A 57,671-nucleotide genomic window follows, 5' to 3' on the forward strand; every position below is an offset into this window, starting at 1 on the left:
ATTGAAAGTAGGTTTGGTCATGGGTCATCTCTTTTTTGCTAATGATAAAGAAATGACACAGAATTCTGAACACTACCATATCAGCCAGCATCTTCATGCGCTCAATTTCCAAGTCCGTAGCGTTATTCATTTTGGCAATTTCCAAATCTACCCGTTGATCAGGGGTCAAGTTGCTCATGGGGCCATACATGCGGGCAATGAAATCCCTGTGATTAGCCATTTCTATTTTTCTGGCGTCTGACTTCTTGCGTAATTTGTTCAAGCGTCTCAAGGTAAGCCTCGGCCTTCTGGTGTCGTCATATTCCATATAGCCGCTTGCGTCAGAGGGGGAATCTATAAGTGGCATTGCTCCTTCCAGTAATTTGCTATCCGGCCCCATACAACTTTGTAATTCCTGTATTTCCTCCAGCGGCATAATATCCAGTGCTCGCATAAGTTCCTCCTTGCTTTATTGGCAGTATTTATCTGGGGTGTTGGGCTGGGATTTGCTCGGAGCCTGCTCCACTACAAGCGTATTTATGGGGTATCCCTATACATTGCCCTTCCTTGAACATTGCCCGCGCTTGTAGAGGAAAATACTCGGAGGTTTTAATTATGTTCCGGTAGCAGTGTCCGTCATGTCAATAATATAACCTTTTCGGGATTAGGTTATATTTTCCGCTAAGACACTGAATTTCAACAAGGTTTTGTTCTACTCGGATTTGGTTGCCGCCATGAAATATAAGGTTTTATAGTTAGCCCTACAAATGATTATATTATTGCGGAGACGGACTATGAAGCAGGCCAAGACACTAACAACCACAGAGTTTCGTAGGGTATTAAAAGCAGCCAAAATAAGCAGGCACTCCCAGCGTAATTGTCTGCTGTTGGAAATTAGTTTTTAGGCCGGGTTGCGTTGTAAGGAAATAGCAGGGCTTAAAATAAACACCCTGTTTGATAGCGTGGGTAATATAAAGGAAATTGCTTACTTATCCGCAGAGCAGACCAAGGGCAGTAAGGGGCGCAAAATCATCATTGGCAAAAAACTACAAAAATCCCTGTCGGACTATTACAAATCACAGCGACTGGATAAGCGCCCTGCGTCAAGACCATTGATTCCCTCACAGAAAGGAGGACACTTTCGCCCCAATGCGCTTGTTCAGTTGTTTGGCAAATTGTACGCGGATGCAGGTATTGAGGGAGCAAGCAGTCATAGCGGCAGGAGATCACTGGCAAGTTCTTTAGCAGCAAAAGGAACAGGTGTCAGGGTATTACAGGAAATCCTTGGGCACCGCTCCATTGCCACCACGCAGAAGTATATTGATGTTCAGGAGAGTATGCTGGTTTCTGCGGTAAACCTGCTTTAATAAAGTTCACAGATGTTTCTATAGGCACAGTTCAAATGCTTCTGTAATGTGCCATTAAACAGTTTTTCTCCCGCCTTCTGCCGTGTTGGCTGTGACAGAATATCCCTAATTGCGTCCTGAGCCTCCAGCAAGTATTTCGGCACATACTTTTCCAATATGCTTCTATCAGTTGTGATATTCAGAATTTGATGAAGCGCGTCTATAGCGCACATTTGACTATGGATGTTGTGATTAGTCAGCATAATCTTTCCCAGTTCACGATACCTTGGCCCGTGAATAATATCGTTATAGATAATATCTCGGAGTCTTAGGTGTTGGCCGATTTCAGAACCTGAATAATTAAAACGCTTTGTGCTATTTGCCCACTCGTTCAGATTTATATCCTGATAATTGAAAGTGATGTCATAAGGACTGAATTTAATCAGGTTGGCAAGCCTGTGTCTTGAAGTGCTTCGGAAAGGTGTGGAGGTGTCATAGGAGACTTCAACCTTACAATCCAGCATATCATTCAGGCAGTCTTTAAGCGTGGTAAGTAAAACTGCCGATTTGAGATCGCCCACACCCAAGAAATGAAGCCAGGTGCTATCACAGTCAAACTTGCCAGCATGAATCATATTGAATAAACGCCAAAGAATAAGACTAAATGGAACAGGCGGTCTTACCCCGTTCAGTGTTTGATCATCGGAATATCCACCAGCAAAAGCCCAGCCATAAAATTGATAGTGGCTTACTGCTTCATACCATGTGTCGCATTCCTCCAGCGTTCTCCGTGGCTTTCGATCCTCGCTTTTAAGGAGGATGCGTTGCCGTATTAAAAATGGGAAATCCAACTACAGCGGTAGGGTTTATTACAAAATGTAGTATTTGAGGTGGTGCCACCTGATAAATACCACGAAAAAGAAAGGAATTTAAGGAGCGAGATATGGATATAAACGAAACCTATTTTCAACTGCGTCAATTAAAGATGTGTAAATCAGGGTGTGATTTCAGTGTCAATTTCCTGGGGCGTAAATCCAACTAATTAAGCGTCATATTAGCGCGGAAACAGCAGCCTACTACCGCAGAACTGCTTAATTGTTCTTTTGCGCTACAGGGGAAAATAGCCGGACTACAAGAGTAAAAGCATCCAGTGATAGCAAAAGCCCGTGATTCCCTGATTCAAATCCATAGCGATGTTCAAACGGAACTCCATCTTCGTTGCTTGCACGAGTTATCTGTTAAATAGTCGCTCTCGGTTAGTGCCTGCCAACCGAAATAATCATTAAAAACCCGGTTTTGCTGGGTTGCCCATTTATGTGCCGACTGTAACCTCGTGGTTATTTTTTAAGCAATCACTGGTTTAACTAACCGCAGGAGCAGCGACTATGAGCAAGTCCATATTAAACACACTTACCTTGAGTAAAGTCCCCGAAAAATCCAAAGACCCAATTGTTAAACGGCGTAATAAGTTGCTTGAGAAATTGGAGATGCAGCGTGAAATGGCTCGCTGTATGTTGGAAGAGGTAACTTTTTCTGTATTCCGTGAAAAATGGGTGACTGACCCGGAGACAGGTGAAAAAACGAAGGCCCGTGTTCCAAAACGAGTTCGCCCCTGGTATTACAAATCAGAAGGCAATTACTACATCCAGATTTTCTATGGCAACAAACCTCTTGAACTTGCCAAAGGAAAAGCGGCGGTTATGGTTGATTGCGAAGATGACCTGTTGCCGGTTTTCGATAAAATCACTGAGGCCGTTGGTAAAGGCGAGTTGGATGATCAACTCTCTAAAATAAAAGCGCCTGTGATGAAAAAGTCATAACTCAATTATTTCAATCTTTAAGGGCGCGTAATGCGCCTTTATTTTATTCAGGTATTCTTAATGGCACTGTTGCGAGAAATAACATTGCGCTATCAGTTTATTCAGGTGGACTGTGATATTACGGGTAATGTGATAGATAGCCCGCATCGCATTGCTCGTATTTTTTCTGATCTTAAATATGAAACCAAAGAAAAGTTTATTGTGGTGACCCTGAATACCCGTCACGAAATAATGAATTATGAAGTGGTGGCTATTGGCGATGTTGCCAGTATTCAGGTAAGGCCTATTGAGTTATTTAGAACGGCGATTATTTTGAATGCGCCTGCTATCGTGGCAATTCATAATCATCCGTCAGGCTCATTGGAGCCCAGTGCTGCCGATAAGTGTTTTACTAAAAGACTGGCAAGGATAGGGCGTGATCTTGATGTTAGATTACTGGATCACATGATTGTCAGTTCGAAGGGCCACAATTCCTTGAGGGAAACAGAGAGTAAACTGTTTTATCCAGAATGAAAAAAGCCCCGTCCAATGGACGAGGCTCTTTAGGATGGTACCAGCGGGCGGACTCGAACCGCCACGCCCGTGAAGGCGGGGGATTTTGAATCCCCTATGTCTACCAATTTCATCACGCTGGCATTAACTGTTAAAGCATATATTGCTTTGTAAAATCGTCTGTTTGTTTACAAAAAACTTTACAAAATTTTATGCGCTTAAATTGTGCTCTTCTTCTGCTACAGCCCGCATTATACAAGAGCCTTAAAAAACTGGACAGAAGACGCAGTATATTTTGAATCCCCTGTGTCTACCAATTTCACCACTCTGGCACAGGTGCCTCGCAGAGATCGGCTGCCAGGGCGGGCGTGATTATAGCAACGGGTGGGCCGGGGTCAATCAGTAAATTCAATCACTTAGGCGCTTTTCTGTCGCGCCAGTTAACAGCACCTAAAATTTCCTATAACCTTCGCGACCACTTCACAGATACTATTTTTTCAGGATTCCATGCAGCGTCAGGATTTCAATTTTTACCTGCCCGATAGGCTGATTGCCCGAGCGCCGACCCAGGCGCGCCGTGGAAGTCGCCTGCTTTGCCTTGATGGCCCTGACGGGACGATTGTCCATCGCCACTTCCCGGACATTCTCCAGCAGGTCGATGCCGGTGACCTGGTGGTCTTTAACGATACCCGGGTGATCCCGGCACGCCTGTTTGGACACAAGGAGACCGGCGGTAAGCTGGAAATCCTGGTTGAACGGGTGCTAAACCGGGCGGAGGCCCGGGCCCATATACGCGCCAGCAAGTCCCCCAGGCCGGGCACCGGTATTCTGCTGGAAGACGGTACCCGCGTTGCGGTCACCGGGCGTTGTGGTGCGCTATTTGAGTTGGATTTCCCCGCAGAAGAGGGGGTGTTGGGGGTACTTGAGCGCCTCGGGCATATGCCGCTGCCGCCTTATATCGACCGCGAAGACGATACCCGTGATCGCGAGCGTTACCAAACCGTATACAGCCGCCATGCCGGCGCGGTTGCCGCACCCACAGCAGGACTGCACTTTGATGATGCCCTGATCGGTGCCCTGCGTGACAAGGGGGTGGAGGTTGCCTTCGTCACCCTGCATGTTGGGGCGGGCACCTTCCAGCCGGTGCGTGTGGACAATATCCACGAACACCAGATGCACAGCGAAGTACTGCATGTGCCAGACAGCGTGGTGGAGGCCGTGGCCCGCTGCCGTGCGCTCGATGGCAGTGTGATCGCCGTTGGTACCACCAGTGTGCGGGCCCTGGAAAGTGCTGCGCGTAGTGGTGAACTGACCGCCATGGTGGGAGAGACCGATATCTTTATCTATCCGGGTTACGCGTTTCGTGTGGTGGATAAACTGGTCACGAATTTCCATCTGCCGGAATCCACCCTGTTGATGCTGGTGTGCGCCTTTGCCGGCTACAGCCATACCATGACCGCCTACCGCGCAGCGGTAGCCGAGGGCTACCGTTTCTTTAGCTACGGCGATGCCATGTTTATCTCTCGCAATCCCAATGCCAGTGGCGAAACCGTGGCGTCTGTAACAGGAGATACCCAGTGAGCCGGGAATGTTTCATGCAGTTTGAGCGGGATACCGCCGATGGCAAGGCCCGGCGCGGCCGCCTGCGTTTTCCCCGCGGGGTGGTGGAGACACCGGCGTTTATGCCGGTGGGTACCTACGGTACGGTAAAAGGCATGTTGCCGCGGGATATCAAGGCAATCGGCGCGCAGATTATTTTGGGCAACACCTTTCACCTGATGCTGCGCCCGGGTACCGAAGTGGTGAAGACCCAGGGCGGTCTGCATGATTTTATCCAGTGGCCGGGCCCTATCCTCACAGACTCCGGCGGCTTCCAGGTATTCAGTCTGGGTAAGTTGCGTAAAATTTCCGAAGAGGGGGTATCCTTCCGTTCCCCCATTGATGGGAGCCCGGTGTTTCTCACTCCTGAGGAGTCTATGCGGGTACAGCGGGACCTGGGTTCTGATATCGTGATGATTTTCGACGAGTGTACGCCGTATCCGGCCAGCCCCGAGCAGGCGCGCACATCTATGGAGCTGTCCCTGCGCTGGGCGGAGCGCTCCAGGCAGGCCCACGGCGAAAACCCTGCGGCCCTGTTTGGCATTGTGCAGGGGGGGATGTACCCGGAGCTGCGCGACGCCTCCCTGCGGGGACTCACCGGGATCGGTTTCGATGGCTATGCCATCGGCGGTTTGTCGGTGGGTGAGCCGAAAGCGGAGATGATCAAGGTGCTGGATCACCTGGTGCACAAAATGCCGGCAGACAGGCCCCGCTATCTGATGGGAGTGGGCAAGCCGGAGGATATTGTCGAGGCGGTGCGCCGCGGTGTCGACATGTTCGACTGCGTGATGCCTACCCGCAACGCGCGCAATGGCCATCTGTTTACGGCAGATGGCGTGGTGAAAATCCGCAATGCCAAACACCGCTACGACAGCGCGCCGTTGGAAGAGGAATGCGACTGCTACACCTGTGCGCACTTCTCCCGCGCCTATTTACACCACCTGGACCGCTGTGGTGAGATGTTGGGGGCGCAGCTCAACACCATACACAACCTGCGCCACTACCAGCGACTGATGCAGAGGCTGCGCGACGCCATCGCCGCCAATACTTTGCAGGCTTTTGTCGCGGAGTTTTATCGTCGCCTGGATCGCGAGGTTCCGCCGCTGCAGGCCTGAGGGCGCGGCACTTCTATCCTGTTTGCAGCGCTGTTGGCTGCGCATGTGTGCCTGTGTGATTTGTCCGATCACCCGATCCCCGTATAATCAGTCCCCACTTGTATCGTAGGGGGCGTGTACCTTGCAATCCGGTCACCGCGCCCACATATCCAGGCAAATTGCCAAGATTTACCGGCCCCAAAGGTCACACTAGAACAATGAGAGCAGTATGAATCGCTACCCGATCTGGAAGTACTTTCTGATTTTTGCGGTTGTGGCCTTTGGCCTGGTCTACGCCGCGCCCAATCTCTACAAGCCGGACCCGGCGGTACAGATATCCGGGCAGTCCAGTGCCATGACCATCGGCCCGGAGGTTCTGGAACAGGTGGAAAAGGCCCTGGACACGGCGGGCATCGAATATTTCGGCGCTGAAGTGGGCGATAGGGCGGTTCTGGTTCGACTGAATTCCATGGAGGCGCAGCTGCCGGCCAAACGGGCGATTCAGGAGGCGCTGGGTAGCGATTACGTGGTCGCTCTAAATTTGGCCTCAACCACGCCCGAGTGGTTGAGCGGAATAGGCGCCGGCCCGATGAAACTGGGTCTGGACCTGGCCGGTGGTGTGCACTTCCTCATGGAGGTGGACACCAATACCATCGTCAAAACCAATATGGAAAGTGATGTCCAAGAGGTAAAGACCAAGCTGCGTGCGGCCAAAGCCCGTTACCGCAGCGTCGACCTGATTAACGATCGCGAGATTGTGGCGCGTTTCCGCAGTGAAGAGTTGCGCAGCCTGGCGCTTTCCACCCTGCGCAGGGATTTCCCGCAATTCCAACTGCGCGAATCCGGCAGCGGTGAGAACCTGGAAATTCGCGCCGTTTTATCTGAGCAGGAAATCAAACAGTTGGAAGACTACGCGGTTACCCAGAACCTCACCACGCTGCGCAACCGGGTAAACGAGCTGGGGGTAGCCGAGCCCATCGTCCAGCGCCAGGGGCGCAACCGCATTGTGGTGGAGTTGCCCGGTGTGCAGGATACCGCCGAGGCCAAGCGTATTATCGGTAAGACGGCCAACCTGGAATACCGTATGGAGGCCCGCCCCGACGAACTGGTGACCAATAAAGAGTACTTTGAGTACCGCAGCGAGCAGCAGCGTCAAATGTATGGTGGCGCCTGGCTTGAGCGCAAGATCATTATCAAAGGCGACAGTGTCACCAATGCCCGCGTGGGTTACGACGAGAGCGGCTTCCCCCAAGTGAATATCACTCTGGATTCCCGCGGCGGCGAACTGATGCACCGCGCCACCTGGAAGAATGTGGGCCGCCGTATGGGCACCCTGTTTATCGAGACCCGCTTTACCCCGCAAACCAGGGATGATGCACAGGGCAATGCGGTCACCGAGCAGATCAAGACCGTAGACAAGAAGATTATCAGCCTGGCCACGGTGCAGAGTGCTCTGGGCAAGCAGTTTCGCATTACCGGCCTGGACAGTCCGTTGGAAGCCCAGGAACTGGCCCTGCTGTTGCGCGCCGGTGCCCTGGCCGCACCGATGTATTTTGTGGAAGAGCGTGTAATCGGGCCGTCGTTGGGGGCCGACAATATCAAGGTCGGCGTGCAGTCGGTACAGATCGGCCTGTTGGCGGTGATTATCTGCATGTTGATTTCCTATCGGGTGTTTGGTCTGGCGGCCACTATCGCCCTGTCGGTCAACATGGTTCTGCTGGTGGCGGTGATGTCGATTCTCGGCGCCACCCTGACACTGCCGGGAATTGCCGGTATCGTACTCACCGTGGGTATGGCGGTGGATGCCAACGTGCTGATCTTCTCGCGAATACGGGAGGAGCTCAGAAATGGCATGCCACCGCAATCGGCGATTACGGCCGGTTTTGACAACGCCTACAGCACCATTGTCGATGCCAATATCACCACGCTGATTGTGGCGTTGATCCTCTATGCAATTGGCTCCGGCCCGGTACAGGGCTTCGCAGTAACTCTGTCTATCGGTATTCTCACCTCCATGTTCAGTGCCATTATGGGCACGCGGGCCATTATCAACCTGTTCTACGGCGGTCGCCGTGTACGCAAACTCTGGATTTAAGGGGCTGGCCATGAGTGAGACCAAAGTGGAAAACGGCAAGATCACCGAGTATATGGGCAAGCGCGTGTACGATTTTATGCGCTGGCGCAAGGTGGCTGCAGTAATTTCCATCGCCCTGCTGTTGGCGTCCATTGGTGTGTTGGCTGCCAAGGGCCTGAAGTTTGGCCTGGACTTCACCGGGGGCACCCAGGTTGAAGTGGGCTATGAAGTCACCCCCTTTATCAACGATGTGCGCTCCCAGTTGGAAGATGCAGGCTTTGAGGGTGCAACAGTGGTCAACTATGGCTCCGAGAACGAGCTGTTGATCAAGCTGCCGCCGGAGGTGACCGAAGAGGAGACTCAAACCAGCGCCACCGAGCAGGAGAAGGTTACGCCGATCGGCGACAAGGTGGTGGCGGTGCTGCAGGCCGCGAGCGATGGCAGCGTGACCCTGCGTCGGGTGGAGGTTGTGGGGCCGCAGGTGGGCGCTGAGCTGCGCGACGACGGCGGCCTCGGCATGCTGGTGGCACTGGCTTTGGTCATGATGTATGTGGCCCTGCGCTTCCAGTACAAATTCTCTGTCGGCGCGGTTGCGGCACTCGGTCACGATGTTATCGTTGTGCTGGGCTTCTTCGCGCTGTTGGGGCTGGACTTCGATTTAACCGTTCTGGCGGCGGTGTTGGCAGTGATCGGTTACTCCCTGAACGATACCATCGTGGTGTCTGACCGCATTCGCGAGAATTTCCGCAAGGTGCGCAAGGCGGAGTCCGAGGAGATTATCAATATCTCCATCAGCCAGACCCTGGGTCGTACCTTTATGACCTCATTCACCACCCTGCTGGTGCTCTGGGCACTGCAGTTCTTTGGCGGGGAGCTGATCCACAATTTCTCCCTGGCCCTGATCGTTGGCGTTATCGTGGGTACCTATTCCTCTGTGTATGTGGCCGCAAATGTGCTGATGGGCTTGAAGATCTCCAAGGAAGACCTGATGCCGCCGGTAAAAGAAGGGGCGGAACTGGAAGAGATACCCTGATAGTAAGGGAATACAAAAGCGCTCAGCGACGCGGCTCCGGGTACCCAACAGTGTTTAGCGTTGGGGTACCCGGAGCCGTTTGTGTTTGGGTCGGAGTGGTCTGGATTAGTGGTCGCGGTTAGCTGCGCGGTTTTTTGCCCAACGTGATGTGCTTTGGTCCAGCAGTATTCGTCTGGCCGCTAACCCCCTTGGGCACCTGCTCAATCTCACCGCCTTTGGCAAGGAAGGCTTGCACCTGGGCTTCAATGCTCTCGCTGGTCTCGAGCGGGGTGGATTGTTTGCGCCTTGAAGAGGGTGATGCTTTTTTGGCCACGATACCTGTCCGGTTTAATAGTCAAGCGGGATATCATACAGAAGTTTGCACAAAAAATCACCCAACTGCCTAAGGTGTGCACATAAGGCAGATTTTGCAGTGAGCACCGGCGGTATTCGGTTGTGAAAGGGAATCTTGCAGTGTCGGGCTGGTCACACCCGCGGTTGGATTATTCTGTCTCCGGTTCAATGGGTTCGGCGGTCAGAGGCCAACCGCCCAGCGCCCGCCATTTGTTCACAATCGCGCAGAACAGGGTAGCGGTCTTCTCTGCGTCGTACTCGGCGGAGTGGGCGCAGGTGTTATCGAATGCAATACCGGCAACCTGGCAGGCTTTGGCCAGTACGGTCTGGCCATAGGCAAGCCCGGCGAGACTGGCGGTGTCGAAGCAGGAGAAGGGGTGGAAGGGATTGCGCTTGATCGCGCAGCGCTCCACCGCCGCATTGACAAAGCCGAGGTCGAAGTGGGCGTTGTGGGCAACCATGATGGCGCGGGTGCAGCTGTGTTTTTTTACCGCGCTGCGGACTTTGCGAAACAGCTCTGGCAGGGCGATCTCCTCCGGCAAGGCTGCCCGCTCTGGGGATTCGAGGTCAATGCCAATAAAATCCAGGGCAGACTGCTCCACATTGGCGCCGGCAAAAGGCTCCAGATGGAAGCTGTGGGATTCCAGCGGGGAGAGCCTGCCTTCCTCGTCCATATCCAGAAGGACCGCAGAAATCTCCAGCAGGGCATCGGTGCGGGCATTGAAACCGCCGGTTTCCAGGTCTATCACCACCGGCAGAAAACCGCGAAATCGCTGCGCAAGGGGGCTCTTGGGTCCTATCGATTGTTCCGCTGGGGTCACTGTGAATCCTTGTCAATCTCGATGGTGCAGGGCCGGTTGCCGCGGGATTTTTTTCTGCGGGCGAAGGCCGCCTGGGTCTGTGATTCCAAAATTATACGCGCTGCCAGTGCAGGATTTCACCGGCTGCCAGGGGCGTCAGGGTTTCACTACCCATATCCAGGCTGTGCGGCAAGGTCCAGGGGCGTTTTGCCAGGGTAATGGTGCCCCCGTTGCGTGGCAGGCCGTAAAAGTCGGGACCGAATTCACTGGCGAAGCCTTCGAGTTTGTCCAGTTTGCCCGCGCGTTCAAAGGCCTCCGCATATAGCTCGATGGCGGCGTAGGCGGTGTAGCAGCCCGCGCAGCCGCAGCTGGCTTCCTTTTGCGCGCGTGCGTGGGGGGCCGAGTCGGTGCCGAGGAAAAACTTCGGGCTGCCACTGGTGGCCGCTTCGATCAGCGCGGACTGGTGGGTGCCGCGTTTTAAAATCGGCAGGCAGTAGAAGTGCGGGCGAATGCCACCTGCCAGCAGATGGTTGCGGTTGTACAGCAGGTGGTGTGCGGTAATGGTTGCCGCAACGCCTGTTCGGGCCCGTTGCACAAACTCTGCCGCGTCGGCAGTGGTGATGTGCTCGAGCACCATCTTCAGGGTGGGAAAATCCCCTACAAGTCGCGACAGGGTTTTTTGGATAAACACCTGCTCGCGGTCAAAAATATCGATACCGCTGGTGGTGACTTCCCCGTGCAATAGCAGTTTCATACCGCAGGACTGCATTTCTTCCAGTGCGGGATAGATATTGGCGATATCCGTCACGCCCGAGTCGGAGTTGGTGGTGGCACCAGCCGGGTATAGCTTGGCGGCGATCATACCTGCGGCCCGGGCCTGGCGGATCACCTCGGCATCCGTTTTATCGGTCAGATAAAGCACCATCAAGGGCTCAAAGGCACAGTCGCTGGGAATTTGAGCGCAGATACGCTCACGGTAGGCCAGAGCGCTCTTGGCATCGGTTACCGGCGGCACCAGGTTCGGCATCACAATGGCACGGCCGAATTGCCGGGCGGCATCGCCTACGGTGCGCTCGAGGGCCGTGCCATCGCGCAGGTGAATATGCCAGTCATCGGGGGCGCGAAGGGTGATTTGCTCCGCCATGGTACTCCGCGTTGCGTCTCGCTGTAGTGAGTTGTTGTGCGGCGCGCATGCTACCCGATGTGGCACAAAATTGCGATGCGCAAAAAGATTGAAAATTGACCAATTGTGTCGACTGGCGCCATAGCGCTAGTCGATTGCAGGCAGAGGCGCTACAATCGCGCCCCGATAATCAGTATGGGTATTCGTATGCCCATCTACACCGATCCTGGGCATACCTCCAAGAATAATCCCCCAGACTGACACCCGTTCGCGCAGAGGCGATGGGTGTCGGTGTGCTTTTGCCGTGACGGCAACTTTCGGCCAGCAGAGGATAGCAATGAGCAAAATCGACAAGGTGGTACTGGCATATTCCGGCGGGCTGGATACGTCGGTGATTGTGCGCTGGCTGCAGGAAACCTATGCCTGTGAAGTGGTGACTTTCACCGCCGATATCGGTCAGGGCGAAGAAGTGGCGCCCGCGCGTGCCAAGGCCGAGGCATTGGGCGTTAGGGAAATTTACATCGACGACCTGCGCGAGGAGTATGTGCGGGACTTTGTTTTCCCGATGTTCCGCGCCAATGCCATTTACGAGGGCGAATATCTGCTGGGCACTTCCATCGCGCGCCCACTGATCGCCAAACGCTTGATTGAAATTGCCAACGAGACCGGCGCCGATGCCATTGCCCATGGCGCCACCGGCAAGGGCAACGATCAGGTGCGGTTTGAGTTGGGCGCCTATGGACTCAGACCGGGTATCCAGGTAATCGCCCCCTGGCGCGAGTGGGATTTGAATTCCCGGGAGAAACTGATGCTGTACTGTGAGCAGCACAAAATTCCCGTGGACTTCTCCTCCAGTAAGAAAAAATCCCCTTACTCCATGGATGCCAACCTGCTGCATATTTCTTACGAAGGCGGCATTCTGGAAGACCCCTGGGCGGAGGCCGAGGAGGACATGTGGCGCTGGAGCGTGAGCCCGGAAGCGGCACCGGAACAGGCAACCTATATCACCATCACTTTCGAGCGGGGTGATCCGGTAGCGCTTGACGGTGAACCCATGAGCCCGGCGTTACTGCTGGAAACCCTGAACAGGCTCGGTGGTGACAACGGCATCGGGCGCTTGGATATTGTGGAGAACCGCTACGTCGGTATGAAGTCCCGCGGCTGTTACGAAACTCCCGGTGGCACTATCTTGCTCAAGGCACACCGGGCGATTGAGTCCATTACCCTGGATCGCGAAGTGGCCCATATGAAAGATTCCCTGATGCCGCGCTACGCTGAACTGATCTACAACGGCTACTGGTGGTCGCCGGAGCGCCGCATGCTGCAGGCGGCGATTGATGAATCCCAACTGGCAGTCAACGGGGAAGTGCGCCTCAAACTCTTCAAGGGCAGTGTGAGTGCGGTTGGGCGCCGCTCTGAGGACAGCCTCTTCGATGAGCGCATCGCCACCTTTGAAGACGATGCCGGAGCCTACGACCAGAGGGACGCCGGAGGCTTTATCAAGTTGAACGCCCTGCGCCTGCGTATTGCCGCCGGTAAGGGAAGAAAATTGATTTAGATCAGCTGTGGCTGGCGGTGGCTGCGCTTAAATCGCCATCCGGCCAGTTGTGGCGGCTTTAGCCAAGGTATCACTGGGACAGACCCCCTGTGGGTGCGCCCCAGACACTGGAATCGAATTTTAAAAGCAACGGAAGTACAAACATGACGACAACGGTGGCAAAGACCGGCCCGGTGCCGGACTATGACTACGATATCGTGCGCCAGTTCACCATTATGTCTGTGGTCTGGGGCATTTTTGGTATGGGCATGGGCGTATTGATCGCGGCTCAACTGGCCTGGCCCCAACTCAACGATCTCTGGCAGCCGTTTTCCCACTTCGGACGTTTGCGGCCACTGCACACCAATGCGGTGATTTTTGCCTTTGGTGGTAGTGTTCTGTTTGCCACTTCCTATTATGTGGTGCAGCGCACCTGCCAGGTGCGCCTGTGGGGTGGCTGGCTGATACCCTTCACTTTCTGGGGGTGGCAGGTCGTGATTGTGGCAGCGGCGATCACCCTGCCCATGGGCTTTACCACCACCAAAGAGTACGCCGAACTGGAATGGCCCATCGATATCCTGGTCACCCTGGTCTGGATTGCTTACGCGCTGGTGTTCTTCGGGACCATCATGAGGCGCAGGACCTCCCATATCTACGTGGCGAACTGGTTTTTCGGTGCCTACGTGGTCACGGTTGCCGTGCTCTATGTGGTCAATAACCTGGAGATTCCGGTCGCACCCTTCAAGTCCTACTCTATCTATTCGGGCACCAAGGACGCAATGATCCAGTGGTGGTACGGCCACAATGCGGTTGGCTTCTTCCTGACGGCTGCCTTCCTCGGGCTTATGTACTACTTCGTGCCCAAACAGGCGGGCCGGCCGATTTACTCCTACCAGCTGTCTATCATACATTTCTGGGCGTTGATCTCCCTGTACGTGTGGGCGGGTGGCCACCACTTGCATTACTCTGCACTGCCCGATTGGGCCCAGAGCCTGGGCATGGTGATGTCCCTGATTCTGCTGGCGCCCTCCTGGGGCGGTATGATCAACGGTATCATGACCCTCTCCGGTGCCTGGCACAAACTGCGCACCGACCCCACCCTGCGCTTTTTGGTGGTTTCCCTGTCCTTCTACGGCATGTCCACGTTTGAAGGCCCGATGATGTCGATCAAGACCGTCAACGCCCTGTCCCACAACACCGACTGGACCATTGGCCACGTGCATTCCGGTGCCTTGGGCTGGGTAGCCATGATTTCCATTGGTGCCCTGTACCACCTGGTTCCAGTACTGTGGAAGCGCAGGGAAATGTTCAGTGTGAAACTGATCAACGCGCACTTTTGGCTGGCCACAGTGGGCACGGTGCTCTACATCGCGGCGATGTGGGTCAACGGTATTACCCAAGGGCTAATGTGGCGCGCCTTCAATGTCGATGGCACTTTGACCTACAGCTTTGTTGAAAGTGTGGTTGCCAGCCACCCCGGTTATATCGTGCGCCTGATCGGCGGTGCCATGTTCCTGCTGGGTATGCTGCTGATGGCCTACAACGTCTACCGCACGATCACGGAGAAGGTAAACGATGCCCGCTCTGATAATACCGTTCATGCAGTGCCGGTGGCATAGGAGGTCAGCTCGTGAAGAATCATGACATTGTGGAGAAAAACATCGGCTGGATGATCCTGTTCATCATTGTCGCCATCAGTTTTGGCGGTTTGGTGGAGATTATTCCGCAGTTCTATACCAAGAATAACTACACGCCCTTGCCGGGTATGAAGCCGCTCAGTGCGCTGGAGCTGGAGGGTCGCGATATCTATATCCGCGAAGGCTGCCACGTGTGCCACACCCAGATGGTGCGCCCGCTGCGCGCCGAGGTGGAGCGCTATGGCCACTACTCCATGGCCCAGGAATCCGTGTACGAGCACCCCTTCCTGTGGGGCTCCAAACGCACGGGGCCGGATCTGGCCCGGGTGGGTGGCCGCTACTCCGACGAATGGCAGCGCGCGCACCTGTACAACCCGCGCAGTGTGGTGCCTGAATCCATTATGCCGGCCTATCCCTGGCTGTTCGACAATGTGGTGACCGGCGAGTATGCCGCGCGCAAGATGGAGGCCCTGCGCCTGGTTGGTGTGCCCTATACCGATGAGGATATCGCCAATGCGTCCAAGCCGTTCGCCGGTGGCAAGGTGAAAGAGATCGATGCCCTGGTAGCCTACTTGCAGCAGTTGGGCACCCTGGTAACCCAGAAACGTTAATTGCGGGGGACGGAAACTCATGACCATAGAAACTTTGCGCGAAATCGGTCTGGTGCTGGGATCGGTGGCTTTTCTGGCAATCTGCTGGTGGGCTTTCTCACCGAAACGCAAAAAGCGCTTCGAGGAAGACGCCAAGTTGCCCTTTGCCGATGAGGCGCAACAGGCCGACAAGGATGCGTCGACCGCTCAGAAGGGTGAACCCAAGCCCGGACAAGGGGCCGGGAACGAACGAAAACAGGGGCAGGACAAGCAATGAGTACATTCTGGAGTTTGTGGGTAATTGTACTCACCCTCGCCAATCTGGCACTGATTATCTGGGTATTGTTCGCCAACCGAAAAGTGGCGGTTGACGACCAGACACTACCGGAAAACAAGACCACGGGTCACGTGTACGACGGCATTGAGGAGTACGACAACCCGTTGCCCAAGTGGTGGTTCATGCTGTTTATCGCCACGCTGGTGTTTTCCGCCGCCTACCTGGTGATCTACCCGGGTATGGGCAATTTCAAGGGCTTGGCCGACTGGACGTCCGTAGGTGCCCTGGAGACTTCCGAGGCCAAGGCCCAGGTGCAGTTTGACGAGACGTTTGGCAAATATCGGGACATGCCGATTGAGGATATTGCCCAGAGTCGTGAGGCCCTCAAGATGGGTTCCCGTATCTTCGCCAACAACTGTGCCGTGTGCCATGGCGCGGATGGCGGTGGTAATTTCGGCTTTCCGGATCTGACCGACAATGCCTGGCTCTATGGGGGCACGCCGGAAAAGATCCTGGAAACCCTGTACAATGGTCGTCAGGGCGTGATGCCGCCGCAGGGGCCGGTGATTGGTGAAGAGGGTGTGAAAAACACCGCCGAATATGTGCTTTCCCTGAACGGTCTCGAGCACGATGCCGCCATGGCTGCCCAGGGCCAGAAGGTGTTCAATACCGTCTGTATGGCCTGCCACGGTTTGGACGCCAAGGGCAACCAGATCCTGGGTGCGCCGAATCTCACCGATGATATCTGGCTTTACGGCAGCAGCCGTGAGCAGATCCAGCACACCATCCGCGGTGGCCGCAGCAACCAGATGCCTGCGCAGAAAGACAAACTGCGCGATGACAAAATCCGTCTGGTGGCGGCCTATGTCTACAGCCTGTCTCGTCAGGACGAAGAGCAGCAGTAACTATAAGGCCAGGGCTCCGGACTGTGCCGGGCCCTGTTTTATAGCACTCCGGGCGCTACAGGGACAGCGAAACAGCCTCATTGATGGCGCCTGACTGTGCCCGTGTGAGAGTGAGGTTTTTGTGAGTGACTTGATTCCCACCCGTGAAGAGCAGGAAGGTAATGGCGAAGTCCGCTACCGCATGCTTTATGAATCGGATGATAAAATCTATATCCGCCATATCCGGGGTATTTATACCCGGATTCGCAAGTACACGGGCCTGCCGCTGCTACTGGTTTTTTTCTTTCTCCCCTGGATAAACATCGACGGCCGCCAGTCTGTTTTTTTTGACCTCCCCACCCGCCAGTTTCATATTTTCTGGACCACTTTTGGCCCCCAGGACGGTTTCTTGCTCGCCTGGCTGCTGATTATCGCCGCGTTCGCCCTGTTTGCTGTGACAACCTGGATGGGGCGCGTCTGGTGCGGCTTTACCTGTCCGCAGACGGTCTGGACCATGATGTTTATCTGGGCCGAGCGGATCTGTGAGGGCGACCGCAACAAGCGCATGAAGCTGGACAGTGCGCCCTGGAACCTGGAAAAGATGCTGCGCAAGGGCGGAACCCATGCCCTCTGGCTGTTGATTGCCCTGGCGACAGCCCTGGCTTTTGTCGGCTACTTTTACGGGATTCGCGATCTGGTTGTGGATCTCGCCACTTTTAACGCCCACCCCCAGAGTGTCTTCTGGGTCGCTTTCTTCACTTTCGCCACCTATATGAATGCGGGCTTCCTGCGCGAACAGGTGTGCAAGTACATGTGCCCCTATGCGCGCTTCCAGTCTGTCATGTACGACCAGGATACCCTGGCGGTTTACTACGATGCCAAGCGTGGCGAAACCCGTGGGCCGCGCAAGAAAAATGTGGATTACAAAGCCGAGGGTATGGGGGACTGCATCGACTGCTACTGGTGTGTGCAGGTATGCCCGGTGGATATCGATATTCGCGATGGGATGCAGTATGAATGCATTAACTGTGGTCTATGTGTTGACGCCTGTAACAGCGTTATGGACAAGATGGGGTACGACCGCGGCCTGATCCGCTTCACCTCCGAGGACGAGTTGGAGAGCGGGAAAACCCGCTTTTTGCGCCCTCGTCTGTTTGGCTACGCGGTGATCCTGCTGGCAATGACCGGGTTGTTCGTACAGCAGGTGGCCACCCGCAGCCCCATTGAAGCGGAGGTCATCCGCGATCGCGGTGCACGCATGTACCGGGTATCCCAGGGTTTGGTACAGAATGTGTACACCGTTAAGATCAACAACATGGATCAGGCCGCGCACGAGTTCACTATCCGTGTGGAGGGCGTGCCCGGGTATGACTACTCAGTGCGCAAACCGCGCAGGATTGTCCTGGAGGCCGGCGAGATCTTTGCGGTGCCGATCCGGGTGAGTGTGCCCAAGGTGCAGCTGAAGGACGGCAAACACGATATCGAAATCGTGGTGCAGGCCGTCGATGCCCCGGAACTGTTCGACAGGCATCGAACGGTATTTATTGGTCCCAAGCAGTAGGCGGGACTTCAATCCCGCCGCAATCTCAGGCCCGTTCCGACGCGCTCGACACAGCTGCACAAAACAGTGATTTCTGGTAACGCGATGAAAGAACCAACGGCAAAACCCTGGTATCGGGAATTCTGGGCCTGGATGGTGCTGGCCCCGCTGATTGCGGTGCTGGTAGTCTCCTCCATCACGGTTTCCATCGCCGTGCGTCACGCCGACGATACGGTCAGCGACACCTACCACAAAGAAAACCGCATGTACCACTTTTCCGCGGAACAGGACCAGCGCGCCCAGGCACTGGGGCTGGCGGCCATGGTGCAGTTTCAGCGTGGGGCGCGAGCGGCTATTGTCGAACTGAACGGCAACACAGACTACCCGGAGCAGTTGTTGCTCACCCTCAGCCACCCGGCGGAGGAGGACCTGGATCAGCATATCGTATTGTCCCGGGTATCTGTCGGCCGCTATACGGGCACTGTCCCCACCGAACTGAACAGCCGCTGGTACCTGCGACTGATGCCTGAGCTCGACCCACAAAAGCACCAGAGTGCCAAGTGGCGCCTGAAGGGAGAGATTAACTTTGACTTGGGCGATGCAGCGCCCCTGAATCCGGCGCGTCAATGACATCCCCGCCCTGTTATCACTGCGGACTCCCGGTCCCCGCCGGCAGCAACTTCTCACTAGTTATCGAAGGGCAAGCCCGCGATCTGTGTTGCCCCGGTTGCGAGGCGGTGGCGAGCGCGATTGTTGCCGGCGGCCTGGACGGATTCTATCGCTACCGGGAGGGGGCCAGTGAGCGCCCGGAACCGGCCCAGTCGCTGGAGCGCTGGGCTGCCTACGATCTTTCCGAGGTGCAGCAGCAGTATGTGCACGACTGGGACGGCGGGCACAAAATGGCGGCCCTGCTGGTCGGCGGTATTACCTGTGCCGCCTGCGTGTGGCTGATCGAAAAGCACCTGGCACACCTGGCCGGAATTGAAAAAGTCTCGGTCAATGCCAGTACCTCCCGTGCGCAGATCGTATTTGATCCCGCGCAGTTCAAGCCCAGCCAGTTATTTGCCGCACTTGAGCGTATCGGCTATCGCCCGGCCCCTGCCACTGCTGCCAACCGCGAAAGTGTTATTCAGGCCGAGCACCGCGGCGCCTTGCGCCGCCTGGGGGTCGCGGGTCTCGGCACCATGCAGGTGATGATGTTCGCCATCGCCCTCTACTTTGGCGCCGGCACGGGTGATGCGGGTGAGTTCGAGGGCTTTTTCCGCTGGGTATCCCTGCTGGTAGCGACGCCAGTGGTTTTCTATGCCGCACAGCCGTTTTTCAGTGCAGCCCTGCGGGGTTTGCGCGCACGCCACCTGGGGATGGATGTGCCGGTTTCCCTGGCCATTGGCCTGGCCTATGGGGCCAGCTTTTATGCCACGGTCTCTGGTACCGGTGAGGTGTATTTTGAATCCATTTCCATGTTCACCTTCTTTTTACTGCTTGGCCGCACGGTGGAAATGCGTGCGCGTCACAGTGCCGGTCTCGCCAGAGGTGGCCTGGCCCAGTTGCTGCCGATCACGGTGGCCAGGTATGACGGAGATGAAACAGTAGCGGTATCCATCGCCGCACTGGCCGAGGGGGACCGGATTCTGTTGCGCCCCGGCGATACTGTGCCCGCGGATGGCGAAGTTGTGGAAGGGGAGAGCGGCGTGGATGAATCGCTGCTCAGCGGTGAGTCGGCCCTGCAGCGGAAATTCGCGGGCAGCCCGGTGTATGCCGGCAGTGTGAACGGCGATTCCAGCCTGATTGTGCGGGTGACGGCAGCGGGTAAATTCACAAGATTGTCGGCCATTGAGCGCCTGGTGGAGCGGGCCCAACTGGAAAAACCCAGCCAGGTGGCCCTGGCCGACCGGGTCGCCGGTGTCTTTGTGGGGGCCGTGTTGCTTGCGGCTCTGGGGGCTTTTGCCCTCTGGTGGCAACTGGATCCCAGCCGCGCCTTCTGGGTGGCCCTGTCGGTGCTGGTGGTGACCTGCCCCTGTGCGCTGTCGCTGGCGACGCCGGCGGCACTGGCTTCCGCCACCCTGCGCCTGCAGCAGTTGGGGCTGTTGGTGGCCGGCGGCAACCTCCTGCAAACCCTGCCCCGTATCAACCGGGTGGTGTTCGATAAAACCGGTACCCTGACCCGCGGTGAGCCGCGCATCCTGCAGATTGTGTTATTGCGTACTGGGTGGGATGAACAGCGGGTGAAGGAGGTGGCTGCCGCACTGGAATCCCAGACCCGGCATCCCCTCGCCCGCGCGTTTCGCGCCTGGCGCGGCAATCGGCTTGCCAGCCAGGTCAAGGTGCATACGGGTCGGGGTCTTGAAGGGCTGGTTGAAGGGGCGGCTTACCGCCTGGGCAGTGGGGGTTTTGCCGCGAGGGTAGCCGTTGTTCCGCCAGCGGGAGGGGGGCAGTGGATACTGCTCGCCGACAATAGCGGTCCCATTGCCTGGATTGCCCTGGGAGATAAGCTGCGCGCTTCAGCCCGGGAGGCGGTGCAACAGCTGCACAGGCTCGGTTTGTCCGTGGAGTTGCTCAGTGGTGATCAATCCGGCGAAGTGCAGCGCTTGGCTGCGCAGGCGGGCATCGCCAACTTCCGCGCCGGAGCGTCGCCGGAAGACAAACTCTCCCATATGCAGCGCTTGCAGCGTGAGGGTGAACGGGTGCTGATGGTGGGTGATGGCCTGAACGATGTGCCGGTACTCTCTGGCGCCGACGCTTCGGTTGCGATGATGTCCGCAGCCGATCTGGCGCAGTCCCGCGCCGATGCGATTTTGTTACAGGGCAATCTGCAGGTTTTGCCGCAATCCATCGCCCTGGCCCATCAATGCCGCCGGATTGTGCGGCAGAACCTGGCCTGGGCGCTGGGGTACAACGCCCTGGCGCTGCCCCTGGCGGTGTCTGGTCTGGTGCCGCCCTGGGCCGCTGCCATAGGCATGTCGGCCAGTTCACTGGTGGTGGTGCTCAACGCTTTGCGCCTGTCCCGTGCCAGGGTGCCGGTCATGAACGCGCTCAGCCCGCTACCCGGGCTTGAGCCGGGTCTCGCAGATTAAAAGAGAGGAGTACATTGTGGGCAGTCTCTACTTCCTGATTCCCATTGCGGTGGTGTTTGTTGCCTTGGCGCTCAAGCTTTTTTTCTGGGCGGTGAACAATGGCCAGTACGATGATCTGGACACCGAGGGGCGGAGAATTTTGTTTGAGGACGATGCGCGGGACCAACCCGCAGCAGGCGCAGACGGGGAGAAGTAACCAGTGGGGGATTGGGGTTTCCTGGCGGCTGCGCTCGCCATCGGCTTTCTCGGCAGTAGCCATTGTATCGGCATGTGTGGGGGTATCTCGGGTGCCCTCGGCATGGCCGTGCCGGGTAGACAGACTGCCTGGGTACAGCTGGGGTCCTATCAACTGGGCCGCCTCGGCAGTTACACCCTGATGGGGGCACTTGTCGGCGCTGTGGGTGCAGCCATTATTCCGGTACTCACGCCGCTGCGGTTTGCGGCGGGCATTATGCTGATAGCCATGGCGCTTTATGTTGCCGGCATTTGGCGCGGCCTGGTGTGGCTGGAGAGGGGGGGCAGTTATTTGTGGCGTTATGTGCAGCCGCTCTCGGCGAAGCTGTTGCCAGTGCATTCCGCCGGGCAGGCCGTTGCGCTGGGTGCCCTGTGGGGCTGGCTGCCTTGCGGCCTGGTGTATAGCGCACTGACCTTCGCCCTGGCCCAGGGCAGTGCCGAGCGCTCGGCCATGGCGATGTTCACCTTTGGCCTGGGCACTCTGCCGGCCATGCTGGCTACAGGGGCCGCCGCTGTACAGGTGCGCAACATTGTGCAGCGGCCTGGGGTTCGCCTGGGGTTCGCCGCGGCAATCCTGTTATTCGGTATCTGGACAATCTGGGGAGCCCTGGGCCATGGCGGGCACGGCGATCACAGTGGTCATGGCACTATGGGCGCAATGGAATCCCCGCAGGCGGAAGAGCACCACCACTGAAGACGGTATGAGCGCCGACTGGGCGCCGTGCCAGCCACTGGCAATAAGTGGTCTTTAGAGATCAATGCGCAGGGACAGATCAATTGCGCGCAGGTGCTTGGTCAGGCTGCCGGAAGAGATATAGTCCACTTCGAGTGCCCCCAGCTGTTCTATCCGGTCCCGGTCGACGCTTCCTGAAATTTCTATTTTGGCCCGGCCTTTCGCCAGCCTCAGGGCGGTGCGGGTATCTGTATCGTTAAACTCGTCGAGCATAATGACATCGGCTCCACTTTTCAGCGCCTGTTGCAGCTCTTCGATACTCTCCACTTCAACCTCTACCAGGGCCTCGGGCTTGATGATTCTGGCTTGGGCTACTGCAGTATCGATACCCCCGGCGGCGGCGATATGGTTCTCCTTGATCAGGAAGGCATCGTACAGTCCGATGCGGTGGTTGTGACAGCCTCCACACAGTACCGCGTACTTTTGCGCACTGCGCAGGCCGGGAATGGTTTTGCGGGTGTCGAGAATCCTCACCTCGGTTCCGGCGGCCCGCGCGGCAAACTCCGCGGCGGTAGTGGCGGTGCCGGAAAGGGTCTGCAGGAAATTCAACGCGGTCCGCTCCCCGGTGAGAATCGCCCGCGCATTGCCCTCCAGTTCGAGCAGGACGGTGTCGGTGGCTATCCGGTCACCGTCGGCAAAGTGCCAGTATAAATTCAGGCCGGCATCGAGCTGCTGAAACACTGCCTCCACCCAGGCGCGCCCGCTCAGGATGCAGCCCTCACGGGCAGTGACGTGCGCGCGCGCGGTGTGATCCGGGGGGACCAGCTGCGCGGTGATATCGCCGCTGCCGATATCTTCCTCCAGCGCTGTTCGCACAGCCCGTTGCAGATCGGGCATGATGTTTGGAATGGCACTGTCTCGTGGGTGCATCGGGGAACCTCGTGTTAAACGCGGTGGGAGTTTACCAAAAAAACGAATATTTGATTGTCCAGGGCGAGGTGCCCACACCCCCCTGTGGACGCCTTCACAGTTAGCAGCTGGGTCGACGATTCGCTGTGACAAGCGTCTCAAATATGTCGTGAAACTGTGTAACAACACACCCTAACACGAGTAGAATCGACTGGGCGAGAAAAGCGGATTGCCTGATTGCCCGCTGAGGCAGTGGGTAAAATCACCGGGTTTATGCCGCTGGAACCTGAGGTGCATCAGGCGGCTTTTTGCGTTTTTCCGCAGAATACCGAACGTATTTTATGAGATCGGACATCCTGGGACAGCGGGTACGGGATCTCGGCAATAGCGAGACTGGGTACTTTCCCGGGACTCACCGGGCTGACAGGGTTTTGGTGTCAGCAAATGCACAATAGACCGGACGGCATGCGAAGGGCCTCTTGGAAATGAGTGAATCCAGCAAGGTTGTTTCCCTCTCGGAGAAAAGCGCGGGACGGCAAGAGGCGGCTATGGGCAAACCCGCTGTCCTGCCTTCGGTCATTGTGCTGCTAAAGGAAAAGGCCAGTGCCGAGCTGCGCGAGCGGGTCAAGGCACTGTTTGGCAAAGTGGATGACTCACTTTTTGCCATGGCCGAACGCGCCCATGGCCAGGAAGAGCAAGACGGTATGTTCCAGGCTCTGCGCCTGCTGCGTGTGGAGCGTCGCAATATTGTCGAGCGCTTTGTCGGCAATGTGGAGCAGGCCTTCCAAATCCGTCGGGAACAGGAGGAAGAGCCCGGCTTTGCCCCGGACAGCCTGTCGTTGGTGCACAATGATGATCTGGAGCAACTGGTTGCTGCGGACACCATGGTGGCCAATGCCAAGCGCGATTTTGCCGAACCACTCGCCGAGCTGTGTGTGCGCCTGGATACGCTCTATTCAGTCAAGGTCTACGATAAAAACAATCCCCTCGGTCCTGATGTGATTTGCGATGCGTTTGTGGCATCCATACAGGCACTGGACCTCCATATTCGTGCCCGCCTCACGCTGCTGAAAAAATTTGAGCAGGAAGTGATGCTGCAGCTACGGGACTTTTACGAATTCTGCAATCAGCTGTTGGTGGAGCAGGGGGTGCTGCCCTCGCTGCGGGAACAGCAGCGCGCAGCGCGACGGCCTCCAGCCTATCCTGCAGGGCGAGGCCCCGGCAATCCGGGTGCGGTCCCGGCAGCTGGTGTCGGTCATGCCGGAGAGGGCGCTGCCCAGGTTGCATCGGGGATTCCCGTCAGTGGCCACTTTGCCCCGGGATTGGTGCCAGCTACCGCCGGTATGGCGCCAATGCCCGCTGGGGACCTGCTCACTCACCTGAACGCCCTGCAAAGCGGAGCCCATTATCAGGATCCCGGTGCGGCCCAACTGTTGAATGTTGGCGACCTGCTGCAGCAGCGCCTGGTGGATGCCCATCAGGCAGCTTCACTGGCAAAAGTGGACACCGATGTGATCAAGCTGGTGGAGATGTTGTTTTCCTTTATTCTGGAAGACCGCAGTCTTGCCACACCGATTAAATCCCAACTCGGCCGTTTGCAGCTGCCGCTACTCAAGGTTGCGATTGCCGATAAATCATTCTTTAGCAAGGGGGGCCACCCCGCACGCAAGCTGCTCAATGAACTCGCCGATGCAGCCACTGGATGGCAGGCGCCTGAGGACCATGAAACTGACCCTCTATACCGCGAGATTTCCCAGATTGTTGAGCGCGTTCTCGGGGAGTTCGATCGGGATATTAATATTTTCTCCACACTGCTGGAGTCCCTGCGCGAGTTTATTATTCGGGAGCGAAAGCGTGCGGAAATGCTGGAACGCCGGGTTGTGGATGAGGCTGATGGCCGCGCAAAAACCCAGGCCGCGCGCGCACGTGTTGCTGCGGTAATGGATGCCTTGGTAGCCGAGCGGGACTTGCCTGCGGTGGTTCAGGACTGGCTGCAAAAAGTCTGGAATAACGTACTGTTCCTCACCTGTGTGAAAGAGGGTACTGAGAGCGAGGCCTGGAATCGCGACGTGCGCACAGCCCGTGATCTGGTGTGGAGTGTACAGGCACCAATGCCTGATTCCCGCAAGCAGCTCCTTGGGCTTTTGCCGGTTTTACAAGAGCGATTGCGCGAGGGTATTGAGGCGCTCTCCTATAATGCCTTCGAGGCGCGATCCATGTTTGCCGGTTTGAAGGAAATTTATCGCGAGCGCTTTGCCTTGGCACAACGCCTTACCGAAAGGCGCGAACTCCAGGTCAAAGAGCGGGTGGCTCGTGAAATTAAGGCAGTCGCTGCGATGGATCAGCTACCAGAAGCTCCCCGGGCACCTGCTGCCGCCGAACCCCCACCGAAAGCAGCCACTGTTTCCGGGGCCGGCGAGCCACAACCGGTTGTTGATGCAGATATCGAACCGGTAGCTGAACAGATCGCTGCAGTGCAGGAGGTGGCTGTGCCGCAAATGGAGGAGCTGGAGCAGGCAGTTGCCCAGGCGGAGGTGGTTGCAGCCTCTCCAGAGCATGAAGGTTTGGCGCCTCTCGATAAGGAAGACCCCCACTGGCAGATGACTTTTCGCTTGGCCCAGGGTAGCTGGTTTGAGTTGAAGCGCTCCGATGAGGAGCAGTTCCGTTGTCGCCTGGCCGCAGTGATCCGCGATATCGATCAGTTTATCTTCGTGAACCGCAATGGCGCCAAGGTAGCCGAGTTCGGCCGTTTGGAGTTGGCGCATGCACTGCGCTGCGCGCAGCTGCTGCCCCTTGATGACGGAATGCTGTTTGAACGCGCTCTGCAGTCAGTGATTGGCAATGTGCGCAAGAAGCGCAGCGAGCAGGGCTAGGTTTCAGCCCGATTGGTCCTGTGGAGACCGGGTTGCTGACGGGGGAGTACTATGAATGGAGCCAAACCGCCTCCACGGGATTGGCATATCGATCAACGCTTCCATAAAATGGTATCTGCTGAACCCCTGAGGCAACTTGCGGGGTTGGTTCTCTGGAGTGGAGATCGCAGATTGAAATACCAAGTGGATGCCGGTTGGTTGTCCGGGGCGCGCCGGGTTCCCAGTCCCCACTGCAACAGGCGGCCCGAAAACTGCCCTGTGGACCTTCTGGTGGTCCATAGTATCAGCTTGCCACCGGGACAATACGGCGGCCCCTATATCGATGCCTTCTTTCTGGGGCAGTTGGATATCGACGCCCACCCCTATTTTGCTGAAATCGTCGCTTTACAGGTCTCGGCCCATATCCTCATCGATCGCGATGGCATCGTCACACAGTATGTCCCCCTGGACCGGCGCGCCTGGCATGCGGGCAAGTCCGAATTCGAAGGCCGCAGCAACTGTAACGATTTCTCTATTGGTATTGAGCTGGAGGGGCTGGATACAGATATTTATACCGATGCCCAGTATCGTGCACTGGCAGAAGTCAGTGCAGCTGTTATGCGGGCCTATCCCTCTATAGATGTCGATAGAATTGCCAGTCACTCCGATATAGCGCCAGGGCGCAAGCTGGACCCGGGCCCCGGGTTTGACTGGGAACGCTACCTGCGTGAGCTCCACCAGGTCGCCGGGTAACAGCTTCTTTCTTTCGCTGCTGGTGTATCGGCAATCACCACCGTTACAATCCCGCTGTGATTGGGGTTGGCGCCTGCCCGGGCCGGGCATAGACAGGGCGCACAGCACTTTCCTTGGCTCCCTGCCTTCTTCTCCACTGGAGGCTAAAGCGGTATCGCTATGACTCTGTTAATTGTTTTATTCACGTTGGCGCTTGTACAAATCTGGGGGTCCGGTGCTCCCATACACCGCGATGACTGGTTTGCCAAGTGGTGTGAACGCCTGGACAAGCTGGCACCGCTACGGGGCAATGCCGGATTATTGCTTGCTACCACCCTACTGCCACCAGTGATTGTGGTGGCAGTGCTAATGCTCGTTGCAGAGTCCATTGCGGGTGGGCTTGGCGTGCTGCTAGCAGGCGTGCCACTGCTGCTCTACTGCCTGGGTCGGGGTGATTTTAATGCTGTTTTGACCAACTACCTCTGTCACTGGTATCGGGGTGATCTTAACGCTGCTACCGAGGCCGCCTCGCCTTTGCTGAAAGAGTTGCACGAGGAGCCGGCGGATGGCAGACAACTGCATGAGCAGGTATTTCGCGGTGCAGCCTATTGCGCCTTTGAGCGCCTGTTTGCGGTTTTATTCTGGTTTATTGTGTTGGGTATTCCCGGGGCGCTGCTGTTTCGCCTGAGTGCTCTGTATGCACAGCGCAGTGGCGAGGCGGATCGGGTTAGCACTGCGGCGCGCTGGCTGTGGCTGCTTGAGTGGTTGCCGGTCAGGGTAATGGGGATCAGTTTCGCAATTGTCGGCAATTTCGCTGGCTGTTATCGCGCCTGGCGCCAATGCCTGATGTGTCGCGAGTGGGATACGGCCCAGGTGCTGGAAGCCTATCTCGAGGGGGCTCTGGGTGGGATCGATGCCAGTGCATGTGGTGCCACTGGAGATCTGTCACAGGCCCAGCGCCAGTGTGGGGCGCAGATTGAGGGCCTGCAGGCCCTGCTGTCCAGAGCCCTGCTGCTATGGTTGACCGTCTTGGCGCTGGCAGTGTTATTTGCCTGATACCAAATGGCTGCATCAGAGTGGGTGTGCGCAAATCAGATACAGCGCTTTTATTTGCCCGGCATTTTTTCGGTGGCCGCACCAGGTCTAGTGATCTTTCCGCAGCATGGCATCTGCCAGCGGGCAACGGCTGCCTATAGTCGAGCTGGACGACTTCGGAATGGTGGAGGAGTTTGTCAACCAACAAGAAAAGCCGCTCGTCCTGTATATCTTTACCCGAAGTGGTGCCCTTGCCAAGCGTATTCTTTCCCGGTGCAGTTCCGGTAACGCCTGCGTAAACGGTTGTATGATGTTTATGCTAACCCAGAATCTGCCGTTTGGGAGCATGGGTGCCAGTGGCGTAGGCTCCTAAGGGTGGCGATCAAGCGGTCCATGAATGACTTACTGGATTGCCCGGCTGAGGAGGACGCAAGCTACTGGTTTTTGGGGACAATGGATTGGTACATTCGGCACTAAACTAGAAAGACAAAAAGAACTATGCCCTCGGACCGAAACGACTTACCTACCAGCGCTGACGTCTTTTCTGGCGCACAAAATATTGCCGGAACGATTCACCGAACCCCACTGATACGCTCCAGGCAACTGGATCGGCTGAGTGGTGCCAAGGTTTGGTTTAAATGTGAACATATGCAGAAAGTGGGTGCCTTCAAGGCGCGCGGTGCAGCCAATGCCCTGTCCCGCTTGCCGGAAGGGACGGTGGCAGTGGCAACCCACTCCTCTGGCAATCACGGTGCTGCCCTGGCCTGGGCCGCGGCAGAGCGCGGCTTGCCCTGTACCGTTGTGATGCCCGATACCGCGCCCAGGGCGAAGCGCGCGGCGGTCGAGGGGTATGGTGCGGTTATCGTTCCCTGTGGACCGAGCCTGGCGGAGCGGGAGTCGACCCTGCAGGCGGTGGTGCAACAAACAGGCGCTCACATAGTGCCGCCTTATGATGACAGCCGAGTTATCGCCGGACAGGGCACGGTTGCCCTGGAAATTGTGCAGCAGTGCCGTGAACAGGGCTTTACACCGGACGTAATTCTGGCGCCTGTCGGTGGGGGTGGTTTGCTCGCGGGTATCGGCCTGGCAATGGCGGCATTGGCCCCTGATATGCTGGTTATTGGTGCCGAGCCCGCCAGTGCGGATGATGCCCAGCGTTCACTGCGTAGCGGTGTGCATATTACCAGCCATCAACCGCAGACGATTGCCGATGGCCTGCGTACAACACTCGGGCGCAGGAACTACACGATCATTCGCCGCACAGTACGGGATATTGTGACAGTATCAGAAAATGGTATTGTGCGGGCCATGCGGCTGTTATGGACCCGCACCAAACAACTGGTGGAGCCCTCCGCCGCGGTGGGCTTCGCTGCAGTACTGGAACACGGGGCCCGCTTTCGCAATAAACATATCGCAATTGTCTTGACGGGCGGCAACCTGGATCTGGACAAGGCCTCCGGGCTGTTGGCCACTGTGGGAGAGTAACAATGGGGATTTTGGCTATGCACTTTGGATTTTGCCGTTTAGCTTGCTGCAAACTCGCCAAGGGTCTTGTGGCGTCAGCACTTTTACTGGTGGCTGTGATATCCCATGCCGGCCAGTTGACGTTGTCATCCAGTTCCCTCAGCCCCGGGCAGAAAATGCCGCTGGCACATGTCTATGGCGGTTGTGGTGGGGAAAATCTGTCTCCCCAGCTCAGCTGGAAAGGGGCCCCAGAAGGCACTAAAAGTTACGCGGTCATGGTATACGATCCGGATGCACCCACGGGCAGTGGCTGGTGGCACTGGGTGGTGTTCAATATTCCCGCGGATACCACCAGCCTTCCGGAGGGTGCCGGCGACCTGAAAAACGGTTTGATCCCGGAAGCGATCCAGGTCAGTAATGACTATGGGAGCCTGGGATATGGCGGTGCCTGCCCGCCCAAAGGGCACGGCGATCACCGTTATCGCTTCCGGGTATTTGCCTTAAAGGTGGAGTCATTGCCGCTGGATGAAAATGCTTCACCGGCCAAGGTGGGCTTTCATGTGAATGCAAATAAACTGGCCGAGGCTGAGCTTGAGGTGCTGTGGGGACACTAACCGTGCAGTGTCATATGCGGTACCTGGAGTTTAACACCTTCTTAAAGAAGCGATAAATTATGACGCACGAAACGGTCAGAGAAGCGGTATTCAATCGGCGTATGCTGATCTGTATCGGCACAGGCTTTGCCTCTGGAATGCCATACTTTGTACTGGTCCAATTGGTACCGGCCTGGCTGCGTTCCGAAGGGGTGGACCTGGCAACCATCGGTATTTTTGCCCTGCTGGGACTGCCCTACACCTGGAAATTTCTCTGGTCGCCGCTCATGGAGCGATACGCCTTTCCCATCCTGGGACGACGGCGCGGCTGGATGCTGGTGATGCAGCTCCTGCTAATTGTTTGTATTGGTGCACTGGGGATGTTCAGTCCCCAATTCAGTATCTTGACCATTGCGGCACTGTGCCTTGGTGTTGCCTTTTTCAGTGCCAGCCAGGATATCGTATTGGATGCCTTTCGCCGGGAAATCCTCCCGGACCGGGAACTGGGACTGGGTAACTCTTTTTATGCGAATGCCTATCGAATTTCCGGTCTGATACCCGGTTCCCTGAGCCTGATCCTGTCGGATCACCTGGCCTGGAATCAGGTATTTTGGGTAACCGCAGCGTTTATGCTGATTGCCGTCTTTATGACACTGGCGGTCGATGAACCAAAACATCCGGCCGCGCGGCCGGGCACACTTCGCGATGCCATAGTGTTACCGTTTGTGGAGTTTTTCAATCGCAACGGTGTCAAGCATGCGCTTTTGGTGCTGGCCTTTATGTTCCTGTACAAGCTCGGCGACAACATGGCTACGGCACTGGCCACCCCCTACTACCTGGATATGGGGTACTCCAAGACAGATATTGGTATTGTGGCTAAAAATGCCGGTCTATGGCCAGCCGCCATCGGTGGTTTTTTTGGAGGTCTGTTGATCGTCCGGATTGGCATCAATAAATGCCTGTGGATTTTCGGCGTTGTTCAGTTTCTATCGATATTTGGCTTTATGATCTTGTCCGAGGTCAATGGGGATTTGGTGGGAACACCGGGCTTCAACCCCAGCCTATGGCTTTTAGCCGTCGTTATTGCCTTTGAGTATTTGGGGGTTGGGCTGGGCACAGCGGTACTCATCGCCTTTCTCGCCCGCACGACCAGTAAATTGCACACTGCCACACAATTTGCTTTATTCAGTGCCTTGACCCTGTTGCCGAGAACGCTTGTGAATGCTTCAACGGGCTTTCTGGTGGAGTCCATGGGATGGACCAATTTCTTTTTGTTGTGTGCTGCCCTGGCGATTCCGGGAATGCTGTTGCTGTTCGCCGTCGCCCCCTGGAGTGGTAATGGTGAGGAGGCATAGAGGCTCCCCAGGATGCATATGGGCGCACAGGTATCCCTTCTCGGCAGATTGCGCCAGGATGGCAGCCGGGTCCGATATTTCCGTTGCTTTTATGGGTACCAGCGGTATCTGGCCATATCCACCCGGCCATTCAGGAAGGTGATGCCCTCATTTTCCAGGCGCCTGCGTTGACGGGAGGCGCCGGGCTCCGGCAATGAGATTCGCCCCTGCGCATTGATAACCCTGTGCCAGGGCAGCCGCGTGTCCCTGGGCAGCTTGCGCAGCAGCCCACCAGCCAGGCGGGCCGCTCGGGGGTAGCCGGCCATCTCGGCCAGATCACCATAAGTGACCACTCGACCACTGGGGATAGCGTTCAGAACCCGACATATTCTGGAGAGCGCGCTGTTTTCGACTGATGGGGTGTTGGATGGGGTAGATGCTGGCACAAAAACCTCAAGTTTCGGCTTTTTATCGTATAGTAGGTATGGGTTTGTCGAAATGGCAGCGACAAAGTTTCTAACCGGATACCAGAATAAGCTGATACACGGGCACCTGCCACAAGACTGCAGGTTGCCATAGCGTGTCACATTATTCCAATTGTGGCATCATTGCACTACTAAAACAGATGTTTCCAGGCAGTTACCACTGCTGGTTATTTTAGAAACTTCAAGGTTCCTCCTGTGGTTTTATCGACACGGTTTTCCAGGCTTTGCATACACATATCCCTCTGTTTGGCACCTTTACAGGTTCTGGCCGGTGTACTCACGCTCGAAAATGGCGATCGTATCCAGGGCACATTGGTACTGGTGGATAAAAACCAGGTGGTGTGGAAATCCGAGACCTTTGGCGAGGTCAAGGTGGATAAAAGCCAAGTTGTTTCGATGGATATTGATACCGACCTGAAAATTGCCGGGCGCGAGGGGCCCTGCACGCTGGCGGGACACCGCCAGGAACGCTGGGAACTTTACTGCGCTGCGGGGGAAGGCTGGTTTATTGATTTTCTGGGCGTGGAGCGCGCAGAGCCCTACACCTACTTTGTCAACAACCCGGTGGTTTTCCACGGTGGTGTCAGTGCTGGCGGAGTGTTTGAGCGGGGCAACCGCGAACGCGAAGACCTGGATGCAAATATCAATCTGGACGTGCGCCACGGGGACTTCCATCACTTGATTGGCGCTCTCTACCGGAGTCAGGGCAGTGAGGAGGAGGATGCACTGGAAAAATACCAGCTGACCTATGGGCTGCGATGGATTTTTGCAGAAAAGTGGTTTGCTGCGGCAAACAGTGCACTGGAGCGTGAGGAAGCCAGAAATCTGGACCTGGGGACAAAGATGGGCCTCGGTCTCGGTTATCTGTTTTACGATACAGACAAGACAGGATTCTCTCTGGAGGGCGGTGTCAGCAGCCTGCAGGAAGAGTTTATTGATGAAGCATTGAGCGAAGACCAGGATGACCGTTATGTGGCGGGGCGCCTGGCCTTGAATTATCGCTATAAATTTTCTATGGGGCCGGAAGTTTATTTTGACCAGGAAACCCTGCAATCACTCGATCACAGCGATGACTACCAGGCGAATGCCAAAGTGGGCATGCGCACTCCCCTGGTGGAGGGGGTCTTGATGGAAATTGGCTATCACTGGCGGTACGACAATACCCCATCTTTACAAAGCCAAAAAGAAGACACCCGGGTGACTGTGGGTGTCGGATATCAATGGTAGTGCCCTGCGGCATAGGGCTCCGCCTTGCAGTGTGAAATGCACCTATCGGAATACAGTATTTATTTAACAACCAAACAGGCCGTCTGGGCGAAGTGGTACGGGATGAATCCGCCGCCGGTTCCAGGCCGGCGCCCGCGCTTGAAAGATAAGCAGTTCCGTACAGGTCAGCGGTATTTCAAGGGTGTTAATCAGGCTGACCTTAAAAGACTGATTGGATCACGGGAAAACCAGAAATTAGAAATAAGGAGTTCAATATGCAAATTGCCGACAGCATAGTGGCGATTACTGGCGCGGGCCAGGGGTTGGGACGTGCAATGGCCTTGTACCTGGCGGAGCGCGGCGCCCGTCTGGCGCTGATTGATGTTAATGCAGCGGGATTGGAACACAGTGTTTCCGCCTGTAAAAAATTCGCGGCAGAAGTGCGCAGTTATGACATTAATGTGGCCAATGAAGAAGCGGTGGATACCGGCTTCAGCCAAATTGCCCAGGACTTTGGCGGCCTGCAGATATTGATTAATAACGCCGGTATTATGCGTGATAGCATGCTACTCAAGTGCAAGGAGGGTAAGGTCACCGATCGCATGTCCCTCTCCCAGTGGCAGTCGGTCATTGATGTAAACCTGACTGGCGTTTTCCTCTGTGGCCGTGCTGCCGCAGGTATTATGGCCGAGAGCGGCGAAGGCGGCGTGGTGATTAATATTTCCAGTTTGTCCCGGGCCGGCAATATGGGGCAGACAAACTACTCCGCGAGTAAGGCAGGGGTTGCGGCCATGACAGTAACCTGGGCCCGCGAGTTGGCCCGCTATGGCGTGCGTGTCGCTGCCATTGCACCGGGCTTTATTGGCACAGAGATGGTCGCGCAAATGCGCCCGGAGATTCTGCAGGGCTTGGTCAAGCAAGTGCCTTTACGCCGCCTGGGAGAACAGGAAGAAATTGCCTCTACTGTGGCTTTTATCCTTGAAAATGACTTCGTTACCGGCCGTGTTCTGGATATTGATGGTGGCGCCCGGATCTGATCGCCGGAGTTTGTAAGTATTGGGCTCTGCAGCCTTCGGGCTGCCTGGCTGCTGCTGGATAGGGGGAAGTGGTTGCTGATCACAGCCTTGCACTCGTCATCGGAAACCAGGCAGCGCCTGTTAGCAGTTTTTTGGCTGCAACGCTTGATTGTACAGTTGTTTTGACTCATTCACAGTTTTCATAAAAAGCTCAGGACTATCAACGCCTAAATAGATTCTCTTTACATCTCCTTGGGGCTGAACAAGTTGAATCACAATATTTGGGGTTCCTGAGTAATTGTATCTTTTTACAAATCTGGAACGGGGTATAAAACAATAGCACTTGGCAATGCTGCAAATATTACTCAGGGGTATTTTGCGAGGCTCGTAGATGCCATAACGAATAACCAGGCTGTCCCTGGTCAGAGAGATAGGCCTTCTGGATACTGCTTTGTACTCAGCAATAAAGAAGATCAGGCCAAATGCTGTCAATGCTGTAACTATGCAAGCTGCAAAAGGTGTCCAAATAAAGTGTAGTAATACATGCACGAATGGTAATTCCAGTGCTATCAGGATAATGAAGCCTTTTAGAGTGCTTTGAGCGCCATCCTTTTTGTGGTAACTAAACTGCTTTTCGCCGTGAAAATGGGAAATAGTAATGCCGCTGGAAAAAAGGGCATAGACCCACATGCGTGCCTCAAAGGTTAATAACCTGGCAACAAGAGTGTCACCCCACATACGTTTAATGGGTTGTGAAATGGCAAGCTCGGGATTTGCCCCTTGCTTGAGAGCGGATTTTATTGCCAGATAAACTGTAGTTATGGTCGCGAGTTCAAACGAGAGAAAGGCCATCAGAATCAAATAGCGGCCCGCTTCAAAATATGGCCAGATAATTTTACTTTCTTGCGGAATAATGTAACTGCCGATCAAGATAACAAGACAGCACATAAGTGCGGCTTTGAGTGCCGCCTCTTTTTTATCTTTGAGGCAAATGAAACATAGTATCGGTAACGCCAAAAGGCCATCGGTCAAGTATAGCCACTCAAAGTTTGCTGTCCCAAATTCATTGAGGCTATTGTTGCCTTGGTAATAAAAACCCCAGAATGCAGAAATATAAATCAGGAAAAAAAGTGGCAGTTTCTGTTTGTGCGTGGTATCCAATAGGATTCTCCTGAGGCATTTTAAATAAGAGTGTAATAATTCTGTATAACCGTTCCTGCCAGTTGCTTATTAATAATCGGTGGGGCAGTCACCGAACCCGGTCTTAAAATGGTTCAATACCGGCTTTAAGTTATGGATCGGCATCGTCCATTTTTCCCGACGGCTTGCATCGGCAAGTACATTATTTTCTTTGATTGAGAGCTACTTTTACCGCAAAGAAATACCTATAGCTGAGGCTTGATATATGAAGCCAGGTTGTTGTCTCGGTGATCTTGATAGATGGTAGTGAAGTTGGTCTGTCAGCTCAAGTTGTCCATCATTGGGTAATTGATTTCTCTTTAACTGAATGCATCGAGAAATATAGGCGCCCAAATTATCTTATTGGATTTTATTCAGTTTTATTTCGTGTCAAACCTGGATAAAATCGGCAGACTTCTATCAGCATGTTGGGCTAGGGCTAAGCAAGCTTCTGTAAAGTCCATGCCTTAAGCAAGACCCAAGAATTTTCAACAAGATTCACCCCTTCAACAGGAGAACGGTAGCGTGACCTAAGAATAAATAAAAGGCGCTGACCCAAGGTGCAGCAACACCAGGGGCCAGCTAACCAAATTGATAACACAAGTATCAAAATGGCTTTATGGATAATACGCTAGATACCCGCTCGCCTTCAATAAAGTGGCGTATAGTCAGTGGCTTGGGGCGATTCCCCAGGCTCTGGGAGCGTTGCATTCGCCTTTTCCTATTCTGCGCCTACCGTTCCCGTGCTCCGCCCCGCACTCCCTGCAAAGGTTACTTTCCAGATTTCCCCATCACGGAATGCCTACCCAGGGCTTGCGTATCAGTAGGAAACGAATATGTTGATCTTGAAGCGCCGAACTGGCGAAAACCTAAGAATTGGTACAAATGTCTCAGTTACAGTATTGGAGGTGAAGGGGAATCAGGTAAAGATAGGAATCGACGCCCCCAAAACCCTCCCTGTCCACCGTGAAGAAATCTATGTGCGCATTGAAAAGGAACGGAAGACAGACAGTGGAGCTCGTTAAGCAGTGGATTCTTTAAGGGGGGCGGCCTCGCCGGGGGCCTCCGCCCCTGGGGATCAGGATAGGTTCACGGGTTTGAATACTGTTAAGGAAGCGGCATTGACTGCACAAGATTCTTTATTTCAGTAAGTTGGACTTTCGTATATCCGGTTTTTGCGCAGCGCGGTAAATCAGCGCAATCTTGCCAATCTCCTGCACCAGTTCGCAAGAGGACTGTTCACAGAGTGTGTCCACCATCTGATGGCGCTCCTCGCGGTTGGCGATCATCAGTTTGACCTTGATCAGCTCGTGATCCTCAAGCGCCCGATCCAGTTCCTCTCTCACGCCCTCGCTGAGCCCGTTGCCGGCTATGGTCACTACCGGCTTGAGGTTGTGGCCCAGGGTGCGCAGTGCTTTTTTGCGGTGGGCGGTTAAAGGCATACAATACTCCATTACCACTTGGTGGATATCGATGTGGGAGCGGTCGCAGATCGCAGTCCTCGCCAGCAGCTGCGTGGCGAGCCAGATCGCGGCCTGGGGCCGCTTTAACATTTAGCTGTAGTTGATGTGTAGGTATTGTACCCGATGGGCCGATCCAAGAGCAGCCACCGCTGGCTGCGTGAACATTTTAATGACCATTACGTCAAGCAGTCCCTGAAGGAGGGCTACCGCTCCCGTGCCAGCTATAAGCTGCAGGAGCTGCAAAACAAGGACCGCCTATTCAAACCGGGCATGACGGTTGTCGACCTGGGGGCGGCGCCGGGGGGGTGGTCTCAGGTAGCAGTGGCGCTGGTGGGGCACAAAGGCCGGGTTTTGGCGTCTGATATACTGCCGATGGACCCACTGGCCGGTGTGGACTTTATTCAGGGTGATTTTACCGAGGCGTCGGTGCTTACCCAGCTGTTGCAGCATCTTGGCGAGGAGATGGCGGACCTTGTGATTTCTGATATGGCCCCCAATATGAGTGGGATACGCGATGTGGATCAGCCCGCCTCTATGTATCTGGTGGAGCTGGCCGTGGATTTGGCGCGCCAGGTATTGAAGCCGGGTGGCGCTTTTGTCGCTAAGGTTTTTCAGGGCGAGGGGTTCGATACGCTGATCCGCGACCTGCGAGCCAGTTACAACAGTGTTGTGACCCGTAAGCCCGGCGCCTCCAGGCCCCGCTCCCGCGAGGTGTATGTAGTGGCACGGGGATTCAAGGGCGGCTAGGGCAGGGCGTATTTCGGGTCTGCGCGTCTGGTATGGTATAAGCAAATCCTGTATCGGCGGTTCGGGCTGTTGCCCTCCGCGCCTATACTGGTTTGAACCGGTATTGATGCAGCGGGTGTTGCCGAAATAGGCGGTTATTGAGTGCGAAAGCGAGAGGGCTATCCCTTTGAATGATATGGCGAAGAACCTGGTACTGTGGTTGGTCATCGCAGCGGTGCTGCTGATGGTGTTTCAGAACTTCAAACCACAATCCCGGGATGAGGCTCTCAGCTATTCCGACTTTGTTCAGGATGTGCAGTCGGGCCAGATAAAAAGTGTGATTGTGGATGGCCTGGTAATTACTGGCGAGAAGGCCGATGGCAGCCGTTTCAAGACCATACAGCCGCAAATTATAGATGATGAATTGACCAATGAACTGGTGCGCAGCAATGTCCAGTTCATTGGGCGCGAACCGGAATCCCCGAGTATCTGGCAACAATTGCTGGTCGCCAGCTTCCCGATTCTGATCATTATTGCCGTATTTATGTTCTTTATGCGCCAGATGCAGGGGGGTGCCGGTGGGCGATCCGGCCCGATGGCCTTTGGTAAGAGCAAGGCACGCCTCCTGGGTGAGGATCAGATCAAGACGACTTTCGCCGATGTGGCGGGTGTGGATGAGGCCAAGGAGGAAGTCCAGGAGCTGGTGGAGTTCCTGCGCGATCCCACCAAATTCCAGCGCCTGGGCGGCAATATCCCCCGCGGAGTACTGATGTGTGGTCCTCCCGGTACCGGTAAGACCCTGCTCGCCAAGGCGATTGCCGGTGAGGCCAAGGTGCCTTTCTTCTCTATTTCCGGCTCCGACTTCGTGGAGATGTTTGTGGGCGTGGGCGCCTCCCGTGTACGGGATATGTTTGAGCAGGCCAAGAAGCAGGCGCCCTGTATTATCTTTATTGATGAAATTGATGCCGTTGGCCGGCACCGGGGTGCCGGTGTCGGTGGTGGCCATGACGAACGAGAGCAGACCCTGAATCAGCTGCTGGTTGAGATGGACGGCTTTGAAGGCAATGAAGGGGTAATCGTGATTGCTGCCACCAATCGGCCGGATGTGCTCGACCACGCCCTGTTGCGTCCCGGTCGGTTCGACCGCCAGGTGTTCGTGGGCCTGCCGGATATCCGTGGCCGTGAACAGATCCTTAAGGTGCATATGCGCAAGGTGCCGATGGATGACAAGGTGAATGCGCAGACAATCGCACGGGGAACGCCTGGTTTTTCCGGTGCAGACCTGGCCAACCTGGTCAATGAGGCAGCCCTGTTTGCCGCCCGTGCCAACAAGCGCACCGTTACCATGGACGAATTCGAACACGCCCGTGACAAGATCATGATGGGCGCTGAGCGCAAGTCCATGGTCATGAGCGAAAAGGAAAAGATAAATACCGCTTACCACGAGGCGGGCCATGCGATTATCGGTCGCCTGGTGCCTGAGCATGACCCGGTGCATAAAGTCACCATTATCCCCCGTGGCCGCGCTTTGGGTTTAACCCAATTCCTGCCGGAAGAGGACAAATACAGCCTCTCCAAGCGCGCCATTGAATCGCAGCTGTGCTCTTTGTTTGGCGGTCGTATTGCCGAGGAAATAACCCTGGGTGTCGACGGCGTTACTACCGGTGCCTCCAACGATATTGAGCGGGCCACCGACCTTGCGCGCAATATGGTCACCAAGTGGGGGCTCTCTGAGAAACTGGGACCGCTACATTACGGTGAAGACGAGAGCGGTCAGCCCAGACACAGCAATCCGGTGTCCGGCAAGACCACTTACGAAATTGAGGCGGAAGTGCGCCGCATTATTGATAGCTGCTACGAACGGGCCGGCAATCTGCTGGAGGAAAACCGGGATATCCTTGAAGCGATGAAAGATGCACTGATGGAATATGAAACCCTGGATGCCGAACAGGTAGATGATCTGATGGCACGCCGTAAGGTTCGCCCGCCAAAAGATTGGCAGGACAATAACTTTGGTTCCGGCGGCAGCAGCTCTACTACTGAAAAAGACGCCAAAGAACCTTCCGCTGAGACCGATAAGAGCAACCCCGTGGGTGGCCCACTGAACGGCCACTGATTTTCAGGCGGGAAATCCCGAAGGAAATACAGACGGAATGCCCGGCAGGAATTGAGGCGCTAGCCTATTCTGCCCCGGCATTCCGTTTTTTTTACTTTGCATATGAACATTACCTTTGGAAAATACACCCTGGATTTGGCCACACCCGTTGTGATGGGTGTGCTGAATGCAACCCCGGACTCTTTTTCCGATGGTGGCAGCTACTATACCGCTGGGCACCTGGACTTGTCCCTGGTGCTGCGCCGTGCCGGGCAGATGTTGGGCGAGGGGGCTGCAATTATTGATGTGGGGGGGGAATCCACCCGCCCTGGCGCCGCACCGGTATCCGAACAGGAAGAGCTGGACAGGGTGGTGCCGGTGGTGGAGGCTATCTGTGCGAATTTTGCCGCTATCGTTTCGGTCGATACCAGCACACCTGCGGTGATGCGGGCATCCGCCGCTGTGGGCGCCGGATTGATTAACGATGTGCGGGCTCTGGAGCGCCCCGGCGCTCTGGAGGCGGCGGCTGAAACAGGCTTGCCCATTTGCCTGATGCATATGCAGGGGCAGCCAGGCACCATGCAAAGCGCCCCTTCCTACGCCGATGTGGTGGTGGAGGTGGCTGACTATTTAAACAGCCGGGTAAGTGCCTGTGAAGCTCAAGGCATAGCCCGGCAGCGCCTGATTTTGGACCCGGGTTTCGGTTTTGGTAAGTCCGATGCGCACAACCTGGCGCTGCTGCGCAGCCTGTCACAGCTGGCTCCAGCAGGGGTGCCCATACTGGCCGGGCTGTCACGCAAGTCCATGATTGGCCGCCTGTTGCAGCGGGAAGTGGGTCTACGCTTACCCGGCAGTCTTGCACTGGCCATGCTCGCCGCCCAGCGAGGAGCAAGGATTTTGCGGGTGCACGATGTGGCTGAGACAGTCGATGTACTGCGCCTGCGGCAAATAGTGGATTGCGGAGCCTAAGGAGCTTTGCCAGTTCAGCTACCCCGAGCCGCCGGGGTACTGTGGCTTTTGCCAGGCGCGTAAAAAGCGGCGAAATACATGATCGGGAAGATTTATGCAGAGAACGTATTTTGGCACCGACGGTATCCGAGGGCGTGTCGGTGAGGGTGCCATTACCCCGGATTTTATGTTGCGGCTGGGCTATGCCGCCGGCATGGTGTTGGGTAAATTACCGGGAGAGAAACGTCCGGGGCGCCCCAATATCCTGATTGGCAAGGATACCCGGGTGTCGGGTTATATGTTCGAGGCGGCGCTGGAAGCGGGCCTGATTAATGCCGGCGTGGATGTCGGGCTGCTCGGCCCGATGCCCACGCCGGCCATTGCCTATCTCACGCGCACTTTCCATGCGCGCGCAGGTATTGTGATCAGCGCCTCGCACAACCCCTACCAGGATAACGGTATCAAATTTTTCAGTGCCACGGGCAGCAAGCTCCCCGATCAGGTTGAGCGGGAGATAGAAGCGGTGCTGGATCTACCAATGCAAACCGCACAAAATCTCGGCAAGGCACGGCGTATTGATGATGCAGCCGCACGGTATATTGAATTCTGTAAGGCTGCCACGACCTGGGGGTTCTCCCTGGAGGGGCTCAGAATAGTTCTGGACTGCGCCAATGGAGCCACCTACCACATTGCCCCCAAGGTTTTCCGTGAACTGGGGGCCGAGGTCAGCGCTATCGGCATAAACCCCAATGGGCAGAATATCAATTTGGAGTGCGGTTCTACCAAACCCGAGCAGCTGCAGGGTGCAGTACTTGAACAAGGTGCTGACCTGGGGGTGGCTTTCGATGGGGATGGCGACCGGGTCTTACTTGTGGATCACAAGGGTGAACTGATTGACGGTGACCAACTGCTCTTTGTGATCGCCTTGCACCAACAGGAGTACCTGGGTGGATGCAAGGGGGTCATCGGTACACTGATGAGCAACTATGGTTTCGAGCTGGCCCTGGGCGAGCGCAGCATTCCATTTGAGCGTGCCAACGTTGGTGATCGCTATGTATTAGAGAAAATGCAGGCCAATGGCTGGCTGCTTGGCGGGGAGTCTTCCGGCCATATCATCTGTGCCGACGCCTCTACTACCGGGGATGGTATTGTTGCTGCACTTCGGGTATTGCGGGCCCTGTCCGACTTTGGCGAGCCTTTGCACCAGTTGAAGGCGCGCATGAAAATGCTTCCTCAGCACATGGTGAATGTGCGACTCAGGCATCGGGACGGCGTGCTTGATCATCCAGATGTAGAAACCGCGGTCAGTGATGCAGAGCGGCAACTGGCCCGCAGTGGCCGGGTATTACTGCGCCCCTCCGGCACCGAACCCCTGATTCGGGTGATGGTTGAAGGGCGTGACCACGTTCAGGTGGAGCAGCTGGCAAAACATATTGCCTCCGTGGTGGAGCGGATTGGGAACAGCTGATATAGGCTGGGGGTACAAGGGAAGCTGGCCTCTGCCGATGGGGAACCAAGCCGGACATTTTGGGTTGTATGTTGGCGGGATTGCCGCTAAGATTTGCGCCCCTTGAAGGAGCCCAGATGCGAATATCGCTGGTAGCAGCCAACTGGAAGATGAACGGCAATCGTGCCTTTGCCGAGCGTTTTTTCACTGACCTTGAGTTGGGGGACGTCTCCGCTGATGTTGTGGTATGCCCGCCCTTTCCCTATCTCTCTCAGGCTGCCCAGGCCGCGGAGAAAAAAGGCAGTTTTAAAGTGGGTGGGCAAAACCTCAGCCATGAGCCCGATGGGGCTTTTACCGGTGAGGTTTCCGCGCGTATGTTATTGGACTGCGATGCCCGTTATGTCATTGTCGGGCATTCCGAGCGGCGCGGCCTCTACGGTGAGACCAGCGAGCTGGTTGCAAAAAAATTTGTAGCCGCGCAAGCGGCAAACTTGATCCCCATTCTCTGTGTGGGTGAAACCCTGCAAGAGCGGGATCAAGGGCGCACTCTGGAAGTGGTCGCCTCTCAGTTACAGGCAGTGAAAGCGGTGATTGAAGAGAAGGCCTGGCAGCGCTCGGTTGTGGCCTACGAGCCGGTGTGGGCCATAGGCACAGGCAAAACGGCCTCTCCTGAAGAGGCGCAAAGTGTGCATAAGTTTATTCGTACTCAAATGGGTGATGTTGGCCTCACGGTACGAATTTTGTATGGCGGTAGTGTAAAATCTGCCAATGCCAGTGCACTGTTCGCACAGGCTGATATTGATGGCGCCCTTGTAGGTGGAGCTTCGCTCGATGCGAAGGAGTTCGCCGGGGTATGCCGCGCTGCTGTATAGTTACAGTAGATGAGATAAGAAATACTGAATAACGGGTTGGCAAACCCAGACAGAGAGTTTCCAGAAAATGGAAAAGTTAGTATTAATTGTACATGTTCTGATCGCGCTGAGTATTATCGGCCTGATTTTGCTGCAACAGGGCAAGGGCGCTGAAGCTGGTGCTTCTTTTGGTGCCGGTGCTTCGCAGACGGTTTTTGGCAGTCAGGGAAGTGGGAATTTCTTTTCGCATCTGACAGCGATTCTTGCGACAGTGTTTTTCGTCACCAGCTTTGGGCTGGCTATTTTGGCCCGCCAGGGTACAGAAGCCAATATAGACGCAGATCTGCCTCAGTTACCTGCTGCCGTTGAGCAGATTGGCCCGGCTACGGAGCTACCTGAGATCGAAAGTGATATCCCGCAGCTCGAAGCAGACCTGGAGGCCGGTGATGTTCCCCAGGTCCCTGAGCAAAGTAACGGTTCACAAGAGTCTCCGGCTGATCCAAAACCTGAAACAGAGGAACAGCAGTAAGATTTTTGCCCAGGTGGTGGAATTGGTAGACACGCTATCTTGAGGGGGTAGTGAGCTATGCTCGTGCGGGTTCAAGTCCCGCCCTGGGCACCACATCAAAGTTCAAAGAAGTCCGAAATCGTCCGCAAAGCCCCGTAAATCGGGGCTTTTTGCTATCTGCATAGTCCAAAGCCTTCCGCTCCCGTTCGTTGTCATCCGGTGCTATCTGGTGCTACATTTGGTGCTACCTGGTTCATTTTGGAATTTGGTAGCACCAATGCCCCTTACTGACACACAAATCAAACAGGCGAAGCCGGGCAACAAAGACCAGTGGCTCACCGATGGCCACGGCTTGCGTTTGCTGATCAAATCCAGCGGCGCCAGGTACTGGCGGCTTAAGTAGCGATTTCAAGGCAAGCAGAAGACACTAGCTGTAGGTGTGTATCCCTTAGTTAGTCTCAAGCAAGCCCGCCAAAAGGTGGCCGAGGCAAAGCAGCTGCTGGCAGAAGGTACCGACCCTGGGGAGCAGCGGAAACATGAAAAGCGGAAGGCTTTAATTGCGGCCGGTCGCTGCTTCTCCACTCTGGCGAAAGAGTGGTGGCACCACCAGAAGGGTACCTGGACCGAGGATCACGCCGGACGCGTCTGGACACGTCTCAAAGATAATGTATTCCCCCTTATAGGCGAACAGCCACTAGCCGAAATCACTCCGCAGGAAGTGATCGCCATTGTGCACAGCGTAGAGAGCCGAGATGCTTTAGATGTGGCTCGGCGAGTATTGCAGGATGTGCGCAGGGTATTCCGTTACGCAGTACAGACAGGGCGGATAGCTAATAACCCAGCGTCTGAATTAAGTGATGTACTCAAGGGGCGCAAGATCAGCCATCGGAACGCTCTGACGCGTGAAGAGCTGCCCGCCTTCCTTCAAGAGTTGGATATTTATCAGGAGCGAGGCCGCACATTAACCAAGCTGGCAATTCAACTGCTGATCCTCACCTTTGTTCGCCCTGGCGAGTTGCGCGGCGCGCGTTGGGAAGAAGTTGAGTTTGAATCTGCACTCTGGCGTATCCCTGGGGAGCGCATGAAGATGGGCACAGACCACATTGTACCATTATCTAGTCAGGCCTTGGCAGTACTTGAAGAACTGAAGCCGATAAGCGGGCAATACCCCCTGCTTTTTCCATCGGAACGCGAAAGAGTCCGTCCAATGTCTGACAACACCATGCGCCGTGCCATCTTTAAAATGGGGTGGGACGGCACTCAAGAGGGCAAGAGCAAAGCAAACCCTCACGGCTTCCGTGCCACTGCTTCCTCCATCCTCAATGAAACCGGCTTTAATCCTGATGCTATTGAAAGGCAGCTATCCCACATGGAAAGAAATGGCGTGAGAGCTGCCTATATACACCATGCCCGCTATATGGATGAACGCAAAGAAATGATGCAGTGGTGGGCTAATTATCTGGATGAAATGCGTAGCGGTGGCAAGGTTGTTCCGATTTTTACACAACAGCGTTAATTTGGTAGGGCATCCCCACCGATAATGGTTGCCTAGATCTAGCCCGACGGGGCGAAAGGAGCGGCCACCCATCGCTCTTGGCTTGGGTTCTATTTTGGGTTCCGTAGGGATACGGGCATGAGCAAAGATAAGAAATCTGCCGCGGAGAATGTGACCTATGCTGGAGACAGTCATCGGCGCATGCTGGAGAAAATATCAAGCAAGTCTGTGATTGCAGAGATGGCGAAGGAGGCTATTGCAAACCAAAAGCGCATGCTGGAAGGTATGAAAAGTTTAGCCAGTGTGTTTCCCATTGAAGAAGCGAAGCAAGCTCTCAAGGCGCACAAGCAATTACTAGAATCCCAATCAGCTTTTTCCCGTGTGGTCACGTCAGCGACGCAAGACATACTAGCTGAGGAGAAGCAAAGAGCTGCTGAGAAACAGCGGTGGCTGGAGCAAATACTGCGGCTTTCGAAACAGTATGAAAGCTCAAAGGTAGATTTGAGTAGTTTAACGCGCCCCGGCTGGTTCAAGCGCTACTCTACACAAGTAGAGCAGTCGATTAACTGGGATCTAGCCGAGGGTGAGAATTCTGAGCGAGCCAAGACCTTAAAAGAGCTACGAAAAGCCATACAAAAATTGTCTGATATAAATCCACAGAAGCACCCAGACTCCTATGCATTCACAGCTTTTGCATTGGGCGCATGGCTAACAATGCTCTCTATACACGATGATGCTTCGAGTTTGTTTGGATTACTCTCCAATGATTTAATCAAAGAGAGTGACTCTGCAAAAGAGATCGCAGCCAGGAAGGTTAAAAAGGAGGGAGTCAGATCTGCGCATGCTGCGAAAGCTGCAAAGAAGAAAATCATAGAGGATGCCCTTGGGATACTGTGCAAACATTTGGGTTATGCACCGACCGAGGGAAAGCTGAGGAGCTGGCTGCGCAAATTATCTGCTGGAAGAATTCCAGAATATGAAGATGGTGAGTTTCCGACCGGCTTGGAGAACTGCCCCAAAATCTGTTCTTTCGAAGTTAAAGGAACAGATGATCACGGCAATGAGATTACCAAAGGATACCGGCTGCATTTTATGCTCACTTTAAACGGAAAAATGGTAGATGAATTCCTCGCGCTTAGCACCTATAAGAAGCAATATCTGCCAATGCTGAAAAATAAATGGCCGAGAAAGGCATAGTCCCCCTTTTTTCTGCACCCCAAAAAGGGGGAGTATGACAGTTTCCCCCTTGTGAGGTTGTTTAAATCTGTTTGCCGCCCGAGAAGTTCCAAGGGCTTAAAACGGAGACAGAAAATGACCGCTGCTTATACACACTCCCATGAGACCCCCTTAAACCTCAGTACCCCTGATGACCCCATTCTTCGCCTGCCTGAGGTAGAGCGGTACACAGGGCTCAGGAAGACCTCCATCTATACCCTGGTGAAAAAGGGCAAGTTCCCTACCCCGATCAAGCTGGGCGAGCGTGCCAGTGGCTGGCTTTCTTCTGAAATCCGCCAATGGATACAGGATCGTATTGCCGTTTCCCGCAGCCGTTTTCCACCCCCTCCCAAATAAAGGTGTTACAGGTGTACAGGTGTTACAACTTCGCTGCAGGCCCCGTGGTTACTGGCTTTCCGCTGTAACACCTTTTTGTAACACCAAAAATGCAGCAGGAAAAGGTGTTACACCGACGAGGCTCAAATGTCGAGAAAGAATGTTTAGAGAGGAAGAGGATAAGAGCTTTGGCGATAAGGGAACGCTCATTTCCGCATACAGATGGGCAAAAACGAACGAGTTGAGCGACTACTAGAAGCTCTTGATGAAAGGCATAGAAATGCAAAAAGCGCCAATAGGGAAATGCCTATTTACCTGGCTGACAGAGATCGTGGAAAAGGAGAGAAGAGATGAATGGTGCTAACCAATTGCCGGTTATTGCCGGCGTCGAAATCACCACTGATGCTGCAGGGCGTTTCAATCTGAATGCTCTGCATAGAGCCAGTCAAGCAGGTGGTCATAAGAGCCCCACCCAATGGTTGAGGCGGGGTGAAACGAATGCTTTAATCGCAGAGCTTGAATCCCAAGATGTAAATTTACATCTTGCCCCAATCAATAAAATCCACGGTGGAAGTGCGCCGGGAACCTTCGCCCATGAACTGCTGGCCGTGGAATATGCCGGCTGGATTAGTCCCGCTTTCCGTCTTCAGGTAAATCAAACCTTCATTGACTACCGCACAGGCAAGCTTGAACCGGCCCCTGGCACAACAGGCGACCGCTGGATATTTGACCTTGCTGTGGACACCCTGCGGCCAGACGACACATCCAAGCTATCCATGCTTAAAAAGTTCGGTGAGAAACGGGGTCAAGATATGCAGTTCCTGCCGGACTACTCCGAGAGTAAAGGTGTTCACCACTCCCTGTCGGAACTGCTCAGGCGCCACCACTCAAACCTGTCAGCCCGTAAGGTGAATCAGATTTTGGTTCATCTGGGCTACCTGGAAGTGCGGTCCCGTAAATCCAAAGCCAAGGGTACCAGGCAGTTCAAGTGCGTAACCGAGAAGGGCGCACGTTACGGCTGTAATCTGGTAAGCCCCTGCAATCCTAACGAAACACAAGCCCATTGGTATGACGGCCAATTCAAGCAGTTGTTGGATGAACTGAAATCCGCAGCTGGATAACGGGTAAATAGGCATAAAAATGCAAAAAGCGCCTATAGGGAAAAGCGGTTTTCTCTGGTTGACAGTAATCGGAGAACGGACCTATGCTTGTCCAGCTTCCGCAAAATCGGAAGCCGGGATTCGCAACCCGTATATTCGAAGGCGCCAGGAAGACGCCTTTAGCTGTATGCGTCTTTTTTTGTGCGCGAAACCTCCTTGTTATGGTGGGGTATTCGGGGGGCCTTTGGGCTCGCCGTTTCCTTCGAGCGGTATTGCGAACCCGTCTACCCCGCCGCCTTATCGAGATTCGCAACTCCTGGGTGGCGGACAACCCGCTATCGAAGGAGGCTATCATGTCTAACCACGCCCCAGTTGTACCCGCTGCTCGGGCAGATCAGTTTATTGCCCAATCCCTTGACCTTGCCGGTATTAGCCTGGAGTCCGTAGAAAAGCTCCGCACGCTGTTCCGCACTATTGCCCACATCCCTGACAACAATCCCACTACGCAGGAGCTGGCCGCCCTTGGTGCCGAGCTCGCAGACGGGTGGGCCAATGTCATTGATTGCGAGCGTGAGGATCTGGAGCGACTCGCCGCTTCCACACCAATGAATTGAGGTAATGAATTAATTTACTAGCCATTGATGAGCCGCAAAGTAAAGCTAAGCCAAAATTCTGGCTTAGGTCAAAACGTGGTCAGCTCAGTCAAAGGCGGCACCGTACCCCGCACCTCTGTCGGAAGCTTTATGGGGCGGGGTCTTCAGGATAATTTAGGGATTTGTTATGGCGCGTTTTGATATCAAACGGGTTGCCGATTTAGCCCAGAACCAAATTGATGCTGTATTGGCCCATTGGGCGCCGGAAGGTAACTACAAAGGGGTGGAATATATTGCCCTCAATCCGGCCCGGTCAGATGACAACAAGGGCTCTTTTTCCGTGAACCGGAATACCGGTGCATGGGCGGATTTTGCAACTGATGCCAAGGGCGGCGATCTGGTGTCGCTGGTGGCATATCTTGAGGGCATGAATAATGGCGACGCGGCACAGCGCTTGGCAGTGTTTCTAAGGCTCTCTGACAGCGAGGCGATAACATTGAACCGCAAGCCAGCGAGTAAACCGCGCGGCCCCGCCAAAAGTGGGTGGGAGGTGGTTATGCCAGTACCACTTGATGCAGTGAAGGCCTGCCCCACACGTCATCCCCGTAATGGCCTGCCCTCGGCGGAATGGGAATACCGGAATCACGCCGGGCTGTTACTGATGAAAGTGCTGCGATTCGATCTACAAAAGACCGGCAAACGGGCCAAGGAATACCGCCCGCTCACTTACTGCCGGGATACTCGCGGAAAATATGCGTGGCGGTGGAAACAACCTGAAAAAAGCCGCCCGCTGTATGGGCTAAATCGTCTCGGCACTCGTGTTGATGCACCGGTATTGCTCACCGAAGGTGAAAAAGCAGCAGACGCCGCTGTAGCACTGTTACCGGATTACGTGAGTATGAGTTGGCCAGGCGGCAGCAAGGCACTCGGCAAAACAGATTTCGGGCCGCTGCGTGGCCGTCAGGTGGTGCTGTGGCCAGACAATGATGAGGCGGGCACCTACTGCATGCAAAAGCTGGCTGTCATACTGCACGGCCTTGGCTGCGCGGTGTCTCTGCTGCGCCTGCAGGCACTGGGTAATCGTTGGCCAGTGAAAGGGGATGCGGCAGATGCAGAGGCCCACGGGCTGACGGCAGAGCAGTTGGCAGCGCTGCTGGCGGCAGGTGAACTGCTGCAAGCATACACACCAGAAACCACCGTGGGTGACAAGGGCAATGGCCAGCAAGGGGCGCTTGGGGATGTGTCAGGCGAGCAGAGCCGGTTTGTGGTCAATGACCGGGGCGTGTTCTTTTCAGTGCAAGATGCTGACGGAGAAGCTTCGCTGATGCGGATCTGTGCTCGCCTCGATGTGATAGCGCTCACGCGGGACCCCCAGGGCCGCAACTGGGGCACACTGGTTCGCTTTGTGGACCCGGACGGGGTTGTTAAGGAGTGGAATATTCCCAGCGAGTACCTGGCCACGGAGGGCGGCGCAGAAGTGTTAAAGCAACTTTACAGCATGGGGCTGCGTGCGGAGGCCGGGCAGCAGCCACGGCGGCGGCTGATTCAGTACCTGCAAACGGCAAAGACTCCGGACCGCTATATCCTGGTCAATAAACTTGGCTGGCACGGCCAGGCCTATCTCCTGCCGAATGAGACACTGGGAACCCCCACCGAGCCGCTGTACTTCTATTCAACAAGTCCCGACCTCAACAAAATCAAAATTTGCGGTGCGTTGGAACATTGGCGGGAGCAAGTAGCAGCCTACTGTACAAACAATTCGCGGTTACTTTTTGCAGTGTCGGCGGCCTTCGCCGGTCCGCTGCTGCATATGATCGGTATGGAGACCACAGGTTTCCACTTCTTCGGTGACAGCTCACAGGGCAAAACCACACTGCTCAAGGTGGCGGCTTCTGTTTACGGCGGGCCTGATTTCCTGCGTACCTGGCGCAGCACAGATAACGCGCTGGAAAGTATTGCGGCGGCGCACTCGGATGGCCTGTTGGTCCTCGATGAGATCAGCCAGTGCGATCCCCGTATCGTGGGCGATATCGCCTATATGCTCGGCAATGGTACTGGCAAGGCGCGGGCCAATGACCGGGGTGGTGTGCGCGGCAATGCCTTTGAGTGGCGTTTGGTATTCCTCTCCACCGGGGAGCGCACTTTGGATCAGCAGATGGCAGAGGCCGGGAAAAAGGCGAAAGCGGGACAGGAGGTGCGACTCCTAGCAGTGCCCTCGGATGCAGGTAGTGGCCTCGGCATTTTTAATACCCTGCACGACTTTGCCGGGGGTGCCCCATTGTCCCGCCATCTGGTAGATCAGGCCTCCCTCTATCACGGCGCACCCCTTCGTGCTTTTATTGAAGCCTTGTGTGCAAGTAATCACGACAAACTGACCAAGCGGATTCGGCTTGAGCTGGTGAATTTCGCTGCGGACCTTTCTGACAAAGCCAGCGGGCAGGTGCGGCGAACAGCGGAAAAGTTCGCCTTGGTGGGATTTGCCGGAGAGATGGCTTCCAAGGCCGGGATTACCGGATGGCCCCAGGGTATGGCCATGCATGCCGCGCACGCCTGCTTTAAGGCATGGATAGCAGCCCGTGGTGGTATCGGCAACCTGGAGGATCAGCAATCCCTGCATGCGTTGCGGCTCTTCTTCGATTTGTACGGGGAATCGCACTTCACGCGCTGGGACCGCGAAGACGCAACCGCAGACGATCATACTGTCCGCACCCTCAAGCGCTGCGGCTACCGCAAGACACTGCAGGACAGTAATGCCCTCGAAGGCCCATCCTGTTCGGAAACCATCTATTACGTGTATCCAGCGGCATTTAAGGCCGAAATTTGCAAGGGGCTCAATGATCGCAGAGCAAAGCAGTTGCTAGCGGAGAGCGGCGCGCTTGAGCGCGATAGCAATGGGAAATTCTCAACCTCAACACGCCTGCCGAACAGTGGACGCAACCCCGAACGAGTCTTGATTATCCGTCCACACCTGATCCCGGCTGGCGGCGATGGAGAGGGACAGGGAAGAGAGAAGCAGGTGGCTTAAACACTATTTGCGGAACGATCATCCAGCTTCAGGCAGTTGGCCAAAAATAGGTAGCTGACTACAGCAGAAAAATAATGGCATAGTGTTCTACGGCCAGTATTGAATAACGTTACACTGAGCGCACCTACTGAGTAGGTTAGGGAAAAATCTGTAAAACCGGTCGTCTGTACCGAGAAATCACTCGCGACAGGCTACCACTGGAATGTCGGTATCTATCCGAGAGGCACTATACCCTTGGGCTCGCCAGGTGGCTGTTCGGGCGGGATGCAAGCTATCTGAAAGATGCCATTTTACGCAAAGCCCTACATATAAGTAACGTGTATCGGGGCAAGAATAGCGACTTCAAGAGCAGACTTTTGGCCTCTAACTGAAAGTTTTCATATCGAAATACAAATTGCCCGAGCCGGACAGCAAGACAGTGGCTTGAGTTTGACAGGATTGATCTTTAAAACGAAAGCATTTGCCAGCCAAAATTGAACATTTGTACCACCTAGCCTCTCATGAAAAGTTAATTTTCACGACAGCTATAAAATGTGAGCCAGGGCATGGAATTTTCTTTAATTTTAGCAAAGAAAAGGACTTGAATGGCTGCTGGTAGCCTCCAATATATAGAGAGGTACTCACAAAAGGGAATCTTTCCCATGGCTCACGCCCAATCTCAGTTCGAAAGCTTCCACGATGAAATTCTGCTCAGTTTTGACACTAACGCCAAGCTTCGTGAACGTCGAGAAGCATTGCTCAAGGACCTCAAAGACAATATTGATGAAGACGCCCATGGTTATTCGCACTTTATTCAAGGCAGCTACGCTCTGCATACAGGGGTCACTCCATTACCAGATAATGACCCGGATATGGACGTAGGTCTGATTTTTGATTGCTCACCAGAAGATTACCCGGACTCTTTAACCCTTAAGAAGATCGTGAGAAAGGCGTTGGAACGCCCTAATCGCACAGTCAAGATCCGCCGCCCATGTGTGACCGTAACCTACCTTAAAGATGGAAAAGTAACCCACCACATAGACTTGGCAATATACACCCTAAATGCCGACAGCCAGACACAATTGGCCAAGAGCCGAGAAACGGACGCTGTAGAAGACCGCATCTGGGAAGCGTCGGAGGCCCGCGAACTAATCAAAAAGATTGCCGATCGATTTGAGGGCGATGATCGCAAGCAATTCCGTCGCGTGGTGCGCGCACTGAAACGCTGGCGAGACATCAAGTTAGGCCACGCCAACGCTCCCAGCGTTGGCCTAACAGTCGCAGCGTACAATTGGTTCTCCGCTCGCTATGACAATGTAGATGGCAGGCCTCGCGATCTACTTGCCATACGGGATCTTCTCAATGAGCTACTGAGTAACTGGAGTTGGTCTCGCCTGGAAGTACACTTGCCAGTTGCTCCTAATACTGATCTGTTTGAAAAAATGACGGAAGCCCAAGCGTCTGACTTAAAGCAACGTTTGAAGGGACTGAGGGACTCCCTTAGCGAGGCTTTGGATCAGCCGGACACCCACGAAGCCTGCAAGGTGCTGAAAAAGCAGTTTGGGAATGACTTTCCCGTTCCCCCAAAATCAGATACAACCAAGGAGGTTTTCGCTGGTGTAAGCCTAACTGGGCGTTCAGCTTGACGCATGAACAACAGTTTTTAATCCAGAAGATAGAGCGCGCCCTAGTCAATATCAATGCCTCTTCAATAAGCTATTCGATAGAATAAAAACTTCCGATCTGGAAGTTTTTATTCTATTACAAAAGCACTACTTGGCCTCTGAAATTGAAACTTTCCGACTGGAATCTAGAATTTCTCCCTTCGATTTACTGGATGAAAACGCCCCCTTTTTGGGGGTGGCCTCATATCAGCGATTCTGGCTCTATCTGTGTCAATGACAAAGAAGGACTGGACTACGATCCTGACGATTTCGAGGGGGTACTAGGCTGGCTGGTCTGTGAAGCAGCCAAATTACTGCATGAAAACCAACTTCTATCGGAAGACAAGCGCCTTCAAGCATTCTCAGATGAACTTGAAGGATACTTGAAGTGCTGTGGTGCAAAGCCTGTACGCTGCGACGCCTTGCTAGCAAACTCCCAGCAACTCTACGCTGAAGTTCGAACACACAAGGAAAGAGCAAGGTATGTTTCAACGGTACTACGAGTCAATACAGGTTCTACAAGCACCAGCAGCACTCAACAAGAAAAACTGGGCTTCCTAGATGTTTCTATCCAGCAGCTCCCAAGATTGAGAACAAATCTAGACCCTGAGTGGCGCGATGAATTTCTCTCTCGGTTAGATTCATCTCAGTACGACGTTGCCTTGTCCACCGAGTATCGAGGCCTAGTTTTACGCACAGCCAACTCCTACGGCGCAGCACTAGTATTGGTATATTGGGGAAGAAAACAGAAAAAAGACGAATGGCAAGCACATACATACTACCTGCAGCGTCAGGACAGAGACTACGTGATTCAACGTACAGGCGGATCTACTTATGATCGACATGTTGTAATAGCTGGTCTAGGAGCTATAGGTTCGAGAGTTGCTGAGCACTTGGCGCTCGCTGGTGTCAAAAAGCTGACGTTGGTGGACCACGACAAGTTCAGCGCCGACAACCTGGGGCGACACCTATTGGGGATGGATGCTATTGGAGAACATAAGATTACTGAACTTGAGAAACATCTTAAAAATCGAATACCAGGGCTCAACATATCAGCACAGAAAGCCCACATTAATAAATTTCTTAGAAAGGGCTTCCCACAGGGAACAGATGCAATAGTGCTCACTACAGGTAACAGCCCTACAGAGCGGGCCATCATCCGCCGCGCTTACCAGGAAGACTGGCCCACGTTGATTGTTTCAGCTAGTGTTGAAGCCTGGGGTTTAGGAGGCCACGCCATTGCTATGCGCCCCGGGAGCCCGGGCTGTCTTGAGTGTCTCTATTATGACCCTGATTTTCAAAATCCCGTGGCTCAAATGAGAACATCTCTCATAGCTCCCGGCCAATCAGTAACACGACAGCTGACCGGCTGCGGTGCATTTACTCCATATTCGTCTATCGATGCCAATCGGACAGCTATGCTGGCTGTCGAGCGTGTACTGGATAACTTATCAGGCTACTCACGCTGGGCAGGGAAAATTGAACAGGCACGGCAAGCGGGAATTCAACCCTCCGCAACATATCGATCACTGGCGGAGGCCCGTATTCCCCTAACTTTAGAACCACCAGATTACATTCAGCCAGAGTGCATATGCTGCAGCAACTAAGCTCTGGGCACATTGTTTGGCACTCTATCGGAGGCAATGCTGGCTCAATATCTCCCAATCTGATTTCGGAGCTGCAAAAATGGAAGCAGGTTAAAGCTTCGAGTAGGGAAGCCGGAGGACTTCTATTAGGATTTATCGACTTAGACACAGAGGGGCTCCTGGCTGAGACCGCGACAGTACCCGGACGAGGAGACCAAAGAAGCCGAATCAAATTTTTTAGAGGCCCGAGGCATCAAAAATTAGCCATTAGATGGAATCATAGTACTGATGGCCGTGGCACTCAGCTAGGATTGTGGCACACTCATCCCGAACCAATACCGACGCCATCTTCTGTGGATATCAATGACTGCCGCAATGTACTCACCAATGGAGAATTTGTAAGCAATGGCTTGCTTTACGTCATAGTTGGAATTGATAAGGTGAGTTTCTGGTTCGCAAAGAAAGGGCGAGAGTTGGAACACTTAGGCTATTTTTGATATGAGATTTTATAAACTATTACACCGTATATTAGACCTTGTGGAGATATACTTAAAAAGGTCGAAGTCAGGCTGGTTAATTCTTTCTGGATTTTCGTTAATTTTATTTCGCCCCATATCTGTTGTATTTGAATTTCGATCAGGCGATACAGAAATCTTAGGCTCTATTTACAGCTTGAAACCTCCAATTTTTATTGACGCAATTCAAATCGTTGTAGGCCTATCCTTAATAATATCCGGCCTCTATATGGCTATAAAGACTCATATGGCTATGAGTCGAAAGCGCGTCATTGCGGTGGAATTGCGGGGTTTAAATCAGACCGTTGACAGCTCGCTCGAAGAAGCCATTCCCAGAAGGGTCTTTGGTTATAGAGATCCGATACTGATAGATGTACGTGACTTAATAAAAGAGAAAGCATTGGAAATGACAAATCAGCTACCGGCGAGGTTTCGACAGGCTAAAGACGGTCGTGATCGCAGCGATCTAACTTTATATGCAGGTGGATTGGCGCCAGTCCCCCTACTATTTCTTGCTGGAAGCTTTATAGCTGCGGAGAGCAAAACTCACTGGATGGACTGGGATAGAAGCAAGCAGAAATGGACACTAATCGAAGAGGGTGTCGATTGTGGAAATCTGACTTGGCCGATAATCGATGGCCTGAATGGTGATGAAGTGGTTCTAGCAATGTCTATCTCATATCCAATTGACAAGACCGAATTGCTCTCGGCATTTCCTGACACCGAGATTCTAGAGGCAGGCTTGGAACAGCCGTTTCCTGGCCGGGTAATGAGCGAAGAGTGCACGCATAGAGTTCTAAATGAATTTTTAAAATTCATTGTAACTCTGCAAAACCAGGGAGTTCGAAGAGTTCACCTTGCAATAGCAGCATCCAGCGCATTATCGATGCGGCTGGGAAGTTTTTACTCACGCCGAAACATGCCCGAGCTGATAGTTTATCAGTATCAGAAAGGCCAAATCGACAATCCCTACCCTTGGGGAGTTATTATGCCCGGCTCCGAAGAAGAGATGGGCAAGATCCATAACAACCTGATTCCTGCATAATCTCCGAACTGACTAAGGTCTCAGTTTCTTGAGTATAAGCGATCAAGTAACCCCACCCGGTAGTGGGTCAGATGTGTGTTTTGGTGAGCTGGCGCAGAGGGCCTTGTACCCCCCGTTTCCTTGTAGCGGTAGTTCTAACCTGCGTTCAGCCCGCCGCCCATTGAGATTAGAACCTCACGGGTAGCGGCTCATAAATACAAGGAGCCCAAACCATGTCAGCCAATAAGCCTATCCCCATCACTTTCCTGCCCTTTGTCAGAGATACCAGCCACACAAGAAGTTTTTGGTCCTGACTCAGCCCCGGATTACGTGGAAGCCTGCAAACATGGTAGAGAATTCGCAGGGGAATATCTGGAATACCTTAAACTGGACCCCAGCAACGATATACTTGCCTAAATAATCAGGGATATAGACACCAAAGATAAGACCGAGAACACGGGCTATTACGTTGGGTTTCTTGGCTTCACTGATGACTTCTTGCGAGATTACAGCCTGCGGCACAACCACTGGGAGATATACGGGAAGGTAGCCGCTCAGTACGAGGCTATTGAGGTTGCGCGGAAGGTGGAGTGCATACAGGAACCGGAAGAGCCCGCCGATAGCTTGGTAGCCTGAATGGACGCTACCAGTATCCCCCACTTGGGAACTAGTTGGGGGGGTACCTCTCATCAAGTGAAAGCGGGAAATTGCGGCCAAAACGCGTATAAAGATAGTTACCAGGTTATGACCTTTTCTTTCTGTGGCGTATTCAGGTTGAGTTGTCCTCCAAATATACAGCTAAAGTGCTTATGCAGATATCACGATTGATTGAAAAGTTTGCGGTGCAGATTATGCACGGCTACAATCAACTTTTATCTATATTTTCAACAGTTTTAAGTCTTCAAGGTTTCGAGGTTGCTGGGATTAAGCACTACTGCTGGTTTTGAGTAGAAAATTCTTGATGTATAGCTACTCGGCATAATATCTCTTGGTTGGAAAAGGAGAAGGAAAGTTTCTCGGGCGTATCGTATCCGAGACGAACTGCAGTACTTAGCACCTTTACTACATCTGCAGAAAGGCCATTTTGACGCTCGTATGGGTCGATTTCCGTCACAACACGGGTTATTAGTCCCATGATGAACGAGAGGCCTCTTGGTAGGACCGAGTTGACCAGCTCTCTTGCGCGGAGGCAAGCTTGATCAGTTTGCCGCTTTGAGTATGGGCTTCCCCCTAAAGCTTGATCGACATCACATAGTGGTTGACCTGAGATCCAGGATATTATTCCAGGTTTTAGCTCATTTAAGGCTTCACTGGTCAGCGGCTCATTTTTTCTTCTTCCTGTTGCTCCGAGAATGGATGATCTCACCTCAAAGAGAAAAGTATCTCTGGCCTCAAAGTCAGCTCTAAACCAGTCAATAAGCCAAATGGTCCATTCTAGTATAGAGGTAGGAAGAACACCAACGCTTTTTTCAATATTTGATTTTAATCTGGATAGTATATGTGGCGGTAAACCGCTTTGTGATGCAAGGATTGAAAGAGACTGATCAATTCCATTGTTTGCCTGCATTTCAACTAGACGAGTTAGTTCAATCATTCGATCGTTAAATCTTTGCATTTCTCCACTATTCCGTGATCGAAAAGCAGCAAATGATTGTCCAAGATTAAATAGTGTATTTTTATCACTATCTAAATCGCTTAAAGTTGCAAGTCGATTAATCATATAGGTGACGTCATTATCAGCAGTCTCGCCAGTGGATATTCTATCTAAAATAACTTCGAGTGGATCGGAAATCTCAACACAACGATCATCTTCAGGGATTAATGCTTGAAGTTTCTCAACAACAGGAGAGTTTAGAGTACGGTCCTCTGGGAATGAAAGAATAGGTTCTGGAACCAGAAGAACGACCCCATTAGCGAGGTGCCCGGCCCTGCCTGCGCGTGCTGCCGCATTTAGTAGTTCATGGGCTTCTAATGGCTTTCGCCTGCCATTTCCAACAACGGCACGTTTATCTCCCGCCAAAATTGCTAAATGAGCTGGAAGGTTGAGCCCTTGCGCTAATGTTGGCGTGGCAACTATAACCATTGCCCCGCCTTCGCGTTTATACATGCGCTCTGATAGATCTCTTTCCATGCGAAGCATGAATGCATTATGAGGTA

The 57,671-nt window shown here is 54.4% G+C and carries 53 protein-coding genes, 2 tRNA genes and 1 pseudogene (1 of these 56 running past the window's edge); 45 read left to right on the forward strand and 11 right to left on the reverse strand.

The window, feature by feature from the left end:
* Positions 1–433: hypothetical protein (locus tag Q1A48_RS10185; RefSeq protein ID WP_299944351.1), on the reverse strand; the 433-nt coding region annotated here is incomplete at its 3' end.
* Between the two features lie 457 nt (positions 434–890).
* Between Q1A48_RS10185 and Q1A48_RS10190 the strand changes: the two genes are divergently transcribed.
* Complete coding sequence (locus Q1A48_RS10190; protein ID WP_299944353.1) at positions 891–1,346, forward strand: tyrosine-type recombinase/integrase; 456 nt, start codon at positions 891–893, stop codon at positions 1,344–1,346.
* Here Q1A48_RS10190 and Q1A48_RS10195 read toward each other — a convergent pair.
* Positions 1,343–2,176: a hypothetical protein gene (locus Q1A48_RS10195; protein WP_299944355.1), complete on the reverse strand. Its 834-nt coding sequence runs from the start codon at positions 2,174–2,176 to the stop codon at positions 1,343–1,345. The genes Q1A48_RS10190 and Q1A48_RS10195 overlap by 4 nt on opposite strands.
* Before the next feature lie 534 nt (positions 2,177–2,710).
* Here Q1A48_RS10195 and Q1A48_RS10200 point away from each other — a divergent pair.
* Positions 2,711–3,145, forward strand: a complete 435-nt coding sequence (locus tag Q1A48_RS10200; protein ID WP_299944357.1) for a DUF6641 family protein — start codon at positions 2,711–2,713, stop codon at positions 3,143–3,145.
* Between the two features lie 60 nt (positions 3,146–3,205).
* Positions 3,206–3,658, forward strand: a complete 453-nt coding sequence (locus Q1A48_RS10205) for a JAB domain-containing protein (RefSeq protein WP_299944360.1) — start codon at positions 3,206–3,208, stop codon at positions 3,656–3,658.
* A 35-nt stretch (positions 3,659–3,693) separates the two neighbouring features.
* Here Q1A48_RS10205 and Q1A48_RS10210 read toward each other — a convergent pair.
* A tRNA-Leu gene (locus tag Q1A48_RS10210) sits at positions 3,694–3,780 on the reverse strand.
* A gap of 364 nt (positions 3,781–4,144) precedes the next feature.
* Between Q1A48_RS10210 and queA the strand changes: the two genes are divergently transcribed.
* From queA to secF, 4 genes are all read left to right on the forward strand, one after another.
* Positions 4,145–5,218: a tRNA preQ1(34) S-adenosylmethionine ribosyltransferase-isomerase QueA gene (gene queA / locus Q1A48_RS10215; RefSeq protein ID WP_299944362.1), complete on the forward strand. Its 1,074-nt coding sequence runs from the start codon at positions 4,145–4,147 to the stop codon at positions 5,216–5,218.
* Between the two features lie 14 nt (positions 5,219–5,232).
* Positions 5,233–6,351: a tRNA guanosine(34) transglycosylase Tgt gene (tgt, locus tag Q1A48_RS10220; RefSeq protein WP_299944488.1), complete on the forward strand. Its 1,119-nt coding sequence runs from the start codon at positions 5,233–5,235 to the stop codon at positions 6,349–6,351.
* A gap of 208 nt (positions 6,352–6,559) precedes the next feature.
* Positions 6,560–8,425: a protein translocase subunit SecD gene (gene secD, locus Q1A48_RS10225; RefSeq protein ID WP_299944364.1), complete on the forward strand. Its 1,866-nt coding sequence runs from the start codon at positions 6,560–6,562 to the stop codon at positions 8,423–8,425.
* Positions 8,426–8,435: 10 nt separating this feature from the next.
* Positions 8,436–9,437, forward strand: coding sequence for a protein translocase subunit SecF (gene secF / locus Q1A48_RS10230; RefSeq protein WP_299944366.1), 1,002 nt, complete (start codon positions 8,436–8,438; stop codon positions 9,435–9,437).
* A 118-nt stretch (positions 9,438–9,555) separates the two neighbouring features.
* Here secF and Q1A48_RS10235 read toward each other — a convergent pair whose 3' ends face one another.
* The 3 genes from Q1A48_RS10235 to pyrC form a co-directional block, all read right to left on the reverse strand.
* Positions 9,556–9,750 carry a hypothetical protein gene (locus Q1A48_RS10235; protein WP_299944367.1) on the reverse strand — a complete coding sequence of 65 codons (195 nt, stop codon included), beginning with the start codon at positions 9,748–9,750 and terminating at the stop codon, positions 9,556–9,558.
* A gap of 169 nt (positions 9,751–9,919) precedes the next feature.
* A complete protein-coding gene (gene rnt / locus Q1A48_RS10240; protein WP_299944369.1) occupies positions 9,920–10,591 on the reverse strand; it encodes a ribonuclease T in 672 nt (223 codons plus the stop codon).
* 91 nt (positions 10,592–10,682) lie between these two features.
* Positions 10,683–11,714 (reverse strand): dihydroorotase, encoded by a 1,032-nt coding sequence (gene pyrC / locus Q1A48_RS10245; protein ID WP_299944371.1) that lies wholly within the window; start codon positions 11,712–11,714, stop codon positions 10,683–10,685.
* Positions 11,715–12,030: 316 nt separating this feature from the next.
* Here pyrC and Q1A48_RS10250 point away from each other — a divergent pair, with 316 nt between their 5' ends.
* The 10 genes from Q1A48_RS10250 (at position 12,031) to Q1A48_RS10295 (ending at position 22,160) form a co-directional block, all read left to right on the forward strand.
* Positions 12,031–13,251, forward strand: coding sequence for an argininosuccinate synthase (locus Q1A48_RS10250; RefSeq protein ID WP_299944373.1), 1,221 nt, complete (start codon positions 12,031–12,033; stop codon positions 13,249–13,251).
* Between the two features lie 143 nt (positions 13,252–13,394).
* Entirely contained in the window at positions 13,395–14,849 is a 1,455-nt protein-coding gene (ccoN, locus tag Q1A48_RS10255; protein WP_299944375.1) for a cytochrome-c oxidase, cbb3-type subunit I, read from the forward strand.
* A gap of 11 nt (positions 14,850–14,860) precedes the next feature.
* Positions 14,861–15,478: a cytochrome-c oxidase, cbb3-type subunit II gene (ccoO, locus tag Q1A48_RS10260; RefSeq protein ID WP_299944377.1), complete on the forward strand. Its 618-nt coding sequence runs from the start codon at positions 14,861–14,863 to the stop codon at positions 15,476–15,478.
* Positions 15,479–15,497: 19 nt separating this feature from the next.
* Positions 15,498–15,734, forward strand: a complete 237-nt coding sequence (locus Q1A48_RS10265; RefSeq protein ID WP_299944379.1) for a cbb3-type cytochrome c oxidase subunit 3 — start codon at positions 15,498–15,500, stop codon at positions 15,732–15,734.
* Entirely contained in the window at positions 15,731–16,639 is a 909-nt protein-coding gene (gene ccoP / locus Q1A48_RS10270) for a cytochrome-c oxidase, cbb3-type subunit III (protein WP_299944390.1), read from the forward strand. Before Q1A48_RS10265 ends, ccoP begins: the two co-directional genes overlap by 4 nt.
* A gap of 121 nt (positions 16,640–16,760) precedes the next feature.
* Positions 16,761–18,179, forward strand: coding sequence for a cytochrome c oxidase accessory protein CcoG (gene ccoG / locus Q1A48_RS10275; RefSeq protein WP_299944401.1), 1,419 nt, complete (start codon positions 16,761–16,763; stop codon positions 18,177–18,179).
* 84 nt (positions 18,180–18,263) lie between these two features.
* Positions 18,264–18,788: a FixH family protein gene (locus tag Q1A48_RS10280; RefSeq protein ID WP_299944403.1), complete on the forward strand. Its 525-nt coding sequence runs from the start codon at positions 18,264–18,266 to the stop codon at positions 18,786–18,788.
* Positions 18,785–21,232 (forward strand): heavy metal translocating P-type ATPase, encoded by a 2,448-nt coding sequence (locus tag Q1A48_RS10285; protein ID WP_299944408.1) that lies wholly within the window; start codon positions 18,785–18,787, stop codon positions 21,230–21,232. Before Q1A48_RS10280 ends, Q1A48_RS10285 begins: the two co-directional genes overlap by 4 nt.
* Before the next feature lie 16 nt (positions 21,233–21,248).
* Positions 21,249–21,428, forward strand: coding sequence for a cbb3-type cytochrome oxidase assembly protein CcoS (gene ccoS / locus Q1A48_RS10290; RefSeq protein WP_299944410.1), 180 nt, complete (start codon positions 21,249–21,251; stop codon positions 21,426–21,428).
* A gap of 3 nt (positions 21,429–21,431) precedes the next feature.
* Positions 21,432–22,160, forward strand: a complete 729-nt coding sequence (locus Q1A48_RS10295; RefSeq protein WP_299944412.1) for a sulfite exporter TauE/SafE family protein — start codon at positions 21,432–21,434, stop codon at positions 22,158–22,160.
* A 54-nt stretch (positions 22,161–22,214) separates the two neighbouring features.
* On the opposite strand, the gene nadC is transcribed toward Q1A48_RS10295, so the two are convergent.
* Positions 22,215–23,069 (reverse strand): carboxylating nicotinate-nucleotide diphosphorylase, encoded by an 855-nt coding sequence (gene nadC / locus Q1A48_RS10300; protein WP_299944414.1) that lies wholly within the window; start codon positions 23,067–23,069, stop codon positions 22,215–22,217.
* A 464-nt stretch (positions 23,070–23,533) separates the two neighbouring features.
* Here nadC and Q1A48_RS10305 point away from each other — a divergent pair, with 464 nt between their 5' ends.
* The 7 genes from Q1A48_RS10305 (at position 23,534) to Q1A48_RS10335 (ending at position 31,079) form a co-directional block, all read left to right on the forward strand.
* Positions 23,534–25,921, forward strand: coding sequence for a DUF1631 domain-containing protein (locus tag Q1A48_RS10305; protein WP_299944416.1), 2,388 nt, complete (start codon positions 23,534–23,536; stop codon positions 25,919–25,921).
* Positions 25,922–25,972: 51 nt separating this feature from the next.
* Positions 25,973–26,653 carry a 1,6-anhydro-N-acetylmuramyl-L-alanine amidase AmpD gene (ampD, locus tag Q1A48_RS10310; RefSeq protein ID WP_299944418.1) on the forward strand — a complete coding sequence of 227 codons (681 nt, stop codon included), beginning with the start codon at positions 25,973–25,975 and terminating at the stop codon, positions 26,651–26,653.
* Positions 26,654–26,812: 159 nt separating this feature from the next.
* Positions 26,813–27,688, forward strand: a complete 876-nt coding sequence (gene ampE / locus Q1A48_RS10315; protein WP_299944420.1) for a regulatory signaling modulator protein AmpE — start codon at positions 26,813–26,815, stop codon at positions 27,686–27,688.
* A gap of 106 nt (positions 27,689–27,794) precedes the next feature.
* Positions 27,795–28,040, forward strand: coding sequence for a hypothetical protein (locus Q1A48_RS10320; protein WP_299944422.1), 246 nt, complete (start codon positions 27,795–27,797; stop codon positions 28,038–28,040).
* 125 nt (positions 28,041–28,165) lie between these two features.
* Positions 28,166–29,152 carry a threonine/serine dehydratase gene (locus Q1A48_RS10325; RefSeq protein ID WP_299944424.1) on the forward strand — a complete coding sequence of 329 codons (987 nt, stop codon included), beginning with the start codon at positions 28,166–28,168 and terminating at the stop codon, positions 29,150–29,152.
* A 2-nt stretch (positions 29,153–29,154) separates the two neighbouring features.
* Entirely contained in the window at positions 29,155–29,745 is a 591-nt protein-coding gene (locus Q1A48_RS10330; protein WP_299944425.1) for a YbhB/YbcL family Raf kinase inhibitor-like protein, read from the forward strand.
* Positions 29,746–29,804: 59 nt separating this feature from the next.
* Positions 29,805–31,079, forward strand: a complete 1,275-nt coding sequence (locus tag Q1A48_RS10335) for an AmpG family muropeptide MFS transporter (protein WP_299944427.1) — start codon at positions 29,805–29,807, stop codon at positions 31,077–31,079.
* Between the two features lie 89 nt (positions 31,080–31,168).
* On the opposite strand, the gene Q1A48_RS10340 is transcribed toward Q1A48_RS10335, so the two are convergent.
* The gene (locus Q1A48_RS10340) at positions 31,169–31,504 is read right to left on the reverse strand and encodes an MGMT family protein (RefSeq protein WP_299944430.1); all 336 of its coding nucleotides are present in this window, start codon (positions 31,502–31,504) and stop codon (positions 31,169–31,171) included.
* A 285-nt stretch (positions 31,505–31,789) separates the two neighbouring features.
* Here Q1A48_RS10340 and Q1A48_RS10345 point away from each other — a divergent pair, with 285 nt between their 5' ends.
* Both Q1A48_RS10345 and Q1A48_RS10350 read left to right on the forward strand, forming a co-directional pair.
* On the forward strand, positions 31,790–32,770 hold the full coding sequence (locus Q1A48_RS10345) for a DUF481 domain-containing protein (RefSeq protein ID WP_299944432.1): 981 nt from the start codon (positions 31,790–31,792) through the stop codon (positions 32,768–32,770).
* Positions 32,771–33,024: 254 nt separating this feature from the next.
* Positions 33,025–33,786 carry an SDR family oxidoreductase gene (locus Q1A48_RS10350; RefSeq protein ID WP_299944434.1) on the forward strand — a complete coding sequence of 254 codons (762 nt, stop codon included), beginning with the start codon at positions 33,025–33,027 and terminating at the stop codon, positions 33,784–33,786.
* 120 nt (positions 33,787–33,906) lie between these two features.
* Here the strand turns inward: Q1A48_RS10350 and Q1A48_RS10355 are convergent, their stop codons facing one another.
* A complete protein-coding gene (locus tag Q1A48_RS10355) occupies positions 33,907–34,926 on the reverse strand; it encodes a hypothetical protein (RefSeq protein WP_299944436.1) in 1,020 nt (339 codons plus the stop codon).
* Positions 34,927–35,780: 854 nt separating this feature from the next.
* Here Q1A48_RS10355 and csrA point away from each other — a divergent pair.
* Complete coding sequence (gene csrA, locus Q1A48_RS10360) at positions 35,781–35,969, forward strand: carbon storage regulator CsrA (RefSeq protein ID WP_299944438.1); 189 nt, start codon at positions 35,781–35,783, stop codon at positions 35,967–35,969.
* Between the two features lie 114 nt (positions 35,970–36,083).
* Here csrA and Q1A48_RS10365 read toward each other — a convergent pair whose 3' ends face one another.
* Entirely contained in the window at positions 36,084–36,386 is a 303-nt protein-coding gene (locus Q1A48_RS10365) for a YhbY family RNA-binding protein (RefSeq protein WP_299944440.1), read from the reverse strand.
* A gap of 144 nt (positions 36,387–36,530) precedes the next feature.
* On the opposite strand from Q1A48_RS10365, the gene rlmE reads away from it, so the two are divergent.
* From rlmE to Q1A48_RS10450, 18 genes and pseudogenes are all read left to right on the forward strand, one after another.
* Complete coding sequence (rlmE, locus tag Q1A48_RS10370; protein WP_299944442.1) at positions 36,531–37,154, forward strand: 23S rRNA (uridine(2552)-2'-O)-methyltransferase RlmE; 624 nt, start codon at positions 36,531–36,533, stop codon at positions 37,152–37,154.
* Between the two features lie 175 nt (positions 37,155–37,329).
* Positions 37,330–39,249 (forward strand): ATP-dependent zinc metalloprotease FtsH, encoded by a 1,920-nt coding sequence (gene ftsH / locus Q1A48_RS10375; protein ID WP_299944490.1) that lies wholly within the window; start codon positions 37,330–37,332, stop codon positions 39,247–39,249.
* A 102-nt stretch (positions 39,250–39,351) separates the two neighbouring features.
* Positions 39,352–40,197: a dihydropteroate synthase gene (gene folP, locus Q1A48_RS10380; RefSeq protein ID WP_299944444.1), complete on the forward strand. Its 846-nt coding sequence runs from the start codon at positions 39,352–39,354 to the stop codon at positions 40,195–40,197.
* Between the two features lie 94 nt (positions 40,198–40,291).
* A complete protein-coding gene (glmM, locus tag Q1A48_RS10385) occupies positions 40,292–41,644 on the forward strand; it encodes a phosphoglucosamine mutase (RefSeq protein ID WP_299944446.1) in 1,353 nt (450 codons plus the stop codon).
* 116 nt (positions 41,645–41,760) lie between these two features.
* Positions 41,761–42,495, forward strand: a complete 735-nt coding sequence (gene tpiA / locus Q1A48_RS10390; protein WP_299944448.1) for a triose-phosphate isomerase — start codon at positions 41,761–41,763, stop codon at positions 42,493–42,495.
* Between the two features lie 67 nt (positions 42,496–42,562).
* Positions 42,563–43,003 carry a preprotein translocase subunit SecG gene (gene secG / locus Q1A48_RS10395; protein WP_299944450.1) on the forward strand — a complete coding sequence of 147 codons (441 nt, stop codon included), beginning with the start codon at positions 42,563–42,565 and terminating at the stop codon, positions 43,001–43,003.
* 7 nt (positions 43,004–43,010) lie between these two features.
* Positions 43,011–43,096 (forward strand) — tRNA-Leu (locus Q1A48_RS10400).
* A gap of 163 nt (positions 43,097–43,259) precedes the next feature.
* A pseudogene (locus Q1A48_RS21810) lies at positions 43,260–43,508 on the forward strand (Arm DNA-binding domain-containing protein); the annotation flags it as partial.
* A gap of 261 nt (positions 43,509–43,769) precedes the next feature.
* Positions 43,770–44,498 carry a site-specific integrase gene (locus tag Q1A48_RS10410; protein ID WP_366523400.1) on the forward strand — a complete coding sequence of 243 codons (729 nt, stop codon included), beginning with the start codon at positions 43,770–43,772 and terminating at the stop codon, positions 44,496–44,498.
* Positions 44,499–44,615: 117 nt separating this feature from the next.
* Complete coding sequence (locus Q1A48_RS10415; RefSeq protein WP_299944456.1) at positions 44,616–45,674, forward strand: hypothetical protein; 1,059 nt, start codon at positions 44,616–44,618, stop codon at positions 45,672–45,674.
* Positions 45,675–45,788: 114 nt separating this feature from the next.
* A complete protein-coding gene (locus tag Q1A48_RS10420; protein ID WP_299944458.1) occupies positions 45,789–46,049 on the forward strand; it encodes an AlpA family transcriptional regulator in 261 nt (86 codons plus the stop codon).
* 347 nt (positions 46,050–46,396) lie between these two features.
* On the forward strand, positions 46,397–47,149 hold the full coding sequence (locus Q1A48_RS10425) for a KilA-N domain-containing protein (RefSeq protein WP_299944460.1): 753 nt from the start codon (positions 46,397–46,399) through the stop codon (positions 47,147–47,149).
* A 332-nt stretch (positions 47,150–47,481) separates the two neighbouring features.
* Positions 47,482–47,742 carry a hypothetical protein gene (locus Q1A48_RS10430; protein ID WP_299944462.1) on the forward strand — a complete coding sequence of 87 codons (261 nt, stop codon included), beginning with the start codon at positions 47,482–47,484 and terminating at the stop codon, positions 47,740–47,742.
* Between the two features lie 166 nt (positions 47,743–47,908).
* A complete protein-coding gene (locus Q1A48_RS10435; RefSeq protein WP_299944464.1) occupies positions 47,909–50,746 on the forward strand; it encodes a DUF927 domain-containing protein in 2,838 nt (945 codons plus the stop codon).
* A gap of 641 nt (positions 50,747–51,387) precedes the next feature.
* The gene (locus tag Q1A48_RS10440) at positions 51,388–52,371 is read left to right on the forward strand and encodes a cyclic GMP-AMP synthase DncV-like nucleotidyltransferase (RefSeq protein WP_299944465.1); all 984 of its coding nucleotides are present in this window, start codon (positions 51,388–51,390) and stop codon (positions 52,369–52,371) included.
* A gap of 143 nt (positions 52,372–52,514) precedes the next feature.
* The gene (locus tag Q1A48_RS10445) at positions 52,515–53,996 is read left to right on the forward strand and encodes a ThiF family adenylyltransferase (RefSeq protein WP_299944467.1); all 1,482 of its coding nucleotides are present in this window, start codon (positions 52,515–52,517) and stop codon (positions 53,994–53,996) included.
* A complete protein-coding gene (locus Q1A48_RS21815) occupies positions 53,981–54,472 on the forward strand; it encodes a Mov34/MPN/PAD-1 family protein (protein WP_366523399.1) in 492 nt (163 codons plus the stop codon). Before Q1A48_RS10445 ends, Q1A48_RS21815 begins: the two co-directional genes overlap by 16 nt.
* Position 54,473: 1 nt before the next feature.
* Entirely contained in the window at positions 54,474–55,535 is a 1,062-nt protein-coding gene (locus Q1A48_RS10450) for an SAVED domain-containing protein (protein WP_299944469.1), read from the forward strand.
* 910 nt (positions 55,536–56,445) lie between these two features.
* On the opposite strand, the gene Q1A48_RS10455 is transcribed toward Q1A48_RS10450, so the two are convergent.
* A protein-coding gene (locus tag Q1A48_RS10455) for a DEAD/DEAH box helicase (protein WP_299944471.1) crosses the window boundary here: on the reverse strand, positions 56,446–57,671 show its final stretch. The gene runs 1,978 nt beyond the window's last position; the window shows 1,226 of its 3,204 coding nt (coding positions 1,979–3,204); its start codon lies beyond the right edge, outside the window — the gene reads right to left on this strand; it ends in the stop codon at positions 56,446–56,448.

The sequence above is a fragment of the uncultured Microbulbifer sp. genome, from assembly GCF_947489355.1.
Taxonomy (GTDB): Bacteria; Pseudomonadota; Gammaproteobacteria; order Pseudomonadales; family Cellvibrionaceae; genus Microbulbifer.

Excerpts from the sequence above, each read along its gene's own strand:
- secD (WP_299944364.1), top strand. The coding sequence starts at position 6,560 with ATGAATCGCTACCCGATCTGGAAGTACTTTCTGATTTTTGCGGTTGTG.
- ccoP (WP_299944390.1), top strand. The coding sequence starts at position 15,731 with ATGAGTACATTCTGGAGTTTGTGGGTAATTGTACTCACCCTCGCCAAT.
- Q1A48_RS10320 (WP_299944422.1), top strand. The coding sequence starts at position 27,795 with ATGGCATCTGCCAGCGGGCAACGGCTGCCTATAGTCGAGCTGGACGAC.
- ampE (WP_299944420.1), top strand. The coding sequence starts at position 26,813 with ATGACTCTGTTAATTGTTTTATTCACGTTGGCGCTTGTACAAATCTGG.
- Q1A48_RS10305 (WP_299944416.1), top strand. The coding sequence starts at position 23,534 with ATGAGTGAATCCAGCAAGGTTGTTTCCCTCTCGGAGAAAAGCGCGGGA.
- Q1A48_RS10200 (WP_299944357.1), top strand. The coding sequence starts at position 2,711 with ATGAGCAAGTCCATATTAAACACACTTACCTTGAGTAAAGTCCCCGAA.
- Q1A48_RS10205 (WP_299944360.1), top strand. The coding sequence starts at position 3,206 with ATGGCACTGTTGCGAGAAATAACATTGCGCTATCAGTTTATTCAGGTG.
- folP (WP_299944444.1), top strand. The coding sequence starts at position 39,352 with ATGAACATTACCTTTGGAAAATACACCCTGGATTTGGCCACACCCGTT.
- Q1A48_RS10435 (WP_299944464.1), top strand. The coding sequence starts at position 47,909 with ATGGCGCGTTTTGATATCAAACGGGTTGCCGATTTAGCCCAGAACCAA.
- ampD (WP_299944418.1), top strand. The coding sequence starts at position 25,973 with ATGAATGGAGCCAAACCGCCTCCACGGGATTGGCATATCGATCAACGC.
- Q1A48_RS10330 (WP_299944425.1), top strand. The coding sequence starts at position 29,155 with ATGGGGATTTTGGCTATGCACTTTGGATTTTGCCGTTTAGCTTGCTGC.
- rlmE (WP_299944442.1), top strand. The coding sequence starts at position 36,531 with ATGGGCCGATCCAAGAGCAGCCACCGCTGGCTGCGTGAACATTTTAAT.
- Q1A48_RS10415 (WP_299944456.1), top strand. The coding sequence starts at position 44,616 with ATGAGCAAAGATAAGAAATCTGCCGCGGAGAATGTGACCTATGCTGGA.
- Q1A48_RS10350 (WP_299944434.1), top strand. The coding sequence starts at position 33,025 with ATGCAAATTGCCGACAGCATAGTGGCGATTACTGGCGCGGGCCAGGGG.
- Q1A48_RS10440 (WP_299944465.1), top strand. The coding sequence starts at position 51,388 with ATGGCTCACGCCCAATCTCAGTTCGAAAGCTTCCACGATGAAATTCTG.
- glmM (WP_299944446.1), top strand. The coding sequence starts at position 40,292 with ATGCAGAGAACGTATTTTGGCACCGACGGTATCCGAGGGCGTGTCGGT.
- csrA (WP_299944438.1), top strand. The coding sequence starts at position 35,781 with ATGTTGATCTTGAAGCGCCGAACTGGCGAAAACCTAAGAATTGGTACA.
- Q1A48_RS10365 (WP_299944440.1), bottom strand. The coding sequence starts at position 36,386 with ATGCCTTTAACCGCCCACCGCAAAAAAGCACTGCGCACCCTGGGCCAC.
- secF (WP_299944366.1), top strand. The coding sequence starts at position 8,436 with ATGAGTGAGACCAAAGTGGAAAACGGCAAGATCACCGAGTATATGGGC.
- nadC (WP_299944414.1), bottom strand. The coding sequence starts at position 23,069 with ATGCACCCACGAGACAGTGCCATTCCAAACATCATGCCCGATCTGCAA.
- pyrC (WP_299944371.1), bottom strand. The coding sequence starts at position 11,714 with ATGGCGGAGCAAATCACCCTTCGCGCCCCCGATGACTGGCATATTCAC.
- Q1A48_RS10250 (WP_299944373.1), top strand. The coding sequence starts at position 12,031 with ATGAGCAAAATCGACAAGGTGGTACTGGCATATTCCGGCGGGCTGGAT.
- Q1A48_RS10280 (WP_299944403.1), top strand. The coding sequence starts at position 18,264 with ATGAAAGAACCAACGGCAAAACCCTGGTATCGGGAATTCTGGGCCTGG.
- Q1A48_RS10450 (WP_299944469.1), top strand. The coding sequence starts at position 54,474 with ATGAGATTTTATAAACTATTACACCGTATATTAGACCTTGTGGAGATA.
- tgt (WP_299944488.1), top strand. The coding sequence starts at position 5,233 with ATGCAGTTTGAGCGGGATACCGCCGATGGCAAGGCCCGGCGCGGCCGC.
- queA (WP_299944362.1), top strand. The coding sequence starts at position 4,145 with ATGCAGCGTCAGGATTTCAATTTTTACCTGCCCGATAGGCTGATTGCC.
- Q1A48_RS10265 (WP_299944379.1), top strand. The coding sequence starts at position 15,498 with ATGACCATAGAAACTTTGCGCGAAATCGGTCTGGTGCTGGGATCGGTG.
- Q1A48_RS10335 (WP_299944427.1), top strand. The coding sequence starts at position 29,805 with ATGACGCACGAAACGGTCAGAGAAGCGGTATTCAATCGGCGTATGCTG.
- Q1A48_RS10420 (WP_299944458.1), top strand. The coding sequence starts at position 45,789 with ATGACCGCTGCTTATACACACTCCCATGAGACCCCCTTAAACCTCAGT.
- Q1A48_RS21815 (WP_366523399.1), top strand. The coding sequence starts at position 53,981 with ATGCTGCAGCAACTAAGCTCTGGGCACATTGTTTGGCACTCTATCGGA.
- Q1A48_RS10325 (WP_299944424.1), top strand. The coding sequence starts at position 28,166 with ATGCCCTCGGACCGAAACGACTTACCTACCAGCGCTGACGTCTTTTCT.
- Q1A48_RS10430 (WP_299944462.1), top strand. The coding sequence starts at position 47,482 with ATGTCTAACCACGCCCCAGTTGTACCCGCTGCTCGGGCAGATCAGTTT.
- Q1A48_RS10285 (WP_299944408.1), top strand. The coding sequence starts at position 18,785 with ATGACATCCCCGCCCTGTTATCACTGCGGACTCCCGGTCCCCGCCGGC.
- tpiA (WP_299944448.1), top strand. The coding sequence starts at position 41,761 with ATGCGAATATCGCTGGTAGCAGCCAACTGGAAGATGAACGGCAATCGT.
- secG (WP_299944450.1), top strand. The coding sequence starts at position 42,563 with ATGGAAAAGTTAGTATTAATTGTACATGTTCTGATCGCGCTGAGTATT.
- ccoN (WP_299944375.1), top strand. The coding sequence starts at position 13,395 with ATGACGACAACGGTGGCAAAGACCGGCCCGGTGCCGGACTATGACTAC.
- ftsH (WP_299944490.1), top strand. The coding sequence starts at position 37,330 with ATGGCGAAGAACCTGGTACTGTGGTTGGTCATCGCAGCGGTGCTGCTG.